The 57531-nt window shown below is 58.7% G+C and carries 50 protein-coding genes and 1 pseudogene (2 of these 51 only partly in view); 21 read left to right on the forward strand and 30 right to left on the reverse strand.

Annotated features, from left to right (window positions below):
- The 5 genes from AAE029_RS17040 to AAE029_RS17060 form a co-directional block, all read right to left on the reverse strand.
- Positions 1 to 517, reverse strand: the 5' portion of a protein-coding gene (locus AAE029_RS17040; protein WP_371074167.1) for a peptidylprolyl isomerase. The gene continues 434 nt to the left of window position 1, outside the view; the window shows 517 of its 951 coding nt (coding positions 1-517); it begins with the start codon at positions 515 to 517; the stop codon falls past the left edge of the window.
- Positions 518 to 720: 203 nt separating this feature from the next.
- A complete protein-coding gene (locus AAE029_RS17045; RefSeq protein WP_371074049.1) occupies positions 721 to 3069 on the reverse strand; it encodes an LPS-assembly protein LptD in 2349 nt (782 codons plus the stop codon).
- Complete coding sequence (gene lptG / locus AAE029_RS17050; RefSeq protein ID WP_371074050.1) at positions 3069 to 4157, reverse strand: LPS export ABC transporter permease LptG; 1089 nt, start codon at positions 4155 to 4157, stop codon at positions 3069 to 3071. Before lptG ends, AAE029_RS17045 begins: the two co-directional genes overlap by 1 nt.
- A complete protein-coding gene (locus AAE029_RS17055; protein ID WP_371074051.1) occupies positions 4154 to 5332 on the reverse strand; it encodes an LptF/LptG family permease in 1179 nt (392 codons plus the stop codon). Before AAE029_RS17055 ends, lptG begins: the two co-directional genes overlap by 4 nt.
- A gap of 111 nt (positions 5333 to 5443) precedes the next feature.
- A complete protein-coding gene (locus tag AAE029_RS17060) occupies positions 5444 to 6220 on the reverse strand; it encodes a phosphatase PAP2 family protein (RefSeq protein ID WP_371074052.1) in 777 nt (258 codons plus the stop codon).
- 198 nt (positions 6221 to 6418) lie between these two features.
- Here AAE029_RS17060 and AAE029_RS17065 point away from each other — a divergent pair, with 198 nt between their 5' ends.
- The gene (locus AAE029_RS17065) at positions 6419 to 7909 is read left to right on the forward strand and encodes a leucyl aminopeptidase (RefSeq protein WP_371074053.1); all 1491 of its coding nucleotides are present in this window, start codon (positions 6419 to 6421) and stop codon (positions 7907 to 7909) included.
- A 21-nt stretch (positions 7910 to 7930) separates the two neighbouring features.
- Positions 7931 to 8380 (forward strand): DNA polymerase III subunit chi, encoded by a 450-nt coding sequence (locus tag AAE029_RS17070; protein WP_371074054.1) that lies wholly within the window; start codon positions 7931 to 7933, stop codon positions 8378 to 8380.
- A gap of 3 nt (positions 8381 to 8383) precedes the next feature.
- On the opposite strand, the gene AAE029_RS17075 is transcribed toward AAE029_RS17070, so the two are convergent.
- From AAE029_RS17075 to AAE029_RS17085, 3 genes are all read right to left on the reverse strand, one after another.
- Positions 8384 to 9073, reverse strand: a complete 690-nt coding sequence (locus AAE029_RS17075; RefSeq protein WP_371074168.1) for a polysaccharide deacetylase family protein — start codon at positions 9071 to 9073, stop codon at positions 8384 to 8386.
- Between the two features lie 278 nt (positions 9074 to 9351).
- Positions 9352 to 11241 (reverse strand): ABC-F family ATP-binding cassette domain-containing protein, encoded by a 1890-nt coding sequence (locus AAE029_RS17080; RefSeq protein WP_371074055.1) that lies wholly within the window; start codon positions 11239 to 11241, stop codon positions 9352 to 9354.
- 76 nt (positions 11242 to 11317) lie between these two features.
- Positions 11318 to 12364 carry a GGDEF domain-containing protein gene (locus AAE029_RS17085; protein ID WP_371074056.1) on the reverse strand — a complete coding sequence of 349 codons (1047 nt, stop codon included), beginning with the start codon at positions 12362 to 12364 and terminating at the stop codon, positions 11318 to 11320.
- Between the two features lie 218 nt (positions 12365 to 12582).
- Here AAE029_RS17085 and ndk point away from each other — a divergent pair, with 218 nt between their 5' ends.
- A complete protein-coding gene (ndk, locus tag AAE029_RS17090; RefSeq protein WP_371074057.1) occupies positions 12583 to 13005 on the forward strand; it encodes a nucleoside-diphosphate kinase in 423 nt (140 codons plus the stop codon).
- A 75-nt stretch (positions 13006 to 13080) separates the two neighbouring features.
- Here the strand turns inward: ndk and AAE029_RS17095 are convergent, their stop codons facing one another.
- Both AAE029_RS17095 and AAE029_RS17100 read right to left on the reverse strand, forming a co-directional pair.
- Complete coding sequence (locus AAE029_RS17095) at positions 13081 to 13587, reverse strand: hypothetical protein (protein WP_371074058.1); 507 nt, start codon at positions 13585 to 13587, stop codon at positions 13081 to 13083.
- Positions 13584 to 14135: a CGNR zinc finger domain-containing protein gene (locus tag AAE029_RS17100; RefSeq protein WP_371074169.1), complete on the reverse strand. Its 552-nt coding sequence runs from the start codon at positions 14133 to 14135 to the stop codon at positions 13584 to 13586. Before AAE029_RS17100 ends, AAE029_RS17095 begins: the two co-directional genes overlap by 4 nt.
- 65 nt (positions 14136 to 14200) lie before the next feature.
- On the opposite strand from AAE029_RS17100, the gene AAE029_RS17105 reads away from it, so the two are divergent.
- Positions 14201 to 15097: a branched-chain amino acid ABC transporter permease gene (locus tag AAE029_RS17105; protein WP_371074059.1), complete on the forward strand. Its 897-nt coding sequence runs from the start codon at positions 14201 to 14203 to the stop codon at positions 15095 to 15097.
- 33 nt (positions 15098 to 15130) lie between these two features.
- Here the strand turns inward: AAE029_RS17105 and AAE029_RS17110 are convergent, their stop codons facing one another.
- The 5 genes from AAE029_RS17110 to AAE029_RS17130 form a co-directional block, all read right to left on the reverse strand.
- On the reverse strand, positions 15131 to 15598 hold the full coding sequence (locus AAE029_RS17110; protein WP_371074060.1) for a molybdenum cofactor biosynthesis protein MoaE: 468 nt from the start codon (positions 15596 to 15598) through the stop codon (positions 15131 to 15133).
- Between the two features lie 6 nt (positions 15599 to 15604).
- On the reverse strand, positions 15605 to 15859 hold the full coding sequence (gene moaD / locus AAE029_RS17115; RefSeq protein ID WP_371074170.1) for a molybdopterin converting factor subunit 1: 255 nt from the start codon (positions 15857 to 15859) through the stop codon (positions 15605 to 15607).
- Positions 15859 to 16449 (reverse strand): CDP-diacylglycerol--glycerol-3-phosphate 3-phosphatidyltransferase, encoded by a 591-nt coding sequence (pgsA, locus tag AAE029_RS17120; protein WP_371074061.1) that lies wholly within the window; start codon positions 16447 to 16449, stop codon positions 15859 to 15861. The genes moaD and pgsA overlap by 1 nt, the downstream gene beginning before the upstream one ends.
- 111 nt (positions 16450 to 16560) lie before the next feature.
- Entirely contained in the window at positions 16561 to 18600 is a 2040-nt protein-coding gene (gene uvrC, locus AAE029_RS17125) for an excinuclease ABC subunit UvrC (RefSeq protein ID WP_371074062.1), read from the reverse strand.
- Positions 18597 to 19364: an SDR family oxidoreductase gene (locus tag AAE029_RS17130; protein ID WP_371074063.1), complete on the reverse strand. Its 768-nt coding sequence runs from the start codon at positions 19362 to 19364 to the stop codon at positions 18597 to 18599. Before AAE029_RS17130 ends, uvrC begins: the two co-directional genes overlap by 4 nt.
- 356 nt (positions 19365 to 19720) lie before the next feature.
- Between AAE029_RS17130 and AAE029_RS17135 the strand changes: the two genes are divergently transcribed.
- Complete coding sequence (locus tag AAE029_RS17135; RefSeq protein ID WP_371074064.1) at positions 19721 to 20353, forward strand: outer membrane protein; 633 nt, start codon at positions 19721 to 19723, stop codon at positions 20351 to 20353.
- A gap of 65 nt (positions 20354 to 20418) precedes the next feature.
- On the opposite strand, the gene AAE029_RS17140 is transcribed toward AAE029_RS17135, so the two are convergent.
- Positions 20419 to 21015, reverse strand: coding sequence for a glutathione S-transferase family protein (locus AAE029_RS17140; protein ID WP_371074065.1), 597 nt, complete (start codon positions 21013 to 21015; stop codon positions 20419 to 20421).
- Between the two features lie 49 nt (positions 21016 to 21064).
- On the reverse strand, positions 21065 to 21934 hold the full coding sequence (locus AAE029_RS17145; RefSeq protein WP_371074066.1) for a 23S rRNA (adenine(2030)-N(6))-methyltransferase RlmJ: 870 nt from the start codon (positions 21932 to 21934) through the stop codon (positions 21065 to 21067).
- A gap of 16 nt (positions 21935 to 21950) precedes the next feature.
- Between AAE029_RS17145 and AAE029_RS17150 the strand changes: the two genes are divergently transcribed.
- The 3 genes from AAE029_RS17150 to AAE029_RS17160 all read left to right on the forward strand — a co-directional run bounded on the left by AAE029_RS17150 (position 21951) and on the right by AAE029_RS17160 (position 26105).
- Positions 21951 to 24140, forward strand: a complete 2190-nt coding sequence (locus tag AAE029_RS17150) for a molybdopterin-dependent oxidoreductase (protein WP_371074067.1) — start codon at positions 21951 to 21953, stop codon at positions 24138 to 24140.
- A complete protein-coding gene (locus AAE029_RS17155; RefSeq protein ID WP_371074068.1) occupies positions 24137 to 24757 on the forward strand; it encodes an NUDIX domain-containing protein in 621 nt (206 codons plus the stop codon). Before AAE029_RS17150 ends, AAE029_RS17155 begins: the two co-directional genes overlap by 4 nt.
- 178 nt (positions 24758 to 24935) lie before the next feature.
- On the forward strand, positions 24936 to 26105 hold the full coding sequence (locus AAE029_RS17160) for an alpha-D-ribose 1-methylphosphonate 5-triphosphate diphosphatase (protein ID WP_371074069.1): 1170 nt from the start codon (positions 24936 to 24938) through the stop codon (positions 26103 to 26105).
- An 82-nt stretch (positions 26106 to 26187) separates the two neighbouring features.
- Here the strand turns inward: AAE029_RS17160 and purN are convergent, their stop codons facing one another.
- Both purN and purM read right to left on the reverse strand, forming a co-directional pair.
- On the reverse strand, positions 26188 to 26904 hold the full coding sequence (purN, locus tag AAE029_RS17165) for a phosphoribosylglycinamide formyltransferase (protein WP_371074070.1): 717 nt from the start codon (positions 26902 to 26904) through the stop codon (positions 26188 to 26190).
- Positions 26901 to 27974 carry a phosphoribosylformylglycinamidine cyclo-ligase gene (gene purM, locus AAE029_RS17170; RefSeq protein WP_371074071.1) on the reverse strand — a complete coding sequence of 358 codons (1074 nt, stop codon included), beginning with the start codon at positions 27972 to 27974 and terminating at the stop codon, positions 26901 to 26903. Before purM ends, purN begins: the two co-directional genes overlap by 4 nt.
- A gap of 258 nt (positions 27975 to 28232) precedes the next feature.
- On the opposite strand from purM, the gene AAE029_RS17175 reads away from it, so the two are divergent.
- The 4 genes from AAE029_RS17175 to ppx all read left to right on the forward strand — a co-directional run bounded on the left by AAE029_RS17175 (position 28233) and on the right by ppx (position 33872).
- Complete coding sequence (locus tag AAE029_RS17175) at positions 28233 to 29381, forward strand: AI-2E family transporter (protein ID WP_371074072.1); 1149 nt, start codon at positions 28233 to 28235, stop codon at positions 29379 to 29381.
- Positions 29359 to 30072 carry a DnaA regulatory inactivator HdaA gene (gene hdaA / locus AAE029_RS17180; protein ID WP_371074073.1) on the forward strand — a complete coding sequence of 238 codons (714 nt, stop codon included), beginning with the start codon at positions 29359 to 29361 and terminating at the stop codon, positions 30070 to 30072. The genes AAE029_RS17175 and hdaA overlap by 23 nt, the downstream gene beginning before the upstream one ends.
- Before the next feature lie 65 nt (positions 30073 to 30137).
- Positions 30138 to 32339 (forward strand): RNA degradosome polyphosphate kinase, encoded by a 2202-nt coding sequence (locus tag AAE029_RS17185; protein ID WP_371074074.1) that lies wholly within the window; start codon positions 30138 to 30140, stop codon positions 32337 to 32339.
- A gap of 12 nt (positions 32340 to 32351) precedes the next feature.
- Positions 32352 to 33872 (forward strand): exopolyphosphatase, encoded by a 1521-nt coding sequence (gene ppx / locus AAE029_RS17190; RefSeq protein ID WP_371074075.1) that lies wholly within the window; start codon positions 32352 to 32354, stop codon positions 33870 to 33872.
- Between the two features lie 64 nt (positions 33873 to 33936).
- Here the strand turns inward: ppx and AAE029_RS17195 are convergent, their stop codons facing one another.
- The 5 genes from AAE029_RS17195 to AAE029_RS17215 all read right to left on the reverse strand — a co-directional run bounded on the left by AAE029_RS17195 (position 33937) and on the right by AAE029_RS17215 (position 40754).
- Complete coding sequence (locus tag AAE029_RS17195; RefSeq protein ID WP_371074076.1) at positions 33937 to 35292, reverse strand: esterase-like activity of phytase family protein; 1356 nt, start codon at positions 35290 to 35292, stop codon at positions 33937 to 33939.
- A gap of 105 nt (positions 35293 to 35397) precedes the next feature.
- Positions 35398 to 36444 (reverse strand): adenylate/guanylate cyclase domain-containing protein, encoded by a 1047-nt coding sequence (locus tag AAE029_RS17200; RefSeq protein ID WP_371074077.1) that lies wholly within the window; start codon positions 36442 to 36444, stop codon positions 35398 to 35400.
- A 187-nt stretch (positions 36445 to 36631) separates the two neighbouring features.
- Complete coding sequence (gene rnd / locus AAE029_RS17205; protein ID WP_371074078.1) at positions 36632 to 37777, reverse strand: ribonuclease D; 1146 nt, start codon at positions 37775 to 37777, stop codon at positions 36632 to 36634.
- Positions 37778 to 38034: 257 nt separating this feature from the next.
- Positions 38035 to 39426, reverse strand: coding sequence for a multicopper oxidase family protein (locus AAE029_RS17210; RefSeq protein WP_371074079.1), 1392 nt, complete (start codon positions 39424 to 39426; stop codon positions 38035 to 38037).
- Between the two features lie 92 nt (positions 39427 to 39518).
- Positions 39519 to 40754 (reverse strand): MFS transporter, encoded by a 1236-nt coding sequence (locus AAE029_RS17215; protein ID WP_371074080.1) that lies wholly within the window; start codon positions 40752 to 40754, stop codon positions 39519 to 39521.
- Between the two features lie 216 nt (positions 40755 to 40970).
- Here AAE029_RS17215 and aspS point away from each other — a divergent pair, with 216 nt between their 5' ends.
- Positions 40971 to 42761 (forward strand): aspartate--tRNA ligase, encoded by a 1791-nt coding sequence (gene aspS / locus AAE029_RS17220; protein WP_371074081.1) that lies wholly within the window; start codon positions 40971 to 40973, stop codon positions 42759 to 42761.
- Positions 42762 to 42831: 70 nt separating this feature from the next.
- Here the strand turns inward: aspS and AAE029_RS17225 are convergent, their stop codons facing one another.
- Positions 42832 to 44022, reverse strand: a complete 1191-nt coding sequence (locus AAE029_RS17225; protein WP_371074082.1) for a hypothetical protein — start codon at positions 44020 to 44022, stop codon at positions 42832 to 42834.
- Positions 44023 to 44252: 230 nt separating this feature from the next.
- Between AAE029_RS17225 and parC the strand changes: the two genes are divergently transcribed.
- Entirely contained in the window at positions 44253 to 46511 is a 2259-nt protein-coding gene (gene parC, locus AAE029_RS17230) for a DNA topoisomerase IV subunit A (RefSeq protein ID WP_371074083.1), read from the forward strand.
- Positions 46512 to 46523: 12 nt separating this feature from the next.
- Here parC and AAE029_RS17235 read toward each other — a convergent pair whose 3' ends face one another.
- The 5 genes and pseudogenes from AAE029_RS17235 to hemB form a co-directional block, all read right to left on the reverse strand.
- Complete coding sequence (locus tag AAE029_RS17235) at positions 46524 to 47579, reverse strand: acyltransferase family protein (RefSeq protein WP_371074084.1); 1056 nt, start codon at positions 47577 to 47579, stop codon at positions 46524 to 46526.
- A gap of 189 nt (positions 47580 to 47768) precedes the next feature.
- Positions 47769 to 48604: pseudogene (locus tag AAE029_RS17240) on the reverse strand (DMT family transporter).
- A 57-nt stretch (positions 48605 to 48661) separates the two neighbouring features.
- A complete protein-coding gene (locus AAE029_RS17245) occupies positions 48662 to 49429 on the reverse strand; it encodes an arginyltransferase (protein WP_371074085.1) in 768 nt (255 codons plus the stop codon).
- Positions 49430 to 49604: 175 nt separating this feature from the next.
- Complete coding sequence (locus AAE029_RS17250; protein ID WP_371074086.1) at positions 49605 to 50063, reverse strand: RDD family protein; 459 nt, start codon at positions 50061 to 50063, stop codon at positions 49605 to 49607.
- 186 nt (positions 50064 to 50249) lie between these two features.
- Positions 50250 to 51266, reverse strand: a complete 1017-nt coding sequence (gene hemB, locus AAE029_RS17255; protein WP_371074087.1) for a porphobilinogen synthase — start codon at positions 51264 to 51266, stop codon at positions 50250 to 50252.
- Positions 51267 to 51402: 136 nt separating this feature from the next.
- Here hemB and AAE029_RS17260 point away from each other — a divergent pair, with 136 nt between their 5' ends.
- From AAE029_RS17260 to AAE029_RS17290, 7 genes are all read left to right on the forward strand, one after another.
- Entirely contained in the window at positions 51403 to 51840 is a 438-nt protein-coding gene (locus AAE029_RS17260; RefSeq protein WP_371074088.1) for a DUF6163 family protein, read from the forward strand.
- Between the two features lie 131 nt (positions 51841 to 51971).
- Complete coding sequence (gene ldtR, locus AAE029_RS17265; RefSeq protein ID WP_371074089.1) at positions 51972 to 52487, forward strand: transcriptional regulator LdtR; 516 nt, start codon at positions 51972 to 51974, stop codon at positions 52485 to 52487.
- A gap of 439 nt (positions 52488 to 52926) precedes the next feature.
- The gene (locus AAE029_RS17270; RefSeq protein WP_371074090.1) at positions 52927 to 54228 is read left to right on the forward strand and encodes a murein L,D-transpeptidase; all 1302 of its coding nucleotides are present in this window, start codon (positions 52927 to 52929) and stop codon (positions 54226 to 54228) included.
- Positions 54229 to 54391: 163 nt separating this feature from the next.
- On the forward strand, positions 54392 to 55690 hold the full coding sequence (gene glyA / locus AAE029_RS17275; RefSeq protein ID WP_371074091.1) for a serine hydroxymethyltransferase: 1299 nt from the start codon (positions 54392 to 54394) through the stop codon (positions 55688 to 55690).
- A gap of 9 nt (positions 55691 to 55699) precedes the next feature.
- On the forward strand, positions 55700 to 56176 hold the full coding sequence (nrdR, locus tag AAE029_RS17280; protein ID WP_371074092.1) for a transcriptional regulator NrdR: 477 nt from the start codon (positions 55700 to 55702) through the stop codon (positions 56174 to 56176).
- A 3-nt stretch (positions 56177 to 56179) separates the two neighbouring features.
- Positions 56180 to 57289 (forward strand): bifunctional diaminohydroxyphosphoribosylaminopyrimidine deaminase/5-amino-6-(5-phosphoribosylamino)uracil reductase RibD, encoded by a 1110-nt coding sequence (ribD, locus tag AAE029_RS17285; protein ID WP_371074093.1) that lies wholly within the window; start codon positions 56180 to 56182, stop codon positions 57287 to 57289.
- Positions 57289 to 57531, forward strand: partial view of a riboflavin synthase gene (locus AAE029_RS17290; protein ID WP_371074094.1) — the 5' end (the start) only. It continues 387 nt past the right edge of the window; only the first 243 of its 630 coding nucleotides appear in the window; it begins with the start codon at positions 57289 to 57291; its stop codon lies beyond the right edge, outside the window. Before ribD ends, AAE029_RS17290 begins: the two co-directional genes overlap by 1 nt.

Here is a 57531-nt window from a genome sequence, read left to right on the forward strand (position 1 = left end):
CCGTCGTTACCGGCTTCTGCTTGTTGTTCTCATTCATCCGCGCAACGAGATCGGCGCTGGACATGCGGGAGCTGGAACCATAGCGAGCATTGACGACGCGCGGCCAGCTCATGGAAACGGCGATGTAGCTCTTGAAGTGATCTGCCCCTACACCAGCGCGATCGAGAATCTGGCCGAGCTGATCCGTCGACATCTTGTTGTTGGCGGCAAAACGTCCATAGGCTGCATCGACGTCCTGGGTGCTTACCGACATGCGCACGCGTGCAATTTCCTGCCGCTTCAACGTCTCTTCGACAAGCTGTTCTTCGGCCGTCTTGGCGTCCGCCTTCTGACGCTGCAGGCGAAGAAAGGCAACGCGTTTGGCCACGTCTCCGCTGGTGATCGCCGCACCATTGACGACGGCCTTGACTTCGCTGGCGGCAAATGCCGGACTCCCGCCCGGCTCAGAGACAACCGCAAACACCAAGGCTGCGGCACCGGCAACAAGAGCCCGTATCGCTGTCTTTCCGGAAACCATCAACTATTACCCTCCAACGACGTGGCAGCGATCGGTCGCACTATCGCAACACACGCCGCCGCTTCGATCCTCATGCCGGTAACGTATTTCGACGTACTGTAACGGCGATGTCCTGTACAATTCTTGCGGCAAAACAATGACAATATCGCCCGCGCGGCAAATGCTCGAACTTTGGATACCATCTGCTTTGCTCTGCGATCGCCTCAATTGAAATCCGCAGTTCCGAGCTTAATGTCACCGAGCGTACGGAAAGTCAGCCTGGCGCCAATCGTCCAATCGCTCGCCGATTCGTTGAAAACGTCTCTGCTCTCGGTATAGGCGATGGTGAAAATCGTGCATTCGTCGGCATAGCTTAGGCCAATGGATTGTCTGCTTATCGCGCTGTTGTTCAGGTCCCAGGCTATACCACCGAATACGGACCAATAGTCATGGAACTTGATTGATGCGTTGGTTTGAAGTTCATCATTGTCCGTTGCCAGGCCATAGGCCGGTTGCGCGGCGATATGCGTGTAGATCAGTTGCGTGGCAAACCGGTCATTCCGGTAGCCGGCCATGGCGTCACCGCGGCGGAAATCCAGATCCTTTTCATCCAATCGATAGGACGCGGAAAGCGAAATGCCCTGAGGCGTTTCGATGCTGCCCATGCCGACATAGTCGGATGTGTCCGTTTCCAGGCCCGAATCTGCACCTACATTGACGAGATCCGGCGTCGCAAATGAATTCTGTCCCGCCAATTGATAGGATTGGCCGAAGAGGGCGCTGAGCTTATAGCCGCTGTCAAAGGTTCCGGTATAGCGGATACCGAGGTTCGCGCGCGTGCCGCCTTCGATGCGGTCATAGCCGGAGAACTTGTCGCGATCGAACAGCGTCGTCGCATCGAACACGAAACTCTGCGCGTCCTCATTCGGAAGCCCACCAGCGTTTTGCTCATCAGGCCGAACGTAGATTTGCGCGATCGGCTCGATGACGTGACTGCTGTTCTGGGTCGTCATCAGGATCGGATAGCGCGCCTCAAGACCGGCAGTTACCATCCCACGGGTTGAGCCGCCATCTTGGAACGAGCCATCGTAGGTGAAGTTCGCAGGATCAATCGAATTGGGATTGTCCATGTTCACCGACAGGGCATCCCCTCTTGCCGCCAGAAGCGGTGTCAAAAGCAGACCGCTCGGCGCAACAAAGGTGCGCTGCCATTGAACTTCGGTGGTAAGACGCGCAGTCTGCCCTGGGAGACCGCGGAACCGGTCAAAGCCATCGACGCTGAAAAGATCGTCTTCCCGGCGCGAAATATTCGTGAAATTGACGTCAGCCGACAACTCGCCACCATATACCGGCTGAGGAGCGACATAGTGATAGTCGATCACCGGATAGGTGATTGCCTGCTTCTTCTCCAGAACGTTATTGGGATCTGCGTTCTGCACATCGAAGTAATAAGCGCTCGCGTCGAAATAATTGCGCTTTCCGAGGCCGGTCAAATAGATCTCGTTTGTATGAATTGTCTGATCCAGCCCATCGAGCTTGTAGGTGCGTGAGAAGTTATTGTCGCTCTGCACCATGACATCCCAGCCGAACGTCCAGCGCGGGTTGATCTTGAACTCTGCCCTGGACGCGACCATGCCGCGGTTTTCCCGCTCTGCATCGCTAGTCCCGGGGTCAAAGGCGCCAGGATTGGCCTGACTGATTCCCGCTGCACGAAGGACATGGGTTCCGTTCTCGAAGCGCTGCCGGAATTCACCTTCAAGCAGGAAGCCCTGGTTGGTATAGCCGGTCGCATAGACTGTCGCATCCATGCTCGGCGAGATGACGTAGTAATAGGGTACCGTCAGCCCGAAACCGAGATTTTCCGAGATGCTCATGGTTGGGAAGAGAAAGCCGGATTTCCTCTTCACCGTCTGGTCAGGCACTTCGATAAAGGGGAGGAATGCGATGGAGCGACCGAGCAGCTGAAACCGCGCCTTTTCCAGGCGAATCGTATGCGTCTGTCCGTTCTGAACCACGCGCTCAGCCTTGACCTGCCAGAACGGCGGATGTTCAGGACGTTCCGCGCAAGGCAGGCACGCCGTATAGACACCCTTGTTCAGGATCATCAACGTGTCGTTCACACGCTGTCCAGTTTCTGCAACGAGGCGCGTATTGTCCGCTGTCTCGATGCGCAGTGCATTCACAAAGCCCTGTGCGAAATTGTCCGTCACATCGAGGTTGTCGGCATACATGCGGTTGCCGTCCGGACTGACCAGCTCGATGTTGCCGATCGCCATGACGCGACCTGTCTTCTGGTTGTATTCGACGCGCTGGGCCACCATCTTGTAGCCCCCATAGTTGATCTGCACGCCGCCGACCGCTGAAACGACTTGCGTATCGCGGTTGTAGATAATTTCATTGGCCGAAAGCAGCATCTTCGCCTCTTTCGGAATATTCTGTCCCAGCTGTTGCGCTGTGCTTGTCGGTTCCTGCGCATAAACGGCCGGAACACATATCAAATATGATTGTGCCGCCACGCCTGCGAGCAGGGCAACCACAAACTTCCTATTATTCTTGCGGTCGCCTACCGCCACTAGCCGTCCTCCTGATGAAGCAAAATTGTTGCCCCGAGAGCCAATGCAACGATCACTGGAACCCAGATCGCCACGAAGGGAGGAACCACTCCGCTGCTTCCGAATGCCTTAACCAGCACGGTGACCACATAAAGCACGAAGCCCGAAATGATTCCACCCAGAATCACAGAACGTGACTGGTTGAATCTACTGAATTTTAAGGACACGGTTGCAGCAATGAACGTCATCGCGATCATAAGCAGCGGCTGCGAGAGCAGAAAGTGAAACTGGGTCTCGAGCATCTTGGTCGGGATGCCAAAGGATTTCGCTGCCGCAATCCGTCCTGAAAGATCAAAAAAAGCAATGGTTTCGGGCTGGGTAAGCCGTTCCTGAACGAAATCCTGTTTCAGATTGGTGCGGACCTGCACCGTATCGTGATGAACCGCGATCTCGCCTGGCGCCCGTTCAATCACATCCTTAAGCAGCCAGTAACCATCTTCCAATTTTGCCGCGGCGGCATCCTGCCTCAGGGAGACATGGCCGGTGGAATCAAAATGGATGAATACGGCGTCCGTAAGCAGCGTTCCGTTGTCGAGAATCGAATGCGCGCCGATGATGATGTCGTCCGCTCCGCTAATCTGACGCATCCAGGGAACAATAGGCGCCTTGCGCGCCACCACCGTCGCATCTTTCCAGCTTGCTTCGAGGTTCAGCGCCTGACGCTGACCCCATGCCGCCAAAGGATTAATGGCAACCAAGGTGAGTATACCGACGATGAAGGCGCCAGCAACGAAAGGCGCCATGAATTGCCAGACGGAAATACCAGCGGCGCGGGTGACCACCAATTCATATCTGCGGTTCAGCGCAATCAGCGTCGTCATTCCCGCAAACAGCGCGATGAAGGGAACTGTCTGCTGTAAGATCAGCGGCAATCGGACGGCCGTGATAAGCAATCCCCCCAGTACGGTATAGCCGGGAAGGTCTGACATTCTTCCGGCGATTTCGCTGAAATCCACCAAGTAGGCGATCGAGCTGACGCCAAGGAAGAACCAGAAGACTGTAACCACATACCGCACGAAGAAATAGCGACTGAGCGTGCCGAAAATCATGCACTGCCTCCACTCTGCCGGCCGCCTGTCGTGAAATAACGGTTCTGAAGCCGTTGCCAGAAGTCCGAGCCCCGATCCTTCAGGGCGTTGGAAACCGGATTTCTCCTGCGGCGACCCAGCAGGAACGCCGCAATTGCACCGCTGACGACGGGAATCGCATAAAGAGCGTAGATGAAGATCGGCGCGGTCTCGATTTTGTTGGTAGCATAGAACGTCGCCCAACGTAGGATGAAGGCAAGGGTGAGGGCGATCATCATCGGATGCAGCCGTGCCTCGCGATGCGAGCGAGCGTCGCCCGCTGCCGCAAGCGCTATAAGCGCGAAGGTTGCCGGCAGCATCCAGTCCGTCAGGCGCCGGTGCAGCTCCGTAAGGTAAGTGCCGGGCCTCGCCTTGTAATCCTTGTCCTCCGGATCCGGATGCAGGAGGAAGCCGAGATCACGGTCGCTGGCGCGCAAAGTGGGATCCCCGCGGCTTTCCGTCATGTCCGAGAGGTCGAAGGCATAGGAATCGAACCGCACGACCGATACGTTTCCGTCCGGAGCTTTTCGCTGCACTTCGCCGTCCTTCATGATCAGTGACGTGCCTTTATCGTCCACAGCGCCTTCGCGGGCATAGTAGATGAGCTCGAAGCTGGGATCGCGTTCGTCGACGACGAAGAGGCCTTTCAGGATGCGGCCCGAAAGACGTTCGGAAATCTGGACATACAGCCCGTCCTCAATCTTGCGGAAGGTCTTTTCTTCGATGACCGACGACAAGAGATCGGCATAGGCCTCGGCAACCATCTGCCTTATGGCTGTTTTCGACCTCGGCTCCACGACATTGTCGACGAAGAAGGAAAAGGCGCTGGCAACTGCGGCCAGCAGCATGATGGGGCGAACAATCGTGCTGCGTCGGGCGCCGGCCGCATCGATGACGGTCAGCTCCGAATCGTTGTTCATCGCAGTCAAAGTTTGTGTGATGCCGATCACCAGCGCAAAAGGCAGGACGATCGGGATGATGGACGGCAGGATGAGTGTCGCCAGTATGGCGAAAGAACCTATCGACTGGCCGCTATCGGTGACGAGATTGATTCGCGCCAGAACCTGGGTCGTCCAGATGATTGCGAGAACAGGCAGGAGCGCGACCATGAACATCTGGCCGACGCGTCGCAGGATATATGTCTCGAGTAGGTTCATGCCTGTCCTGATCGTTCGCCCCGGAACCTCAATCCGAACAGCGTCGCTCCGGGGAAGCTTCATCTACGCTGTTTGCCGGAATATTGCGACAACCGGCTACAGAAAATTGAGTTAAATTCCGGATTTTTTTTGATGGTGTGATTTTTCCGATAGCGCCAGCAGCGCTGTGAATATGACAAGGGTCGAAAGCCAGCCGAGCGTGACATCGGAGAGGTAGTGTCCTCCGAATGCGACCCTCAAGGCCGTCATCAAAAACGAAATGGCGGCAATCGGCAGGGCGAGCGCGGACCGGGCCGGTTGCGGAATGAGGAATATCAGGCAGAAGAGCCATCCCGCCGATGCGGCCTCCCCAGAGATGAATGAGCAGTTGCCGATGCATTTTCCGGCAAAGGAGCCGGCATCCACGAACGGCAGGGGACCTCCGAATAGGTCCGTCTCGTAAGGACGCGGGCGCCCGGAAAACGCCTTCAGGATGCCATTGATCAGGAGGCCTGGTCCGATGACGAATGTTCCCAGCGCAACCTTTAGCTTACGGACCCTGGCGGCATCGAAGGTGGCGCCATGCTGCTGATAGCAGGCAAAGAGCATGACCAGGAGCACGATCGCTGTCACATAGGGCAACTGGAAGAATACCCTTCTGATGATGCGGAGCAAATGCTCGTCGCTATAGGGAAAGCTGCCGCATATTTGCTTGGCTTCATCCGTGCAGGCCGTGGCAGCAAAGAAAAGGTGCGCCGTAGCGATGTCGATCTGGGGCCAGGTATTGAAGATCGCAAGCAGCGCCCACCAGGTCCAGAAAAGCACGATAAAAGCGCCTCCGGGCGTCTCGGGCAGCTGCAGCCATTTTCTGCGGGCTTGGCGTTCTGGGTTGCGGAACACGAGTGTCACCGGAAGCATTTCCTGTCGGCGGCGGAGGCGTAAGGCGCCAGAAGACCGTTTTGCCAGCCGCATATGGCATGAATTGGGAGGGATTTGAAGGGGGACGACAATTTGGCGGGAAACATCCCGCAAAAGCTTGTATTCCCGACAGAAACCCAGAATGATTACGTTTTCAAAGTGTTCTTGCCTGTTCAAATCGGAGAAGACATGTCAACGAAGTTCGAAATTTCATTTGCCAAGTCGGCACGGCTCAGCGGCGGCTTGGCCATCCTTTTGAAGACAGCGGAAGGTGATGCTCCTGCGGGCATCGAGGCCGCCGACCCGGCAAATGTATTCGCCAAGGCGGCAAAGATAGCAAAGTTCTCTGGCAAGGCGCTGAGCAGTCTTGATCTGGTGGCTCCGGAAGGATCGCCTGTCGATCGGATCATCATCATAGGCATGGGCAAGGGCGAGGCGATAAGCGCTCACGACTGGCTGAAGACCGGCGGCAGCGCGGCGGCAAAGATCAAGGACACCGACAAGGCAGTTATCTTCATCGATACTCCCGGCGCGCAACCCAGCGCCAGAGCGGCAGCGGATTTCGCACTCGGCATGCTGATGCGAGGCTACAGCTTTGATACCTACAAGACGAAGAAGAGCGAAGAGGAGGAAAAGTCCGCTCCGAAGTCGGTGAAGGTGACAATCGTGACCGCCGATGCCGCTGCCGCGAAAAAAGCTTTTGCCGTGTCTGAGGCCGTAGCCGGCGGCGTCATCCTGGCCCGTGATCTCGTCAACGAACCGCCGAACGTCCTCGGTCCCGTCGAGTTTGCCGAGAGGGCGAAGGAACTCGAAAAGCTCGGCGTCGAGGTCGAGATTTTGACGGAGCGGGAGATGCGCCGGTTGGGCATGGGCGCGCTTCTCGGCGTCGCACAGGGCTCTGCACGGCCGCCCCGACTGGTCGTCATGCAATGGAGGGGCGGCAAGAAGGAAAAGCCGATTGCCTTCGTTGGTAAGGGTGTGGTGTTCGACACTGGCGGTATTTCGATCAAGCCTGCTGCAGGGATGGAAGACATGAAGGGCGACATGGGCGGGGCTGCGGCTGTGACCGGCCTCATTCATGTGCTCGCGGCCCGCAAGGCAGCCGTCAATGCGGTTGGCGTTATCGGGCTGGTCGAGAATATGCCTGATGGCAACGCGCAACGGCCAGGCGATATCGTGACCACTATGTCCGGCCAGACGGTCGAGATCATCAACACCGACGCCGAAGGCCGGCTGGTGCTTGGCGACGCCCTCTGGTACTGCAACGATCGATTCAAGCCGCAGTTCATGATCAATCTCGCGACGCTGACAGGGGCGATCATGGTTGCACTCGGCAACGTTCATGCCGGTCTGTTTTCCAACGACGATACACTGGCAGCGCAGTTGACAGCTGCCGGTCTGACGACCAACGAGAAGGTCTGGCGCATGCCGCTCGGCAAGGAGTATGACAAGATGATCGACAGCAAGTTCGCCGACATCAAGAATACCGGCGGACGCAACGCAGGATCGATCACCGCGGCGCACTTCCTGAAGCGCTTCGTGCAGGAGACGCCTTGGGCGCATCTCGACATTGCCGGAACCGCCATGGGATCGCCGCAGGACGAGATCAATCAGTCCTGGGGCTCGGGCTTCGGTGTGCGTCTTCTGGACGAACTTGTTCGCGCCCATTACGAAGCCTGATACGGGACATGGAAGGCGGTTTTGACCGAGGTTCTTTTCTACCATCTGACGGAATCAAAGCTTGAGGATGCGCTTCCCCCGCTGCTCGACAAAAGCGTCGAGCGCGGCTGGCGCGTTGCCGTTCAGACGAGCGAGGCGGCACGTCGGGATATGCTCGATGCTCATCTGTGGACATTTCGGGACGACAGCTTTCTTCCGCATGGAACGGACGAGGCCGAAACGGCAGAACATCAGCCGGTTCTGCTGACGATCGCGCAAGCGAATCTGAACGACGCCACCGTCCGGTTCATTGTTGACGGTGCGGAGCCGCCGCCGCTCGCAGCCTATGATCGGGTGGTCTTCATGTTTGATGGCTACGATCAGGAGCAACTGGAATCGGCGCGGGCGCAATGGAAGAGGCTGAAAGGCGAGGGGCTCAATCTCACCTATTGGCAACAGACTCCTGAAGGGCGTTGGGAAAAGAAGGCTTGAGCGTCAGTCCGCCCAAGCCACCTGCAACGGTTCATGCACAGGCTTGTAGCGCAAGGTCACGACCTTGAAGCCCTCGTTTTCGAGCCTGCTGAGGAGCGTTGGCAGCATTGCCGCCGTGCGCTGATGGATGTCGTGCATCAGGATTATGCCGCGCCCGCGTTTGTGGAGCAGATTCATTGTCCGCTGTACGACCACGATCGGCGTGGTCTTGAAATAATCCTTGCTGTCGATATCCACATCCATCACGACCAGATCACGCAGGGCGACTGCGGCGCGCAGCTTCTTGGAATCCGCAAGATAGGGAAAGCGGAAGAATGAGACATCGACACCAGTCGCCTTCGTGACGGCGTTTTCGCCACGCGTAATTTCCTTCATGGCCATGTCAAAGCTCAGCTTGTCGAGATCCGGATGGTCATAGGTGTGGCTGCCGATGGTATTGCCTTCCTCGGCCACTTTGCGGGCGGTCTCGGGATGTAACTCTGCCATCTCGCCGACCATCATGAACGTCCCTTTGACGCCAAACTTGTCGAGTGTCGCAAGGATGCGATCGGTTTTGCCCGGAGCAGGGCCGTCGTCAAACGTGAGGAGAACTTCCTTATCCTGAAGTTTCATCTCGCTCAGCGAGGAGACGGAGAGGATGCGTCCGGCAAGGTGATGGGGGTTTTCCGCATGCATCCACGCGGCCGGCTCCATCTCCACCGGATCATCGGCCTTCAGCTTCTTTGGAGCAGGTTGCGGTGTCACAAACGCGGACTTCAGCGAACTGTCGCTGGCGGGAGGTTTGGTTGTGCAGCCCGTCAAGGCGAGCGTTAGGAGAAGACTCGTGAACAATCCGCAACGGAACATGAAAAGGCGCTCGACAACAGGGAAATGACGCCGGCGAGCTTTTCCAATTTATGGTTAATGTTCGGTTTAAATTCTGTGGCAGCTGTGGGCTGCGCGGCACTTCGCCGCTCCGGCGGCTGCTGAAATTATCCGACCATGGCCTCTTCATATTCAGCGGAGAGTTCGAGCCATTGCTCCTCGGCGACGGCAAGTTTTTCCACCGCGTCCGCCCGCTGCTTGGCCTTTTCGGCAGCCTTTGCGGGCGACTTCTCGTAAAGCCCCGGATCGGCAAGCTCGCTGTCGAGAGCCTGAATCAGTTTCTCCAGTTTTCCCGTCAGGGATTCGATTTCATTGATTTTTTTCCGAAGGGGAGCAAGCGACGCACGCTTTTCGGCGTTCAGCTTGCGCTGGTCTGCCTTTGAGACCGGTTCATCCTCAGAACCGTTCCTTGCCTTCTCATCCTTCCCCTTCGGGCTCGCGACGATGAGGCTGCGATATTCTTCCATATCACCTTCGAAATTGGTGACGGTGCCGTCCTTGACGAGCCACAGCCGGTCAACGGTTGCTTCGATCAGATGTCGATCATGTGAAATGAGGATGACAGCGCCGGAATAGTCGTTCAGCGCCTGAATAAGCGCCTTTCGGCTGTCGATGTCGAGATGGTTTGTCGGCTCGTCGAGGATCAGAAGGCTCGGCGCATCGAAGGCGGAAAGGCCCATCAGCAGACGCGCCTTCTCCCCACCGGAGAGATCCTTGACCTGGGTGTCCATCTTCTCGGTCGCAAGTCCCATCTGGGCGACGCGTGCACGCACTTTGGCTTCCGGCGCTTCCGGCATCAGCCGGCGGACATGCTCGACCGCAGTCTGGTTTGGAACCAGATCGTCGAGTTGATGCTGGGCGAAGAAGCCTATCCTGAGATTCGGCGCCAATCGCACCTCGCCGCTTTCGGCGCTGAGACGGCCGGAGATGAATTTGGCGAAGGTGGATTTGCCGTTGCCGTTCGAGCCGAGCAGCGCGATGCGATCGTCCGCGTCGATGCGCAGGTTGAGGCGCTTCAGGATCGGCTTGCCTGGTTCGTAGCCGACGGCGCCGCCGCTTACTGCGATGATCGGCGAAGAGACCTGTTTTTCAGGTTCCGGAAAGTTGAAGCCCATCACATGATCTTCGACAACGGCTGCAACCGTGCCCATGCGCTCGAGCGCCTTGACGCGGGACTGTGCCTGCTTGGCCTTCGAAGCCTTGGCCTTGAAACGGTCAATGAAGCTTTGCAGATGCTTGCGCGCGGCTTCATTTTTTGCCTTGGCCTTCATTTGCAGCTCGTCCGCTTCCGCCTTCTGCCGCTCGAACTGATCGTAGGAGCCGCGATAGAAGGTCAGCTTTTTCTGGTCGAGGTGGACGATGGCGTTGACGGCCGTGTTCAGCAGATCGCGGTCGTGCGAAATGATGATGACGGTATGTGGGTAGCGGCGGATATAGTCTTCCAGCCAGAGAGTGCCTTCGAGGTCGAGATAGTTCGTCGGCTCATCCAGGAGCAGCAGGTCAGGCTCGGAAAAAAGAACCGCTGCAAGCGCCACGCGCATGCGCCAGCCGCCGGAAAAGGAGGAGGCGGGGCGTTGCTGGGCGTCATGGTCGAAACCCAGTCCCGCCAGGATGCTCGCCGCGCGAGCTTCCGCCGAATGCGCACCGATATCCGCAAGTCGGGTCTGGATCTCGGCGATCCGATGGGGATCGGTCGCCGTCTCGGCTTCCTTGAGCAGTGCCGACCGTTCCTTGTCCGCCGAAAGCACGATCTCGATCAGCGCATCTTCGGTGCCTGGCGCTTCCTGCGCCACCTGGCCGATGCGGGCGTTCTTGGGGATGGAGACCGAGCCGCCTTCTGCTCCGAAATCGCCGGTGATGATGCGAAACAGCGTCGATTTCCCGGCGCCGTTCTTGCCGACGAGCCCGGCTTTCGTGCCCGCTGGAAGCGTCACGCTGGCATGATCGATAAGGAGACGCCCGGCAACACGGGCGGAAAGGTCGGAAATCGAAATCATGGCGCGGTTTTGGCCGAAACGATCGCCGAAGGCAAGCGGTCCGATCCCGAACCGGACGGAATATGTCGCCTGCTTACTACCGCGAGAAGATCTTGATTGGCGTGCGGCGGTCGGCCTTTGCTGCCGAAAGGGCAGCTTCGCCATTCGCTTGAAGCCGCGTCGCGGTCGGCGCGTCGGCGCCGGACGCGATGCCGAGCGAAATCGTCAGTCGGCCGGGATCGGCCTTGTCCGAAGTGGCGAAGACAATATTGTCCTCGACCGCGGAGCGCAGCCGTTCGCCGATCGCAAGAGCATCCTGGATGCCGGTGCTGCCGAACAGGAAGGCGAATTCATCGTCGCCGATGTGCGCCACGAAATCGTTCTTTTTAATGGACCTGCGGAAGAGAGCAGCCAATTTCCGAAGAATTCGGTTCGTGGCCTGTGCGCCGTATCGGCCGCTGAGCTGTTCGAAATCGTCGACGCTGGCCAGCACAAGCGCGGAGCCCGCCGCTCCTTCGGCGCGGCCGTAGAGCGCCGTCAGCCGATCGGTGAGGGCGATGCGGTTCGGAAGGCCGGTCAGGCGATTGCGGAGCGTTGCGGCCCGTACTGCCGCCACCCCCTTCTCGATCATGTTCAGCTTCTCGGCACCATCGCTGAGCGTCTCGGCCAGTTCAGCCTCGGCGAGCACGAGGCCGGCGATCGCGGAATTCAGGAAATCCATTTCGGCGACGAAGGTGGCGAGGCCCTGATCCTGATCTTCCGCAAGTGAATGCGCGACATTTTCCATGGAACGGACGAAAGCCTGTTTTCGCGTGAGGCCGGTAGCGAGCTGTTCGGAGATATCGCGCAACATCTGGACAGCTTCGGTCTGGGATCTCTCCGCCGCAACGCCGCAATGACTGACGAGGCGATATTTGAGGCCCAGTTCATCAAGGCTGATCTGATGCGGGTTCGGCCCGAGCGCCGCAATATCGCGGGCGAGCTCGCCATTCTGGCCGATAATCGCCTCATGGAAAAGTTCATAGTTGCGCGGCAGGCCCGGGACATTCAATCGCGCCATATGATGGGCGATCTTCTGCATGTCGTCCATTAAGGCGGACGTGCCGCCTCGCGCAGGTGCCGCGCTTGCAGAAGAATTCCCCATGATATTCCCGATCGACTACCTATCCGTATTTTCTTTGCCATTCATACTGCGTGGCAATTAAGAACCGCTGAATCCTTCCCGCAGATGATGGCATTGAGTTCCTTGATAGACGCTCAAGACTGTGACAGCGGCGTGAAATTGCCGGATACCCCTTGTTTTCGGCCCTTGGGGCGGTTAAACACCGCCCACTTTTTCCGAAAAACCAAGGACGAGTAACCATGGCGATTGAACGCACCTTTTCGATGATCAAGCCGGATGCAACCAAGCGCAATCTAACGGGCGCCATCACCAAGATGCTGGAAGATGCGGGTCTGCGCGTCGTCGCTTCCAAGCGCGTCTGGATGAGCAAGCGCGAAGCCGAAGGCTTTTATGCGGTTCACAAGGAACGTCCTTTCTTCGGCGAACTGGTTGAAATGATGACCTCCGGCCCGACGGTCGTGCAGGTTCTCGAAGGGGAAAACGCTATCCTCAAGAACCGCGAAGTCATGGGTGCGACCAATCCGGCAAACGCCGCGGAAGGCACGATCCGCAAGGTGCATGCGCTTTCGATCGGTGAGAACTCCGTCCACGGTTCCGATGCTCCGGAAACCGCCGTTCAGGAGATTGCCTACTGGTTCGCCGAAACCGAGATCGTTGGCTGAGGCCGCCTGTCGCCTACATCGCTGAACGTATTAAATTGATCAGAGAGGCAGGCCGGGGCATTCGCTCCGGCTTTCTCATGTTGGGCAGGCAGAGTCATGTCCGTAATCGACGGTACCGTCCGCCTTGTAGACCTCCGGATTTTTCATATAGCCCGCACCGGCGACAAGCGGCTTCGTCGGCATGATCGACTGGTCCACACTGGAAATGACCTCGGTCTTGATCGTCTGCAGCGTCTCGTTGTTTACGTCGACGAGACGGATTGAAACCGCATAGGGCTTGTCCTTGCGCACACAGCGCAGATTGGGGCTTTGAAGGGTAATTTTGTCCCACAGCGGGTAGATCTTCTGCTGAAGGACGATCGGTTCACCGCCCATCGGATCTTCGAATTCCGCAACGGCTATCGCACCATCCGGGATCGGTGATGTCTTCTTGAGCGTAACCAGGTAGGTTGCAGACGCAATTCGGTAATTAAAGACGAAGAGCCGTCCCGTGAGCTCCACCATGTTCTCGGATTGCCTTTGACAGCCGCCGAGTGTGAGGCCGGCCGCCAATACCAGAAAGCTGATCCATCGGGCTGTCATGGCGCATTCTCCTGCTTCTTGCGATGATAATGCCGGTTGGCTTTGGCGCGATTGCCGCAGACCGCCATGTCGCACCAGGCGCGACTTTTGTTCTTGCTACGGTCGATGAACAACCAGCCGCAATTGCGGCATATCTTCATCCTCTCCGCATCCGGCATGGAAAGCAGCCGCAGCGTTGAATGGACCGTCGCTGTGTCGAGGCCGTCGGCCGATGCCGCACCGCGCAATGTCCGTGCCAGCGCCTCCAAAAGCGTGGCGAGCATTATATCATCGTTACGTCTCAGAACACGTGCCCTGAAATAGCGATCGGTTGCCTCGCGAAGCGCGATGAAATTCGCCCTGTTTTCGGCGGCAACCGGTTCAATATTCCCGAAAAGCGCGCGTTCGGCGCAGAATTGTGCGGCGGCGCGCGGAAAGCTGTCCAGTTGCCCTTCGGAGGCGAAGCGGTCGATGCGCGACGCCTCGTCATGGCGCAGGATGACGCTGTTTGCGACATCGAGAGCAAGCGCGCCTCCCGAAAAGCGGTGTGGTGTCCAGGAAAAGGTCATGAGGGAAATATAACTGGCAAAATGCATTTTACCAGTTATTATTTCACCTGCTTCGGAGTTCAGTGATGGCCTATCTTCTGCAGCAGCTAGCCAATGCCGTTCCGATGGCGGCGCTCTATGCGGCGCTTGCCTTTGGCTATGCTATTGCCTTCGGCGTGACGAAACGCGCCGACATCACCTATGGAGCGCTCTTCGCCTTTGCGGGGCAGATTCTCCTGCTTTTCACCGATGTGGGTTACACGCGGCTCTGGCTGGTATTGCCGGCCGCCTTCGCATTCGGTGCGGTGATCTCCTTTGCCTATACGATCGGAGCAGGCATTTTCATCGGTCGGTCGATCATGCAGCCGCTTGTGAAAAAATCACCGAACACGGTGATTGTCGCAGCGCTCGGTATCGTGATCGTGCTGATGGAGACGGCCCGTCTGGCTTCCGACACGCGCAGCCTGTGGCTGCCGCCGTTTCTCAACACCGCGGTCGTCTTTTGGACGGATGGCTCCTTCAAGGTGACCCTGACCCATATTCAGTTGCTCAACACCGGCCTGATGTGTGCGATGATCGCGCTCGGCGCTTTCGTTCTCAGACAGACCGCCTGGGGTCGGGTCTGGCGCGCCGTAACGGATGATCCGCTGGCCGCCGAACTCTGCGGCACTAGCGCCGACCGCGTCTTTTTGATCGCCTATGCCGCCGCGGCGCTCTTCGCCACACTCTGCGGCCTGCTGGCGACCTCCTACTACGGCACCATGGATTTCGGCGCCGGGCTGATGTTCGGGCTCAAGGTTCTGATGATCGCTGCCGTTGGCGGTTATTCCGATCCGGTGAAATCGGCCGCCGGTGCCGGTGTGCTCGGCGTCGTCGAGACCCTCTGGGGCGCCTATGGCCCCTTCCTCTGGCGCGATCTGATGATCTTCTCGCTGCTGGTCTTTCTGCTGGTCTTGAGCCGCCGCGAACGGGCCATTCCTTGAGGCGAATACATGTCGCGCAAAAGTGCGACAGACTTAGTTGGACGTCCACTTGTCGCGCGCGGCATCGTCAGCGTCCTTCGCCGATACCCATTCGCCGGTCTTGCCATCGCGACCATGCTCCTTCTTCCAGAATGGAGCGGAGGTCTTCAGGAAATCCATGACAAAGCTGGCGCCGTCGAAGGCGGCCTGCCGATGCGGTGCGGCCGCGATGACGAGCACGATATTCTCGCCCGCCGCTATCTTGCCGAAGCGGTGGATGGCGGTCAGGCCGAGAAGATGAAACCGCTCGATGGCAAGCTTGGCGATGCGCGCCATCTCTGCCTCCGCCATGCCGGGATAATGCTCGAGCTCAAGAGCGGACAATGTACCGCCGTCATCCCGGCAGAGGCCTGAGAAGGTCACGATTGCGCCGAGGTCAAGTTGCCCTTTCCTGAGAAGGTCGACTTCCGTCTGCAGATCGAAATCCTCGCGCTGGACCCTGATCGTCGGCACCGCGGTCATGCGCGTTCACCCTCCCGTCATCGGTGGGAAGATGCCGATTTCGCGCGCGCCGCCGATCGGCTCGTGATGATCGACATGCTCCTGATCGATGGCGACGCGGATGACATCAGGATATTGAAGTGCCGTCTCATATTCGTCACCTAGCGTCTTCAAATGATTGAGAAGATCCGCAACGGTCACGACGTCGGTCGGCAGCGAAATCTCTTCCTCTCCCTTGCCGATCCTCTCGCGTATCCAGGCAAAATAGACGAGCCGTGTCATCATTCCTCATCCACCACATGTTTCAAGCCGGCACGGAAATAATCGTAACCGGTGTAGATCGTCAGCAGCGCCGCGACCCACAGAAGGAATATACCCATTTGCGTCGTGTAAGGCACCATCTTGTCGCCCGCCGGGCCGGCAAGCAAGAAGGCAATGGCGACGAGCTGAAGCGTCGTCTTCCACTTCGCGATCCGAGTTACCGGCACGCTGACCTTGAGGCCTGCCAAATATTCCCGCAGCCCTGAGACCAGAATCTCGCGGCAAAGGATGATGATTGCGGCCCAGAGGGACCAGCCGGCGATCGTTCCGTCCGCAGCGACCAGCAGCAGGATGGAAGCGACGAGCAGCTTATCGGCGATTGGGTCCAGCATTCGACCAATATTCGACGTCTGGTTCCAGATTCGTGCCAAATAGCCGTCGAGGAAGTCTGTGATCGAAGCGATGACGAAGATCCACAGCGCGACCCAGCGAGCGAAATCGGAACTCTGCAATCTGCCTTCGATGAAAAAGCAAAGCACGATGAGCGGCACGGCCAGAATGCGGCCATAGGTCAGCAGATTGGGAAGGCTGTATGCGCGCGACGAGGCCATGAGGATCTTTTCTCTGAAATAATTCGCCGTAGATGAAGGCTTTCGCCCGAGAGCGTCAACATTCTTTCGAGTTTTTCATTGAGTTTACGTGGAATTTGCGACCGGAGGCCACTATTTCGCGGCATCCTCGTGAAAGTGATTGTAGACCTGCCTTGCGACTGCTTCGGAGATGCCTTCGACTGCCATCAGATCCGAAAGCGCCGCGCGTGAGACGGCTTTTGCCGTGCCGAAATGCTGCAGCAGGGCCCGCTTGCGGGAAGGCCCGATGCCGCCGATTTCGTCCAGCGGGTTCTTGACCATCTCTTTCTTGCGCCGCGCCCTATGCGAACCGATCGCGAAGCGGTGGGCCTCATCACGCAGGCGTTGAATGAAGTAGAGCACCGGGTCGCGCGGCGGCAGCGTGAAACTTTCACGACCCGGCGCAAAGAAGCGTTCGCGGCCGGCGTCGCGGTCGACACCCTTGGCGACGCCAATGGCGATGACGCTGTCGGTGATCCCGAGTTCTTCGAGAATGGCGCGGACGGCGGTCATCTGTCCCTGTCCGCCGTCGATGAGAATCACGTCCGGCCATGTCGGGAAAGGCATGTCGGCCGACTCCGCAGAGGAGGGAGGCTCGCTGCGGTCGGGCTTGCCTTCCTCCTTCAACAGCCGGGAAAAGCGGCGAGTCATCACTTCGCGCATCATGCCGAAGTCGTCGCCTGGCGTAATGTCGGTCGATTTGATGTTGAATTTTCGATATTGGCCTTTGACAAAGCCTTCCGGCCCGGCGACCACCATGCCACCGACGGCGTTCGTGCCCATTATGTGCGAGTTGTCGTAGATCTCGATGCGTTGTGGTACGTAGGGGAGCTGGAAGGTTTCCCTGAAGCCTTCGAGCAGCCGCGATTGCGATGCCGTTTCGGCAAGCTTGCGGCCATGTGCTTCGCGGGCATTTGCAACGACATGATCGACGAGGTCCCTCTTCTCGCCGCGCTGGGGCACCAGGATCGAAACCTTGTGCCCTGCCTTTTCCGAAAGTGCTGCGGTGAGCAATTCGATTTCCTCCACCGTCTCCGATAGCAGGATCTGCCGCGGCACGGGCTTGTCGTCATAGAACTGCGCCAGGAACGCGCTCAGGACCTCGGCGCTGGAGAGCTGCGGATCGGCTTTCGGGAAATAGGCGCGATTGCCCCAGTTCTGTCCCGTGCGGAAGAAGAAGACCTGGATGCATGAGACGCCGCCTTCATGGTGAATGGCAAAGACGTCCGCTTCCTCGACCCCCGCGGGATTGATGCCCTGATGGCTCTGTACATGCGACAGTGCGGCCAGTCGGTCGCGATAGATCGCGGCGCGCTCGAAGTCTAGGTTCTCGGCAGCCTCGTTCATGGCTTCTGCCATATGCGCCTTGACGTTCTGGCTCTTGCCGGAAAGGAAATCCTTGGCTTCCCGTACAAGCTCTGCATAGCCTTCGTCGCTGATCTCGCGCGTGCACGGGCCGGAGCAGCGCTTGATCTGATAGAGCAGGCAGGGACGCGTGCGCGTCTCGAAGACGCTGTCCGTGCAGGTGCGGATCAAAAAGGCTCGCTGCAGCGAATTAATCGTGCGGCCGACCGCGCCGGCCGAGGCGAAGGGGCCAAAATAGTCCCCCTTGCGGGCGCGCGCCCCGCGGTGCTTGAAAATTGCCGGTGCGCGATGGTCACCCGTTATGAGGATATAGGGAAAGGACTTATCGTCGCGCAGCAGAACGTTGAAGCGCGGCCGCAGGCGCTTGATCAGATTCGCTTCCAGCAGCAGCGCCTCGATTTCCGTTCGCGTCGTCACGAACTCCATGTTCGCGGTCTCGCGGATCATGCGGGTGATGCGGTTGGAATGGCCACGACCGAGGGCATAATTGTTGACGCGTTTCTTCAGGCTCCGCGCCTTGCCGACATAGAGCACGTCGCCAGTTTCGTTGAGCATGCGATAGACGCCCGGCGCATTCGGCAGGCGCTTTACGAACGCGCCGATGAGCTCCGCGCCGCTGAGACCCGATTCGTTCTTTCCGCCTTCGTTCCAATCGATAACGCTTCCGACCGCCGAGACGGTTTCGCTTTCCACCACCTCGATATCGTCTTCAGCGTCATCCGAGTCGTCATAGAGAATGCCGCCGTCAGGCAGCTTTCGTCCGTTCATTCCTTGATCTCCAACACATCCGGCGTTTGCCACCGAAGATGCTGACCGCCGTCCAAGGCAATCATTTGGCCCGTGATCGAGGGCGTGTCAAAAAGAAAGCGGATCGTGCGGCCGAATTCCTCCGGCTGCGGGCCAATCTTCAAAAGAACGGCATCGATCTGGGCCTGGAAGTCCTCGACCGATTGCCGGCTGCTCGGCATTGAGGGGCCGGGACCGATTCCGTTCACGCGGATGTGGGGAGCCAGAGCCTGTGCCATTGTCTGCGTCGCCGTCCAGAGCGCCGATTTAGAAAGCGTATAGGAATAGAAGCGTGGATTGAGTGACCACACGCGCTGGTCGATGATATTGACGACGAGGCCTGTCGCGTCCGCGGGCAACTGCTCGGCAAATGCCGCGGCAAGCATGCTCGGCGCACGAACATGGAGGGCGAAATGCTCTTCCCATATGGCGCTGTCAAAATGCAGCACGGTATCGTTGCGAAAAATCGAGGCATTATTCACCAACAAGCCGATCGGTCCGATAGCGGCTGCAGCCTGACCCAGAAGTGTTGCCGTTTCCCCGGTATCGGTGAGGTCTGCCTTGATAGCGACGGCGGTGCCGCCTTTGTCCCGCAATTCCGCAGCCAGTTGTTCAGCCATCTCCAGGGAATGATTGGCATGAATGGCGACGGCGAAATCATGCGCCACCAGATCCTCTGCAATGATCCGACCAATTCGTCGCGCCGCACCGGTCACCAGAGCTGATTTCAGTCTTTTCTGCCTCAAAGTCTTGCCTTTTCAATCGCACGATCTCAGCTAGCCGTTATATAGGCTGCTGGCCCTATCCATAAATAGATAAAGCCAGCGCATTTTCTCTCCGTTCTTCTCTGTAGAACTTAAGAGATATTTGCGTAAAATTAAGTATATTCACTTTAACTATTCATTATGGTTAACAATTTCCGATGTTGCTGTTAAGCAACATCGAATTTTGGCCACGTCTGAGCCACAATGATTTCATATTTTGGCTCTTCCAATTCCTCAATTGCATTTCAATTTCATCACCAACCGGGAGGGACATTTAGTAATTTCTCGTGATGCTTCGCGGATAGCGACGAAGGGCACGAGACTGAAAGGAGAAATGTATGCGTATATTTATAACCTCCCTGCTGGCCTCGACTTTCGCCATTGCGGGCTTTACCGCGGCGCGCGCGGCCGATGCCGTCGATCAGATTCCGCAAGCTCCCATTGCACAGGAAGAGCCTGTCGCCATCCATAACTGGCAGGGCTTCTATCTCGGTGGCGCAGCCACCTATAACGCGGGTAAGTTCAAGGACGATCGCGGCGCATATGCGTGGGGCGGTCAGCTTTACACCGGTTATAACTGGCAGATGGACAAGATCGTCTATGGTGTCGAAGCCGACCTGGGCTATTCCGGCGCCGACCAGACGGTCAATGGCATCGACAGCAAGAACGAGGCGAACGGCTCGGTGCGCGGCCGCATCGGCTACGACCTCAATCCGTTCCTGCTCTATGGTACAGCAGGTGTGGCTTTGACAAAGAACAAGGCTGAAGACGCTACCTCTTCGGACAGCAACACCGCATGGGGTTACACGGTCGGTGCCGGTGTCGAAGCCTTCGTCACCAACAACATCACGACCCGCGTCGAATATCGCTTTACCGATTACCAGAACAAGGACTTCAATCTCGACTCTGGAACGGTCTCGCGCGGTTACGACGAACACAGTGTCAAGGTCGGTATCGGCGTCAAGTTCTGATAGCGCTAGCAAAGTGATTGAAAAAGCCGGGCATGTCCCGGCTTTTTTGTATGGGAAAGATGTCCTCAAGCCTGAGGCTTGAGCTCCGCATAATCAGGAAAACGCGTTTCAAATGCCTGCACCCAGTCGGCGAGGGCAGCGCGACCGGCCTCCCACTGACCCTTGAAGCGCAGGTCCAGATAGCCGAGTGTGGCGGCAAGAGCGAAATCTCCACCAGTCAGATTTTCTTCAAGCTTCGGCGGGTTGGCGTTGATGTGATCGAGGCTGCGCACGACCTTGCTCCACTGCCGGTCGATCCAAGGCTGGTGAACCTTTTCTTCATCGCGGAAGCGCCTTTCGTAGACGATTGCGAGCAGGGAGTCGCAGATGCCGTCGCAGAGGGACTCCAGTATATCCGCCGTCGTGCGTTTCGCATCGTTCACTGGATAGAGCGTTCTGCCCTTCAGGCGATCGAAATAATGCATGATGGCGATGCTGTCGAAAACCGAGACGCCATCATCCGTCAGAAGCGTCGGGATCTTTCCGAGCGGATTGTTCTCGATGAGAATCGGCGTGCCGGCATTGCTGTCGACCTGGACTTCGGTGATCTCCATGCCGAGATACCGGGCTGCCATGCGGACCTTGCTGGAATAGGGGGATGCGGGAGAACAAAGCAGGTTCATGAGGAGAGACCTTTGGAGCGGATGCAGCGGTGAGGGGCAGGCCTATTCATCACGCCTCTATGCGCCGGTCAATCTCGCCGCGGAGCCAGAACGCTCGATGCGAGGCGAAGCGGTCCTGTGCGAGGATATCTTTCAAGGCGGGTAACAGGGCGTGCAATTCGTCCTTCAGCGTGAACGGCGGATTGACGATGACGAGCCCGGAACCTGTCAAACCAGTCGTATGGCGATCGCTGCGCACGGCGAGCTCGACGCAAAGCATTTTCGGAATCGTGAGCGCCTGCAATGTCTCATGGAAAGTCTGGATCGGCGCACCCTTTTTCATGGGGTACCACAAGCAGTAGGTGCCGCCCGGAAACCGGCGCCAGGCCCTGGCGAGGCCGTCGGCAAGCCGCTGATATTCGTCATCCTCCTCGAAGGGCGGATCCACCAGCACAATGCCGCGCTTCTCCTTTGGCGGCAGGTGCGCGCCGAGCGCCAACCAGCCGTCGAGTTCGGTGATGCGGACATGGTGATCGCCCTCGAAGAGCCGATGCAGCCGTGTATAGTCTTCAGGGTGCAGTTCCATCGCCGAAAGCCGGTCCTGCGGCCGGAAGAGCATGCGCGCAAGTTTGGGCGAGCCCGGATAGAAGCGGATGCCACCCTCGGGATTGAGCTGGCGCACCGCCGAAAGATAGGGCTCCAGCAGATCCGCGATCTGGGGCGTCAGATCCGCATCGATGATGCGGCCGATTCCGTCGCGCCACTCGCCAGTCTTCTGTGCTTCCTCGGAAGAGAGATCGTAAAGTCCGATGCCGGCATGGGTATCCAGCACCCGGAAGGCCTTGTCCTTGTTCTGCATGTAGCGAATGAGCCGCGCCAGTACTGCGTGCTTGAGGACATCGGCAAAATTGCCGGCATGATAGAGGTGGCGGTAGTTCATTTTCGCTGATGCCTCGATGAAATCACATTATCGGTGCGATTTGCGGCTTTTGGCCTGCTGTGGCTTGGCATATAGAAATCGCATGAACATTGCGACCCCGACACACGCCAAAACGAGAATCGGTCATACCGCCTGTCCCCATGACTGTCCCTCCACCTGTGCGCTCGAGGTGGAACTTGTCGAGGATGGCAGAATCGGTCGCGTGCGCGGCGCCAATGACCATTCCTATACTGCAGGTGTCATCTGCGCCAAGGTCGCGCGCTACGCCGAGCGTGTCTATCACCCGGATCGCCTGATGCGTCCGCTGCGCCGCAGCGGCAGCAAGGGCGAGGGGAATTGGCAGGAAATCTCGTGGGAGGATGCGCTGGACGAGATCGCCAATGCCTTCGTCAAGGCGGAAGCCAAGGATGGCAGTGAGGCAGTCTGGCCCTATTTCTACGCCGGCACCATGGGCTGGGTGCAGCGCGATTCCATCGAACGGCTGCGTCATGCCAAGCGTTATTCCGGTTTCTTCGATTCGATCTGCACCAATCCGGCTTGGACCGGCTTCACCGCAGCGGCCGGTACCCTGCGCGGACCTGATCCACGGGAAATGGGCCGGACGGACTGTGTCGTCATCTGGGGCACCAATGCGGTCTCCACGCAGGTCAATGTGATGACCCATGCCGTGAAGTCGCGCAAGGACCGCGGCGCCAAGATCGTTGCAATCGATATCTATGACAATCCGACCATGAAGCAGGCCGATATGGCTCTCATCGTCAAGCCGGGCACGGACGCAGCCCTTGCCTGTGCCGTCATGCATATCGCCTTTCGCGACGGCTATGCCGACCGCGCCTATATGGAAAAATATGCCGACGATCCGAGAGGCTTGGAAGCGCATCTGAGGGCAAAGACGCCTGAATGGGCGGCAAGAATTACTGGATTGTCGGTGGAGGAGATCGAGACCTTCGCTCGCCTCGTGGGTACGACCAAGAAGACCTACTTCCGTCTCGGTTACGGCTTCACCCGGCAGCGCAACGGGGCGGTCGCCATGCACGCGGCCGCGTCGATCGCGACCGTTCTCGGTTCCTGGCAATATGAGGGTGGGGGCGCCTTCCATTCCAACAACGGCGTCTTCCGCATGAACAATGCCGAATTGACCGGTCGTTCGATGAAGCATCCGGATATCCGCATGCTCGACCAGTCGCAGATCGGGCGGGTGCTGACCGGCGACGCCGTTGCGTTGCGCCATCGCGGTCCGGTCACGGCCATGCTGATCCAGAACACCAATCCGATGAACATCGCACCGGAGCAACGGCTGGTGAAACGCGGTTTCGCCCGTAGCGACCTCTTTGTTGCTGTCCACGAGCAGTTCATGACCGAGACCGCCGAGATGGCCGATATCGTCATTCCGGCGACCATGTTCGTCGAGCACGACGACATCTACAAGGCTGGCGGCCAGAGCCACATCCTGCTCGGACCGAAGCTGGTCGAGCCGCCGCCAACCGTCCGCAGCAACCTCTTCGTCATCGAGGAACTGGCCAAACGCCTCGGCGTCGCCGATCGGCCTGGCTTTGGTTTGACGGCGCGTGAGATGATCGACCGCATCCTCGCGGCCAGCGATCTGCCGGACTACGACCATTTTCTGGAACACAAATGGTTCGACCGCCAGCCCGCTTTCGAGGAGGCTCACTTCCTCAACGGGTTTGCCCATCCGGGCGGCAAGTTCCGCTTTCGGGCGGATTGGGCGAACCAACCGGCGCCGAACCGGCCGCCCAAGTCCGTCGGCTTGCTCGGACCCCATAAGGAGTTACCGGTTTTTCCCGATCAGGTCGATGTCATCGAAAGCGCCGATCCCGAGCATCCGTTCCGGCTCGCGACGTCGCCCGCCCGCAACTTCCTGAATTCAAGCTTCACCGAGACGAGGACCTCACGGCAGAAGGAGGGGCGTCCGGAACTGATGATCAATCCCGAGGATGCTGCGACCTACGGCGTCGCCCATGGTGATCTCGTCCAGATCGGCAATGGTCGCGGCGAGATCCGCATCCATGCGCGTGTGACGACGGAGGTCAAGCGTGGCGTGCTGATTGCGGAAGGGCTCTGGCCGAACAAGGCGCATGTGGACGGCGAGGGGATCAATGTCCTGACCGGTGCCGACCCGATTGCACCCTATGGCGGCGCTGCAGTTCACGACAATAAGGTTTGGCTTCGCAGGGACGCTGCATGAACAAATTCGAGAGAGCAAAAGTAGAGATCGTCAGCGAAGAAACGCTGTCGAACCAGTGGACACGGTTAAGCATGTTCGCCCTCGACTACACGGATTCGCAGGGCGAGACGCATCGGTTGAAGCGCGAGGTCTACCATCGAACGCCTGCGGCCTGCATCCTGCTGTTTGATCCGAAACGGGAAACAGTCGTCCTTGTGAGACAATTCCGCCTGCCGGTCTATCTCCACGGCGAGCCTGCCTGGACGATTGAGGTTCCTGCCGGGCTTCTCGACGGCGACGAAGCGGAAGAGGCGATTCGTCGCGAGGCGATGGAGGAAACCGGAATTCGCGTACGCAACGTGCAGTTCCTTTTCAAGGCCTACAGTTCGCCGGGTTCGAACTCCGAGGTCATCCATTGCTTTGTGGCTCTCATCGACGTCGCCGACCGCATCGGCAACGGCGGCGGACTGGCCGAGGAACACGAGGACATCGAGGTGCTCGAAGTTCCGCTCGGCGCGGCCATGAGGATGATTGAAACCGGCGAGATCCTGGACGCGAAGACCATCATGCTGCTGCAGTGGGCCACGTTGAACAGGAATATTCTGGTTTCATCCGACGATGCGTCGACAAGATCATAATCATCAAAACGTTCATGCAGCTGTCATAGAGGAAGCCTACTGCATGGCCTCAAAATCGGAATCGATTTAAGCAACCATGCAGCAATTCAAAGTGTTATTGCGACCTTGTGCGTCTTATAAGCGCATGACGCCGTAAGCGCTGCATTTCAGCAAAGTTGAGATGGTCAGGAGAAAGCCGATGTGGCTTAGCAATTTCACCCTCGTTCTTCCCGATGAAGTCGTAAGCGAAGGCTCGGTGAGGATCGAGGACGGCGTGATTGCTGAACTCCGGCCGGACCCGGTCGACGGTGCCGCAATCGATGGCGGCGGACGTCTGCTGATGCCGGGCTTCGTCGATTTGCATGGCGATATGATCGAGCGTGAGATCGCGCCGCGGCCGAATGCGATGATGCCGATCGATTTCGGTATCCACGAACTGGACAAGAAGCTCGCCGCCGCCGGCGTGACCACCGCCTTCGCCGCGGTCTCCTTTGCGACCGAAAGCGTCTATGGCCACGTGCGTTCGCTCGAAACGACGTCGGCCGTCATCGAAGGAATCAATCGGCTGCGCGACCGGCTGCTGATCGACCATCGTGTTCACGCACGTTACGAGATCACCAATATCGGCGCAGCCGCCGCTTTGGAAAGACTGCTGGAAGCCGGCCACATCGATATGGTCTCGTTGACCGACCACACTCCGGGCCAGGGGCAATACAACAATATCGAAAGCTACATTCTGAGCATTGCCGAACGCCGTGCCGTCTCGGAAGAAATGGCTGCCGAAATCGTCGCAAAGCGCATTGCAATGCGCAACAATCCCGAGATCGACGCCAAGCTGAGGGAGATCGTGGCGCTTTCGCTCAGACACAAGCTTTCGCTTGCCTCCCATGACGACGACAGCGTCGAGAAGGTCACCGAGATGCACGATCTCGGCGTGACAATCAGCGAATTTCCGGTGACGCTTCCCGCCGCCGAGGAGGCGCGCCGCCGTGGCCTCTGGACGCTGATGGGAGCTCCGAATGCACTTCGCGGTCAATCCATGTCGGGTAATCTCAGCGCGCTCGATGCTGTGAAGGCCGATTTGCTGAGCACCATCGCCGCCGACTACCACCCAGCTGCCTTCGTACCAGGCATTTTCACGATCGCGGACGTTGCAAGCGGTGGACTGCCGGCAGCAGTCGCGATGGCCACCCGGAATGCTGCGCGCGCAGCCGGTCTCACGGATCGTGGCGAACTCGCCGTCGGTCAGCGTGCCGATCTGGTTGCCGTTGAGCCCGGAGACGTTCACCGTATTCGCGCCACCTTCCGCGCAGGCCGTTTCGTTTACAGTGACGGCACGCTGCATCCGCTCAAGGCTTTGGCGGCGTAAGTCAGTTTAGAGCGGGATGCCGAAAAGTGTGCGCGGTTTTCGGGCGACATCCCGCTCCAACTCTTTAGATTTAGAGGCGGATTCAGATTTCAGGTCGATTCGACCTGAAATCATCCGACTCTAGGTCGCCGAGCAGGGAAAGAAGCTGTCTTGCAGGTTCGCGCGGCGCTGCTCTATTCGTTTGGGTGACCGAGACGGCTTTTTCGCCTTCCATTCTCACTTTGCCTTCGGCAACAAGACGCAGTGACTGTGGATAGAGCTGATGCTCGACGGTAAGAACGCGCGCGGCAAGTGAATCGGACGTGTCTCCGGCGAGAACGGGTACCGCGGCCTGTCCGATCGACGGCCCTTCATCCATGCCTTCATTAACGAAATGCACGGTGCAGCCGGCAATGCGCATGCCCGCGTCCAATGCGCGCTGATGCGTATGCAGGCCCGGAAAGAGCGGTAACAGCGAAGGATGGATATTGAGGATCCGGCCCTCATAGCGTTGAATGAATGCGGCGCTCAGTAGCCGCATATAGCCCGCAAGGCAGAGGATATCCGGCGACAATGTGTCGAGCGTTTCGAAGATCGCTGCCTCATGCGCCTCCTTGCTGGAATAATCCCTCCGAACGAATGCGAAGGTCGGGATGCCTTCCGCAGAAGCCTTTGCAAGACCTCCGGCATCGGCCTTATCGGAAATAACGCCGACGATTTCGGCGGGATAGTCGGCGGCCCTCGCGGCCTGAACCAACGCCATCATGTTGGAGCCGCTACCGGAGATGAAGACGACGACACGTTTGCGCTGCAACGTCATATCGAGAGCGTGCCCTTGTAGGCGGTGCCGGCGATGCTTTCGGCGCGAGCGATCATACGTCCCAGCTTTATGACCTTCTCGCCGTCGGCTTCCAGAACCGCCGTGACGGCGGCGGCGTTTTCCGGAGCGACGACGATGATCATACCGACGCCGCAATTGAAGGTGCGCAACATCTCCTTGGCTTCGACGCCGCCAGTCTTGGCGAGCCATGAGAAAACCGGTGGAACGTCGACCGCCGCGAGATCGATCTCCGCTGTAAGATGCTTAGGCAGCACACGCGGGATATTTTCCGGAAAACCGCCTCCGGTGATGTGGGCAAGGGCCTTCAGCGCGCCTGTCTCACGGATCGCCTTCAGCAGCGGCTTTACATAGATGCGCGTCGGCGTCAGCAGCGCCTCGCCGAGTTTTTTGCCCTCGGCAAAGGGTGCGGGCGCATCCCAGTCGAGACCGGAGATCTCCACGATCTTGCGCACCAGCGAAAAACCGTTGGAATGGACGCCCGAGGAGGCGAGGCCGAGTATGATGTCACCCTCGGCTATGTCGCCGGAGGGAAGAAGCTGCCCACGTTCGGCCGCACCAACGGCAAAGCCGGCCAGATCGTAGTCACCATCGGAATACATCCCCGGCATTTCCGCGGTCTCGCCACCGATCAGCGCGCAGCCCGCTTCGCGGCAACCGGCCGCAATCCCGCCGACAATCGCAGCGCCCTGATCCGGATTGAGCTTGCCGGTTGCGAAGTAGTCGAGGAAGAACAGCGGCTCCGCGCCTTGGACGACGAGATCGTTGACGCACATGGCGACAAGGTCGATGCCCACAGTATCGTGATAGTTGGCGTCGATGGCGATCTTCAGTTTCGTGCCGACGCCATCATTGGCGGCCACAAGAACTGGATCGGTAAAGCCGGCAGCCTTGAGGTCGAACAGACCGCCAAAACCGCCGATCTCTCCATCGGCACCGGGGCGCCGGGTTGAACGGACAGCGGGCTTGATCTTTTCGACAAGCAGATTGCCGGCATCGATATCAACGCCCGCGTCGCTGTATGTCAGGCCGTTTTTTTCAGACTGGCTCATACTCGCCTCCGATGTTTCGCCGAGCTTTCGCAGGCATCGGCCGTATTTGCCGGTGGCAATTGCATGACAGCATTCTTTATGCAAGCGTCGGCTGGCTGAAAGCCGCAATTTCCAGCGGTTTAAGCGTTTGAATCGGTGAATTGTCGCGGCAGGGTTGACCACCCTCTCGCACGCATCCTATGTCCTTCTGCGGATGCGGCGAGTGAGAGCGGCTGCGGCCGGCAACGATGCGAATGCTCTCGATAATCGAGGAAAGCGATGCCACAGCAATTCAGCGGGGCAGGTCTGAAGCGCCAGGTCGTTTTCTGGCTGCTGGTCCTGTTTGCCTTCATTGCGTTTCTCTATCTTTTCAGCTCGATCCTGCTGCCCTTCATCGCCGGCATGGCCGTCGCCTATTTCCTTGATCCGGTCGCCGACCGCCTGGAGCGGCTTGGTCTGAGCCGTCTTATGGCGACTATCATGATCCTGATCGCCTTCGTGGTGGTCTTTGCGCTTGCGCTGATGATCCTGATCCCGGTTCTGATCAACCAGTTCAACGACTTCGCGCAGGGCCTTCCCGGATATATCACGCAGCTGCAGCAGTTCATCGCGAAATCCCAGGATTCGCTGCTTCCGGATTGGATCAAAAGCCAGACGGATGCCATCAAGGACAATTTGTCTGGTCTCTTGACCGAAGGCATGGGTTTCATCGGCAGCCTTTTCGCCCAGTTGTGGAATTCCGGCAAGGCAATCGTCGACGTCATCTCTCTGCTCATCGTCACGCCGGTCGTCGCCTTCTACATCCTGCTCGATTGGGACAGGATGATCGCCAAGGTCGACGCTTGGATCCCGCGTGACTATCTCGGCGATGTTCGTCAGATCGCCCGCGAAATCGACGCTGCCGTCGCCGGCTTCATCCGCGGCCAAGGCTCTCTTTGCCTGATCCTCGGCATATACTATGCTGTCGGCCTCTCGCTGCTCGGGCTGAATTTCGGCCTGCTGATCGGGCTCTTTGCCGGGATGATCAGTTTCATCCCCTATGTCGGCTCCATGGTCGGCCTCGTTCTGGCCGTCGGTGTCGCCATCGTCCAGTTCTGGCCGGACTATGTCTGGATCGGTCTGGTGCTCGTCGTTTTTTTCAGCGGCCAGTTTCTCGAAGGCAATATCCTGCAGCCGAAGCTCGTCGGCTCAAGCGTCGGCCTGCACCCGGTCTGGCTGATGTTCGCCCTCTTCGCCTTCGGTGCGCTGTTCGGTTTTGTCGGTCTTCTCGTCGCGGTTCCGGCTGCAGCAGCCGTCGGCGTTCTTGTTCGCTTCGCCATTTCGCGATATCTTCAGAGTGATCTTTATTCCGGGCATTCCCAAGACAAATCGGCGCCCGGAAAAAGCGGCAATTCCAGAGCATTAGATGAGCGATTTAAAGAACGCTGATTCAAGGCGCCGGAGCGCTGAACAGCTTCCCTTGGCCTTTACCCATGCCGCTGCCAGTGGCCGCGACGATCTGTTGGTCTCCAATCGCCTGACTGCTGCGGTCGGCGTTGTGGATGCCTGGCCGGACTGGGCCTCGCCGATCGTCATCCTCGCAGGACCCGTCGGCTCCGGCAAGTCGCACCTGGCCAGCATCTGGCAGATGCGCAGCGGCGCGCGCAATATTCATCCCAGGGCGGGCTCCGGCGCGGCGATTGCTGCGGCAGAAGGGCCAGTCGTGTTCGAGGATGCCGACAGGCAGGGATTCGATGACACGGAGCTCTTCCACGTCATCAACAGCGTTCGGGAAAACGGCACTAGCCTGCTCATGACCAGCCGGCTCTGGCCCATGTCTTGGCCGGTTGCGCTGCCAGATCTCCGGTCGCGGCTGAAGGCTGCGACGGTTGTCGAAATAGGCGAGCCGGACGAGGAACTTCTATCGCAGGTCATCGTTAAGCTCTTTGCCGACCGGCAGCTTTATATTGATGACAAACTTGTCCTTTATATCGTCAACAGAATGGAGCGGTCGCTGAACGCAGCCCAGACCATCGTCGATCGGCTGGATCGGCTGGCTTTGGCGCGCGGCACCAGAATAACCCGCACGCTGGCCGCGGAGGTATTGAACGAATTGGGAAATCCCGGCGCGGATGATTGACTGTCACAGTTCTGTCGTGAAACCTATATTACGTAGCGAAAATTAAGAACGAGGGGCAGCGGACGATGGATTCGGCAGTTACGGAACACCAGGAAATCGGCCAGGCGAACGAAAGCGTGCTTGCTCCGCTCGAAGAGCTTCTTGCGAGCCCGGAACGTTTCGTCAATCGCGAATTCTCATGGCTACAGTTCAATCGTCGCGTGCTCGAGGAAACGCTGAACACCGAGCATCCACTGCTCGAGCGTGTCCGTTTCCTCTCGATTTCCGCCGCCAACCTCGATGAATTCTTCATGGTGCGCGTCGCCGGCCTGGAAGGGCAGGTGCGTCAGAACATTTCGATGCGCAGCCCGGACGGCAAGACACCGGCCGAACAGCTGGATGATATCCTGCGGGAAATCGACAATCTGCAGATGGAGCAGCAGGCCTCGCTCGCGGTGCTGCAGCAATATCTGGCCAAGGAAGACATTCTCATCATCCGTCCGGCCGCGCTCAGTGAAGGCGACAGGCAGTGGCTTGCGAGTGAATTCGAACAGTCGATCTTTCCCGTGTTGACGCCTTTGTCGATCGACCCGGCGCATCCTTTCCCGTTCATTCCCAACCTCGGCTTCTCGATCGGCCTGCAACTCGTCAGCAAGAGCGGCCGCGAGCCGATGACGGCGCTTCTGCGTTTGCCTCCCGCGCTCGACCGTTTCATTCGTCTTCCCGACGACAGGGGCACGATCCGCTACATCACGCTCGAGGATGTCGCAAATGTCTTCATTCACCGGCTCTATCCCGGTTACGAGGTGCAGGGTTCGGGAACATTCCGCATCATCCGCGACAGCGATATCGAAGTCGAAGAAGAGGCAGAGGATCTGGTGCGCTTCTTCGAAACCGCGCTGAAGCGCCGCCGGCGCGGCAAGGTCATTCGCATCGAGACGGATTCCGAAATGCCGGCATCGCTGCGCCAGTTTGTCGTGCATGCGCTGAGCGTTCCGGACAATCGTGTTGCCGTTCTCCCAGGGCTTCTCGCTCTCAACACGCTTTCGGAGATCACCAAGGCGCCGCGCGACGATCTGAGATTCCCGCCATACAATGCGCGATTTCCCGAACGTGTCCGCGAGCATGTCGGAGACTGCTTCGCAGCCATCCGCGAAAAGGACATGGTCGTCCACCACCCCTACGAATCTTTCGACGTGGTGGTCCAGTTCCTGCTCCAGGCTGCGCGCGATCCTGATGTTCTGGCGATAAAGCAGACGTTGTATCGTACCTCTCACGACAGCCCGATCGTTCGCGCCCTCATCGATGCGGCCGATATGGGCAAGTCGGTGACGGCCCTGGTGGAACTCAAAGCTCGCTTCGACGAAGAGGCCAACATCCGCTGGGCGCGTGACCTTGAACGCGCCGGCGTACAGGTCGTCTTCGGCTTCATCGAACTCAAGACTCATGCCAAGATGTCGCTGGTGGTGCGTCGTGAGGAAGGCAAGCTTCGCAGCTACTGCCATCTTGGAACGGGCAACTATCATCCCGTTACGGCGAAGATTTACACAGATCTTTCCTTCTTCACCTGCAATCCCACCATTGCCCATGACATGGCGAACATCTTCAATTTCATTACCGGCTATGGCGAGCCGGAAGAAGGAATGAAGATCGCAGTATCGCCCTATACGCTGCGTTCGCGCATTCTCCGTCATATCGATGAGGAGATTCGGCACGCCCAGAATGGCACTCCGGCTGCGATCTGGATGAAGATGAATTCGCTCGTCGATCCCGAGATCATCGATGCGCTCTATACGGCGAGCCGCGCCGGTGTTGAGATCGATCTTGTCGTTCGCGGCATCTGCTGCTTGCGTCCGCAGGTGCCCGGCCTTTCCGACAATATCCGAGTCAAATCGATCGTCGGACGCTTCCTGGAACACAGCCGCATTTTCTGCTTCGGCAATGGCTACGGACTGCCGTCGGACAAGGCGATCGTCTATATCGGCTCGGCCGATATGATGCCGAGAAACCTCGATCGCCGCGTCGAAACGCTTGTTCCTTTGACGAATCCGACCGTTCACGAGCAGGTTCTTTCACAGATCATGCTGGGTAACGTCATTGACAATCAGCAGAGCTACGAGATATTGCCCGACGGTACATCCCGGCGCATGGAAGTGCGCAAGGGTGAGGAGCCGTTTAACGCCCAGCACTATTTCATGACCAATCCCAGCCTTTCCGGGCGTGGCGAGGCTCTGAAGTCCAGTGCACCCAAACTCATTGCCGGGCTGCTCTCCGGCAGGAACAAGTAAAACTGGAACTGCATGGTTGAATCTGAAGCCCAGGGGCGCCTCCCAGGAATTGCCCCGGTCTCCGTTGTCGACATTGGCTCGAACTCGGTTCGTATTGTTATTTACGAGGGCTTGTCCCGCTCGCCAACGATCCTCTTCAACGAAAAGGTGCTGTGCGGTCTTGGCAAGGGAATAGCGCGAACAGGCAAAATGGACGAGGAGAGCGTCGCTCGCGCTCTTGCTTCGCTTCATCGTTTCAAGGCGCTTTCGGATCAAGCCAGGGCGGCCACCATGTACGTGCTGGCGACTGCCGCGGCCCGAGAAGCCAGCAATGGGCCTGAATTCATCCATCAGGCCGAATCGATCCTGCAGCGGAAGGTTCGCGTCCTCTCGGGCGAGGAGGAGGCGCGTTTTTCTGCGCTCGGCATCATCAGCGGCTTCTTCAATCCGGACGGCATCGCCGGCGACCTCGGCGGCGGTTCGCTGGAACTGATCGACATCAAGGGCAAGGAGATGGGCAGAGGGGTCACCCTGCCGCTTGGCGGCCTGCGGCTTGCCGAGTATGCCGACGGATCAATTCAGAAGGCGCGCTCCTTCGCCCGCAAGCACGTCAAGACTGCCGAGTTGTTGCAGAAAGGCGAGGGGCGCACCTTCTATGCGGTCGGCGGCACCTGGCGTAACATCGCCAAGCTACACATGGAGATGATCGGGTATCCGCTGCATATGATGCAGGGCTACGAAGTTCCCCTCGACGTCATGATACAGTTTCTTGATCAGGTTGCGGAAGCCAGGGATTCGAAGGAGCCCGCTTTCCAGGCAATCTCCAAGCACCGTCGTACGCTGCTGCCCTTCGGCGCCATCGCAATGCGGGAAGTTTTGAATGCGATGCGACCCTCAATGATTTCCTTCTCCGCACAGGGCGTTCGTGAAGGCTATCTTTACTCGCTGCTGACGGACGCCGAGCAAAGGAGCGATCCGTTGATCGCGGCAGCTGGGGAGCTGGCGATTCTGCGGGCACGCTCGCCCGAACACGCGCGCGAACTCGCAGAATGGACCGGGCGGATGATGCCCCTTTTTGGTGTCAGGGAAACCGAGGAAGAGAGCCGGTACCGCCAAGCCGCTTGTTTGCTCGCCGATATAAGCTGGCGCGCCCATCCGGACTATCGCGGATTACAGGCGCTGAACGTCATCGCACATTCATCCTTTGTCGGAATAACGCATCCGGGGCGCGCCTTCATTGCTCTTACGAATTATTATCGTTTCGAGGGCCTGCATGACGACGGCGCAACCGGGCCGCTCTCCACGATCGCGACGCCGCAATTGGTGGAGCGTGCCAAGCTGCTCGGGGGTATGCTGCGCGTTGTCTATCTGTTTTCTGCGTCAATGCCTGGCGTTGTCAAAAGCCTGACGTTCAGGCTAGCGGCGGACAGGGATCTCGACCTCGAATTCGTAGTTCCGCCCGAATATCGCGATTTTGCGGGTGAACGCCTCGAAGGGCGTCTGCAACAACTTGCGCGGTTGACGAACAAGCGGCTTGCTTTCCGGTTCGAATAGCTGGTCTCAACCTAAGGAATAGATTGAAGATCGGGGCCGCTTTCATAAAGCGGCCCCGATTTTCTTACTTCGCGTTCAGGAAGTCACCGACTTCGAGAATGCTGAATTCGTTGTTGTCAGCCTTGTCGACGGCGCGGCCTGCCGAGAAGGGCAGGTTGTTGTCGTTGCCGATGATGATGTGAGTTGCATCCACCCGGTCGACGTTCTCGATCGTGACGAACGGCATGTCGTAATAGCCTTGACCGTTGCCGGCCTTCTTCTTGTTGTCCGGATCCTGGATCTTCAAAAGATCGATGTAGCCGATCTTGCGGACAGCCTTGCCGACATTGGCATCATTGAACTCGATCTTGTAGACGCGCTTCAGCTCGGCCGGAGCTTCGAAGCAATCCGGCTTCGGCTGCTTCGGATCCGCGCAGGCCTTGTCCTTCGTGCCGGCGCCGTTGTCGCGTTCGATGACGAGAGCGGTCGAATCGTCCAGCATGTTGAAGTCGCCGATCGAAACGCCCTTGTCTGCGAAGGGATAGAGCCAGCTGCGGCCGGTCCAGCTCTTCGAGGCGACGTCGAACTCGATGACGCGGATCGCGGTGTGGCCGTCGACGCTTTCCATCTGGCTGTCATCCTTGTAGATCGCGCCTTCGAGCAGGCCATAGAGCTTCGTGCCGTCCTTCGACATGGCCAGGCCCTCGAAGCCGCCGGAGCGCTTCAGGTTGAAGGCAGGCATCTTCTGTGTCGGGTTTCCCGGGAGCGTCAGCAGGGCATTGTCCGGCGAAAGAACCGGCTTGCCGTCGACAGTCGTCGGAATCACGTCCGTCAGCCGGCCTTCGGTATCGATCTTCAGGAGGTAGGGTCCAAACTCGTCGCCGAGCCAGAAGCCGTCGGCAACGGGCTGCACCGATTCGACGTCGAAGTCGGCACCGGTCAGGTAGCGCGTATTCGCGCCTTCCATGACGATCGGGAAGGGCGCCTTCTTGTTCGGATCCGAAAGGAACAGGTTCTTGACGACCTCGACCTTTCCATTGTCCCAGTCGAACTTGAGCTGGTGGAGGAACAGCATGGCATCGCTCGAATTCAGTTTCGAACCGAAGCCGTTGTCGGAGAGCGTCCAGAAGGTGCCGTCCGGCATGGTCTTGATGCCCGAGAAGCCCTGGATCGGTTGACCATCAAGCGGAAGCTTCAGGTCGGTGACGCGGGCGCCATCCTTACCCGGCACGGTGCCGAGGGCATCGGTGCGACGACGATCAGGCGTGGTAAACTTGCCGGAAGTCTTGAGAAAATCGGGCGCATCGGCCGGAGCGGGAACGATGGTGTTGGCCGGAAGGATGGCCTGGCTGACGAGTTTTGCGGGAAATGACTTTTCTTCGGCGGAGGCCGAAGCTGTCAGAATAAAAAGGGCTACTGAAGCAAGAAAATACTTTTTCATCGTGTCACCTGCTGTTGCGGATTGGCGAAGGGTTCCCGCTTAACAGGCGACCAAATCGGTTGCTTGACGTTTCGATGAAGCTTTGATGACGCCCCCGAGGATCTATCAGGCAAGGCGAGCGTGGCTTTTTGAAGAGCACGAACTCAGTGCGACGACGCCGAGTGTTTGCCCACGTCCTTTTACGGCATGACTGCCAAGATCCTCGGCTTGAATATCGTCCGGAAGCTTCATGCGCTGGGCAAGCTCTAAGGAAATAAGGATCGGTCTGCCCAATGCTCGGCACAGGGATTCGAGCCGGGAAGTCGTATTCACCGTATCGCCAAAATAGGTGATCTTGTGATGATCCACGCCGATTTCCGCCGTGATGATCGGGCCGCCATGAAGTGCAGCGCGCAGGCGCGGCACCTGGCCATAGTTTCGCTGCCAGCTTTCGGCATTCGCCTCGATCTCGTCCAGGATGTCGAACACGCAACGGACGCAACGCGCGTCTTCGATCCCCCTTGAAAGCGGCCACGTTATGATTGCCGCATCGCCGACATAGTCGTCGATCGCTCCCTTGTGGCGCCGGACAGGTTCGGCGAAGGCGGAAAAGAGCGAACTCAGAAATTCCTGTGTGCGCAAGTCTCCGAATTTTTCGGCGAAAGCCGTCGAGTCGGCTAGATCGATGAACAGGAAAATACGATCCTCGTTCACCGGGTTGCGATAGCGGTTCATCAGCATGCTGACGAAGATGTCGCGGCCAAGCAATTCGCGGACGCGCAAAAAGAAAATGACCATCGAGCAGACGGCCAGCGAATAGAGGAACACGTCAAACGGCATGCCGATCAGATCGGTCCAGTACGCCGACGGCAGGAGTCCGAGCCCCGACGTCAGAGTGCCGGCGAGCGTGAAGCCCACATTCATGATAATGATATAGACGAGAAGCTCGGCAACGATGAACGAAAAGGTCCCAAGCTTCTGAATGCGTCGGTACAGGCCTCTGAACAGCACTTCCCGTTCGTAGGCAAGCATCGGCATGGCGATGAAAAGCGCGAAAATTGCTCCGACGATGGGCGTGCCCGATGCAAAAAAGAGCATGTCATAGAGCACACCGCTTCCGCCGACGAAGATCGCGATCAGGAGCCAGTTTTGTGCCGGAAATATTTCCTTCATTCCGCTCCTTCTTGCCTCGAAATCACGCCGGGCCATTCTTCCGAGCGCAAGATCCGGGTCCGCTGCATAATTCCTTAAATCGACATTGATTTAAGGTAAAATTATGCAGCAGATTTAAAGTTCTACAGCATCCTTTGCACGTCGCATCGACGCGGGGCGCTGTAGTGCTTTTGAAGCGGCGATCTCTTCAAAGGGTTACTGTCTCGACCTTCTTGCCGACGAAGCGTAGCGCGACCTGGCCCTGGATCAGCTGAAGCGCGGTCTCGCCGAACAGATCGCGCCGCCAGCCGTGCAAGGCGGGAACATCGGCCCTCTCGCCGTCGGCTGCGATCCTGTCGAGATCCTCGCTGTTGGCGATCACTTTCGCGGCCACACCATGCTTCTCTGAAATGAGCTTCAACAGCACCTTCAGGAGCTCGGCCGCTGCCGCCGTTCCCTCGGGCGCCTGTGCGGGGCGGGGCACGTGCGGCATCTCCGCCTTGGGCAGAGCCAGGGCGGTGTTGACCGCTTCCAATACGGCTGTACCCGCAGCCGAACGCTCCCATCCCTTTGGAATCGTTCGCAATCGGCCGAGGGCCTCGGCATCCTTCGGCTGCTGCTGCGCGATTTCATAGATTGCGTCGTCTTTCAGCACGCGTGAGCGCGGAACGTTGCGGGCCCGCGCCTCCCGTTCGCGCCAAGCGGCGACATATTTGAGGATGGCCAGTTCCTGCGGCTTGCGCAGCCGCATCTTCAGACGCTGCCAGGCATCGTCCGGATGGAGGTCGTATGTCTCCCGCGCTTCCAGGACATCCATTTCTTCCGACAGCCACGAGGCTCGGCCCTCGCGCTCGAGCTGCGTTCTCAGCGCTAGGTAGACATCGCGCAGATGGGTGACGTCGGCGAGCGCATATTCAAGTTGCTTGTCCGAAAGGGGGCGGCGGCTCCAGTCGGTGAAGCGCGAAGACTTGTCGATGTGCACGCTCTTGATACGACTGACGAGCTGATCGTAGGAGACTGAATCGCCAAAGCCGCAGACCATGGCGGCGACCTGGGTGTCGAAGATCGGATGCGGGATGAGATTGCCGCGGTTGAAGATGATTTCGATATCCTGCCGCGCCGCGTGGAAGACCTTTAGGACGGCCGGATTGGCCATCAGATCGAAGAAAGGTTTGAGATCGATGCCCTTGGCCAGAGGATCGACCAACACTTCTGTTGTCGGGCTTGCCATTTGAATGAGGCAGAGTTCCGGCCAGAAGGTCGTCTCGCGAAGGAACTCGGTATCGATGGTAATGAATTCCGATTTGGCCAGCTCGGCGCAGGCCGCCTCCAATCCAGCAGTGGTTTCGATCATATCAATTCGTTCGTCAGAGAATGCAGTTACTTAAATCTTCCTTCTCCTTTCGGCCCGGTATGTCAATACGATGCTGTACTTCCGTCTTGTTCGGCAGCAAATTTGCTCACTCTCTGTTGCAGTCACCATATCTGCGACATGGATATAACGATACTGAGCGAAGCGCGGCCGGCGGGGCTATGGGCGCGACAGTCGGGCGGATTTGTCGGTACGAACGTGGCGTTGCCGTTCTCCACGTATCGTCGGGGCAGGTCTTCTCACGTAACCCTGAAATAACACGTCATGCCTGTCTTCTGGTGCTCGATGATGTGGCAATGCAGCAGCCAATCGCCCGGATTGTCGGCAACAAAGGCGAGTTGCACCTTTTCGTCCGGCTGAATCAGATAGGTGTCGGAGACAAGCGGCATCACTTCGCGCGTCGACGAGGAAAGGACCGTGAAACTCATTCCATGCAGATGGATGGGATGCGTGTGCGGCGTCACGTTTTCCATGTTGATCACGTAGCTCTTGCCGAGCTTGAGCTCGGCAAGAGGCGCGGTCGGATCCGGCGTGTCGCCGGGCCAGGGCCTCTGGTTGATAGACCAGAAACTGTAGCCGAGCGAGCCGCAGATGCTGTCGGTCGCTGCGTTTTCCGCAGTCGCGCTGAGAACGAGCGGGATCCGTTTGGCCGTGGAGAAATCCGCCTTGGCAACGGGGTTTTCAGCCAGCGGACCAAGGTCGCCGAGATCATGTCGAAGCGAGCCGCCAACCGCCCGAAAGCTGGCGATCGTGGTCGGCCTAGTGCCGCGAATATCTTCGAGGACGGCGACGGAGCCTTCGCTGTCTGGCATGCGCATGGCGAGATCGAGCCTCTGCCCGGGACCGAGCAGCAGGAGATCGAGCGGGAAACGCTTCGGCACCGGATTGCCGTCGATCGCGATCACGGACGCTTCCGCACCCTCCATCTTGAGCGAGAAGATGCGTGTCACGTCGGTGACCGCGATCCGCAACCGGATAAGCCCGCCAGCCGGCGCATCATATTGGGGTTCCCGTAGCCAGTTGGCGGTGCGCACCGTGCCGTAGGTGCCAGACTTGGCCGCATCTCTCGGACGGAACTGGGCGATGAACTGCCCGTCGCCGCCAAGCCGCCAGTCGCGCAGGTTGAGGGCGATTTCGGAATCGAACTGCGGGTCGCCCGCGGCCTCGACGATGAGAAGCCCGGTCATGCCGTGCCCCATCTGGGTCAAGGTATTGCAATGCGGATGATACCAGAAGGTGCCGGCATCGGGTGGCGTGAAGGTATAATCGAAATTATCGCCGGTATAGACATAGGGCTGCGTCAGAAACGGGACTCCATCCATCTTGTTGTCGATGCGAAGCCCATGCCAATGCACTGTCGTCGGTTCGGCAAGGGTGTTCGTCAGCCGCGCCGAATAGGGTATGCCCTGCTTCATCCGCAGCGTTGGCGGCATGCCATCGGCGCCGTAGCTCATCACGTCTTTGGTCGGGCCCGCATCGGCGATGCGTGCCTCCGTCGTGACAGCCTTCAGAACCTGAGGTTCAGGTGCTGCCTCCGCCAACCGGAACTTTCCGGCGATTCCGAGCCCGACTCCATAGGCGCCGGCGACAGCGGAGGCTTTCAGCAGGTTGCGGCGACTAAGGACGGGCATGGCAGATTCCGGCTATGGTGACGTGCCTTCCTTTTAAAGTTGACTTTTCTTTTCATCAATACTCGGCAATCGCCCAAACTGCCGCAGGCAGATCAGTCATTCTTCTCCGGAGGCGGTGCGGCGAGCTTGTTGAAGAAGGTCGAGGTCCTGAGCAGATTGCGGAACCGCATGGTTCTGGCCTCGGCGGGCACGCCTTCTCGCACCGTCATGCGTTGCAGCGTGTAGAGGATGAAGAGGAAGAGCACGACCGTCATGTAGGTAAATAGTATACGCGGTCCGAAGATATCCAGCATGAAGGATGCAAAGAGCGGACCGATGACGGCGCCCAGCGACCAGAAGAACAACGTTCCCGCTGAAACCAGGGCATGCTGTCCGGGAGCGGCGTGATCGTTGGCATGCGCAGAGCACAATGAGTAAAGCGGCATGGCGAAGGCGCCGAAGACGAAAATGCCGGCGAAATTGAGCCATTCGTTGCCGCCCGCCAGCAAGGCGAGGAAGAGACAGGCCGCGAGCGACCCGAGGGCTGAAACCAGGATAATCAATCGACGATCGAGCTTGTCCGAGTATGCGCCGAGCGGATATTGCAGCACGACGCCGGCGAAAATCCCGATGCTCATGAAGGTGGCGATCGCCGTCACCGAAAGGCCGATGCCCTCGGCATAGACAGGCCCCAGTGAGCGGAAGACGGAGTTTGTGAGCCCGACGACGATGCATCCGATCGTGGCGAGAGGCGAGATGTTCCAGAGAGCCTTGACATCGAAGCGGATCGCTTCCGGCGCACCGGGGCTCGACCGATCGGTCAGGGAGATAGGCACAAGCGAGAGCGTCAGCGCCATCGAGATGATGGCAAAGAGCTGGAAACCCTCGATGCCGACGGCCGGAATGAGATATTGAGCGAGTGTCACCGAGCCGAGGTCGACGAAGCGGTATATGGAGAGTGTCCGAGCTCGGTTGGCGTTGGTGACACGTGCATTCAGCCAGCTCTCGACGACAGCGAAAAGCCCCGCGAAGCAGACGCCCTGGATGAGGCGCATCGCGCACCAGAAGGCGGGATCGATAAGCAGGACCATGGCGATAGAGGCCGCCGAGGCGATGGCCGCGAGCGCGGAAAATGTCCTGATATGGCCGATCGAACGGATGATGCGGGTCACGTAGATGCAGCCGATAGCAAAGCCGATATTATAGCCCGCGCCGACGAGACCGATCGTCGAGGGGGAAAAACCTTCCCGTAAGGCTCGCAGTGAAATGAAGGTCGACTGCAGGCCGTTGCCGCCGATCAGGATACCGGCGGTCACAAGAAGGGGGATGAGCGGCCGTATATGGCTCATGAGGCAGGACCTGAATGCGGGTGACGCCTGAATCGGCGCCTCCGAGGCAGGTTGTCTTTCTAGCCAAACCTAAGCCGCAAAAACAGCTTAAAACGCGACGCTGTTTGTCCGAGCCTTGACAAATCGGGCCGGCCATGCGCTTTTCCGCCCGATTTTCCTATCGGCAGGCGAGGCGTTTTCCGCCCGCTGCCGTTTACCGAATCCGGGATTGATAAAATGCATCGCTATCGCAGCCACACATGCGCCGCTCTGCGCAAATCCGATGTCGGGTCGACCGTCCGCCTTTCCGGCTGGGTTCATCGCGTCCGCGATCACGGCGGCGTGCTGTTTATCGACCTGCGTGACCATTACGGCGTTACACAAGTCGTTGCCGACCCGGATTCCCCGGCCTTCAAGATTGCAGAAACTGTGCGTGGCGAATGGGTGATCCGCATCGACGGTCTCGTGAAGGCCCGCACCGACGACACCATAAACAAGAACATGCCGACGGGCGAGATCGAGCTTTATGCTCAGGAGATAGAGATCCTTTCCGCCGCCAAGGAATTGCCGCTGCCGGTCTTCGGCGAGCCCGACTATCCGGAAGATGTCCGTCTTAAGTACCGCTTCCTCGATCTTCGCCGCGAGACGCTGCATAAGAACATCGTCAAGCGCACGCAGATAATCGCTGCGATGCGCCGCGAGATGACTCAGGTCGGCTTCACCGAATACGCCACCCCGATCCTCACGGCCTCCTCGCCGGAAGGAGCCCGCGACTTCCTGGTTCCGAGCCGCATTCATCCCGGCAATTTCTACGCGTTGCCGCAGGCGCCGCAGCTGTACAAGCAGCTCCTGATGGTGGCCGGCTTCGATCGATATTTTCAGATTGCGCCGTGCTTCCGTGACGAGGACCCGCGTGCTGATCGCCTGCCGGGCGAATTCTACCAGCTCGACCTCGAAATGAGCTTCGTCGAGCAGGAGGATATCTGGGACACGCTGGAACCCGTCATTCGCGGCATCTTCGAAGAATTCGCGGACGGCAAGCCAGTCTCGCAGAAGTTCCGTCGCATACCTTTTGATGACGCCGTCCGCATGTACGGCTCCGACAAGCCGGACCTGCGCAACCCGATCGTCATGGAATCGGTCACCGAGCATTTCGCCGGCTCCGGTTTCAAAGTCTTCGCAAACATGATTGCCTCCAACCCGAAGGTCGAAGTCTGGGGCATCCCCGCCAAGACCGGCGGTTCGAGAGCCTTCTGCGATCGCATGAATGCCTGGGCGCAGAGCCAGGGCCAGCCGGGCCTCGGCTACATCTTCTGGCGCAAGGAAGGCGACAAGCTGGAAGGTGCAGGCCCGCTCGCCAAGAATATCGGCGAAGAACGTACGGAAGCGATCCGCATACAGCTCGCCCTTGATGATGGCGACGCCTGCTTCTTCGTCGCCGGCGAGCCGGAGAAGTTCTACAAATTCGCGGGCGAAGCGCGCAACCGCGCTGCCGACGAGTTGAACCTGATCGACCGCGACCGCTTCGAGCTTTGCTGGATCGTCGACTTTCCCTTCTACGAGTGGCTCGAGGAAGAAAAGAAGATCGACTTCGCGCATAATCCCTTCTCCATGCCGCAGGGTGGCCTTCGGGCGCTGGAAAGCCAGGAGCCGCTCACGATCAAGGCGTTCCAGTACGATATGGTGTGCAACGGCTTTGAGATCGCCTCCGGTTCGATCCGAAATCAACTCCCGGAGGTCATGGTCAAGGCCTTTGAACTGACCGGCAAGTCGCGTCAGGAAGTCGAGGAGCAGTTCGGCGGTCTTTATCGCGCGTTCCAGTACGGCGCCCCGCCGCATGGTGGCGCGGCTTTCGGTATCGACCGTATCGTCATGCTGCTTGCGGGCGCCAAGAACCTGCGCGAGATTTCGCTGTTCCCGATGAACCAGCAGGCTCAGGACCTGCTGATGGGTGCACCGTCGCCGGCAACGCCGACGCAACTGCGCGAACTGGCGATCCGCCCGATTCCGCCGCAGAAGAAGGATTGAGATTTATCCTCTCTTGAGACAATAAACCCGGCGAACAAAATCGCCGGGTTTTTGATTTGCGGACGAAAGCTCAGTTGTTGGCGGTAACCTTGACGCCTAGCACCTGTGGCAGCGTGTTGGGAGCGCCCATTGCCGCGCCCATGATCATCGGAAACGGGACCGGCTTTTCCGGGGCAGCGCTGATTGTAAAGCTCTTCGGGTCGTCCAGATAGGTATTGACCGCCGCTGAGACGGCTTTCTGAAGCTCCGGAATGTTGAGCTGCGCCAGCATGATCGGCGTCATCGCCTTCAAGGAATTGGCAAACTGCTTTCCGGACATGCCCTGCTGCGAGCCGGCATAGTCGAGCACCCGATTGGTGATCGAGGCATCTTCGAAACGGATCTGAGCGCTGATGAAGTTGAGCTGCTGCGTCAGGCCGAGTATCGCCAAGCCAAGAGCCTGCTGCGCTTGTTCCTTGTTCGGATTGGCCTCGGAAGCCTTTACCGCATCCTGCATCGACCGAAGGAACTGCAACGTATAGCCGGAGAGATTAAAGGCCATGTTGAGCCGGCCGACATTGTTGAAGTCGAAGGCGAATTCCGAGAGGTCCATCGTACCGGAACCAACCTCCCATCCACCCTTCATGGTGAGTTCGCCATCGAGATGCTGAAGCGCGAGCTTCTCGATCGCCTCTTTGCTCTGCGGGTCGCCGGCTTTCGTCAAATCGGCCTTCACATCCCTGAAGCCCCCATCGAAGTCGACGCCCGACTTATTGTCACGCGGCGTTACTGTTAACAGGCTTTCGCCGATTGAGAAAACTTCCTCGCCGTCCTTGACAATTCTGACGGGACCCGCATGGCCACTCTCATACATCAGGAGCGAATCGAGAGTGTCGCCACTGGCATTTGCAGGCACGGTCATTCCTCTGAGCGTGAGCTCCTGCGCGGTGACGGTGAGGCCTTCGTTCGTCATGTTGACGTCAGGGAAAGCAACCTGATCGACGTGATATCCGCCGTCGGCCTGTTCTTCGACGCCGGTCAGCGTCACATCGCCGAGCGCAATGGCATTAGCGCCGCCATTCGGCATGAAGGTCGTTCCCTTCAGCGTGACTGTCGTTCCCGAGACATCGATGTTTGCGGCAGCGAGAGTTCCGCCTTGAAGATTGTAGGCTGCATTGATCTTCTTTAGCAGATCGGCACCGTCGAGCGCAAAGGCACTGCCTGCAAGCGACAGAAACGCTGCGCCAGAGAGCATGAGCCGGGTGGTCCGGTGAAATGTCATGTGGGGGTCCTTTGTTGCAGTGTCTAGAATTTAGGCGGCAAATCTAATGTGCGATTAGGACTAGTATATATTTATGTCTTTCAAAATTTCCGATGAGAGTAAAAAACGAATAAAACCGCCATTGGCCTTATGAAGAAAACGAGGCAGCGTTTTTTTCGCTGACGCGGTCATCCACAACGCGATCCATTGGTTTCCTTGCCGGGAATCGCATTCTCCGCTAGTCAAGGGCCATGGGACAAGAAATTTTGCCGCCCGCCGGCGGAGACGACGACAGCATTCATCCGGTTGACCTGAAGGCAGCGCTCGAGGAGCGCTATCTGGCCTATGCGCTTTCGACGATCATGCATCGGGCGCTGCCCGATGTTCGTGATGGTCTGAAGCCGGTTCATCGTCGCATCGTCTATGCCATGAGCGAGATGGGCTTGCGCCCGAATGCCGCTTTCAGGAAATGCGCCAAGATCGTCGGCGAGGTGATGGGTAATTATCACCCGCATGGCGACCAGTCGATTTATGACGCGCTGGCGCGCCTGGCGCAGGATTTCTCGCAGCGCTATCCGCTTGTCAACGGACAGGGCAATTTCGGCAATATCGACGGCGACAGTCCCGCCGCCATGCGTTACACCGAATCCAAGATGACGACGGTCTCCGAGTTGCTGCTCGAAGGCATCGACCAGGATGCGGTGGATTTCCGCGATACCTATGACGAGTCGAATTCCGAGCCGATCGTCCTGCCGGGCGCTTTCCCCAATCTGCTCGCCAACGGCTCCTCCGGCATCGCCGTCGGCATGGCGACCTCGATCCCGTCGCACAATGTCCATGAGCTTTGCGATGCCGCGCTGCACCTGATCAAGCATCCGGACACCTCCGTTGAAACCCTGGTGGAGCAATTCATTCCCGGGCCGGATTTCCCGACGGGCGGCATCGTCATCGATGACCGTCAGAGCATCATCGAAAGCTACAAGACGGGTCGCGGCGGCTTCCGTGTCCGCGCCAAATGGGAGACCGAGGATCTCGGCCGCGGTGGCTATCAGATCATCGTCACCGAGATTCCGTTCCAGGTGCAGAAGTCGCGGCTGATCGAGAAGATCGCCGAGCTGCTGATCGCCCGCAAGCTGCCGTTGCTCGAGGATATTCGGGACGAGTCGGCCGAGGATATTCGCGTCGTTCTCGTCCCGAAGAGCAGGACGGTCGATCCCACGATCCTGATGGAATCCATGTTTAAGCTGACTGAGCTCGAAAGCCGGTTCCCGCTGAACATGAACGTGCTCTCGCTCGGCCGCATTCCGCGCGTCATGGCGTTGAACGAAGTGCTCAAGGAGTGGCTCGATCATCGCCGCGAAGTTCTACTGCGCCGTTCGCGCTTCCGGCTGGCCGCGATCGAAAGGCGGCTGGAAATCCTCGGCGGCCTGCTCATCGCCTACCTCAATATCGACGAGGTGATCCGGATCATCCGAGAGGAGGACGAACCCAAGCCGGTGATGATGGCGCGCTTCGGACTCACCGACAATCAGGTCGAGGCGATCCTCAACATGCGGCTGCGCTCTCTGCGCAAGCTCGAGGAATTCGAAATCCGCAAGGAGTTCGACGATCTTACCAAGGAGAAAGCCGATATCGAGGCGCTGCTTGCCTCGGATGAGAAGCAGTGGCAGACAGTCGCCTGGGAAATCGGCGAGGTAAAGAAGAAGTTCGCCAAGGCGACCGACATCGGCCGGCGCCGCACGCAATTTGCTGAAGCGCCGGATGCCGACGTCGAAGCCATTCAGCAGGCGATGATCGAGAAGGAGCCGATCACCGTCGTCGTCTCCGAAAAAGGCTGGATCCGTGCGCTCAAGGGCCACATCTCCGATACGTCGACCCTGACCTTCAAGGAAGGCGACGGGCCGAAGGTGGCATTCCCGGCACAGACGACTGACAAGATTCTCATTCTCACCACGGGCGGCAAGGTCTTCACGCTCGGTGGCGACAAGCTCCCCGGCGGACGCGGCCATGGTGAACCGCTGCGCATCATGGTCGACATGGAGAGCGACCAGGACGTGCTGACGGCGTTCGTTCACGATCCGGCCCGCAAGATGCTGGTGGTTTCGACGGCCGGTAACGGCTTTGTTGTGCCGGAAGCGGAAATGGCAGCCAATACCCGCAAGGGCAAGCAGATCATGAATGTCTCCTTGCCGGATGAGACGAAGCTGATCGTTCCGGTTCAAGGCGATCATGTCGCCGTTGTCGGCGAAAACCGCAAACTGCTGGTCTTCCCCCTCGCGCAGATCCCGGAAATGTCGCGCGGCAAGGGTGTGCGCCTGCAACGCTACAAGGATGGCGGCGTATCGGATATCCGCTGCTTTGCCATGGTCGATGGTCTCGTCTGGGAAGATAGCGCCGGGCGCAGCTTCACCAAGACGAAGGACGAGCTTGCCGAATGGCTCGGCGACCGCGCTTCTGCTGGACGCACTGTTCCGAAAGGGTTCCCGCGCAGCGGCAAGTTTTCGGGATGACGGTCGGCCCGATCATGCGGGCTGATGGCGACGGAACAGACCGTGTTTTATCGCCTGACGCATCGGCATTTCAAAGTAGCGTAGTGAAATGACGGCGGCGACGTAGGTCGCCACAAGACCTGCAGCGACGACCGGTATAGTGACATCGCCCAGAAGGCGCGGCGCAAGAACCGAGAACAGCACCGTCGCCACGAGCGGATGCAGCATGTAGATGGAGTAGGTCAATTCGCCTCGCTCTCGTAGAGGAGCCCAGGAGGCGATGGTCGGCATGTTCGTCCGATCGCACAGGAACCCGGTCGCTGCGACGCCATAGACGAGAAACAAGCAGAGTAGCGGCCCCTGATGCGTGAGAAGTGCCACGGCGGCGGCGATGAGCAGGCCATGAAATAGCCAAGGTGCGAACTTTCCAAGGGAATTTGCCGGGCACCGCATTTGCAGCCAGACGCCAAGGGAAAACGCCGGCAGTGCCCTGAGGATCGAATAGTCCCAGGTCAGAAGAGGGAGCGGTCGCCCGGCGATGATGAGAGCAGCAAACCACGCGGAGACGAAAAGAGCGGCCAGAACGGTCAATGAAACTCTATTGCCGCGCGTCATCAGCCACAGGACAAGCGGAAAGAGCAGATAGACGAAGAATTCGGCGCTCACGGACCAGCTGACATAATTGAAGCTGAAACCCTGAGCGAAACCCCAGGCATGGACAAGCAGGAGATTCGGGATCAGGTCGGCAAAATTATACTTGTCGGCATTGGCGGCATTGAGGATACCGCCGATGACCAGGCATCCGATCACGACATAGAACAGCAGGGTCGCTAGATGCAGCGGATAGATGCGGGCGATGCGGTTCTTAAGGAAGGAGCCATAGTCTCGACGCAGGTCCCAATCCGTCCCGTAGACATGGGCGATGACGATGCCGGAAATGACGAAAAACAGGTCGACGGCATAGGAAAAACTGCTGGTCCAATTCAGCTCTGTCTGGTCGGCGAGCGTGTAGGGTACGTAATGCGTCAGAACGATCATAACGCTCGATATGAATCTCAGACCTTCGAGTGTGTTGTATTTCGTCGGCATCGGGCGCGTCGCTGGGCGGGACGTAAGGGAACGTCGGTTTCATAGGCAGAACCACTCTTTACACCACGACCGGTGAACGGCTGGTGTGAAGTCAAAGTTAACATTGCCTTGCCGGACGAGACGCATTGTAAAAATTCGATGCACTCGACCGGCTGATCGTGGCATCAAGAGGACATCTGGAATCTGGAATTATGCTGCGTTCTTTACACGGCCGGCATTCACTCGGGCTTGCCAGAGAGAATGAGCGATCAGAGCGAGGATGAGGATCAGACCGCCGGTCAGCGTCACGTGGCTCGGAGCCTCGGAGAAGATCAACCAGACCCAGATAGGCGCCAGAATCGTTTCGAGCAGATAGAACATGCCGACTTCCGGCGCGGAGAGATAGCGCGGGCCCGTCGCAAGGCACCAGAACGCGACCGGCATCATGATGGCGCCATCGACGAGTATCCAGACTGGATTTTCCAGATGAAACCCGGTGGATTGCACCTGGTAGAGGCCGATCGCCGCAGGTATGAGCGCCGACAGCATCGAAACGAATCCCATGTCGCGCCGCGATGCGCGGCTGACGGTAATGGCCGAGGCAAGCACCAGCGCGGAGAACAGGGCGATAGCATCGCCGAAGAAGTGTCCGCTCGCAATGCCGCCCTGGACGATGAGACCAACACCGACATCATGACGGCCATTGTGATCAGAGTTGATGTCGAGGGCCGTTCGGCAAGAAAGACCCAGGAGAGCAGCGCGGCGAACATCGGATTGAAGGCAAGGATGAAGACGACGTTTGCCGCAGCCGTATGATAGATGGCTGCGAGGAAGGTAAGCGTAGAAAGACCGTAGAGGCAGAAAGCGATCACGCCATACCAGCCTGGTATCAGAACGGGTCGCGCGCGCCAAAAGAGGCGCAGGATTGCCATGATTGCCGCCATTGCAACCACGGTGGCAAGTCCGCGAACGCCAAGGATGGTCCAGACGCTGCCGTCGGCCAGGCGGATGAGCGGAATGTCAGCCGAGAGGGCAAGGCCGCCGATCTACGTCAGCAACAGGCCTTTCCTGTGCGGGGAAAGGGAGGGAAAGACCATGATAATCTAGCCGGAGCCCTCGTCGTCCAGCTCAAAGCGCTCCCATCCGCGTGCGGTCAGATGTTCCTGCGGCTGGAAACGCGTCTTGTAGTCCATCTTGCGCGAGCCCTTGACCCAGTATCCGAGATAGACGTGGGGGAGCCCGAGGGTGCGGGCGCGTTCGACATGATCGAGAATCATGAACGTTCCGAGGGAGCGCTTGTCGAGAGACGGATTGAAATAGGAATAAACCATCGACAGGCCGTCGCTCATCGTATCGGTCAGGGCCGCGGCCAGCAATTCGCCTTTCGGCCGTTCCTGGAAGGCGGATCCTTCCTCGCGACGCCGGTACTCGATGATGTGCGTGTTGACATGCGTATCCTCGACCATGATCGCATAGTCGAGCACGGTCATGTCCGACATGCCGCCCTGTTGGTGGCGGTAGTCGAGATAGCGGCGGAAGAGGGAATATTGTTCACTGGAGGGCTGCGCAGGGTATTCGGTGGCCACAACATCGCTGTTGGCCGCGAGCACCCGTCTCATGGAGCGGGTCGGTTGGAACTCCTGGGCAAGGATCCGAACTGACACGCAGGCGCGGCAGGACTCGCATGCCGGCCGGTAGGCGATATTCTGGGAACGGCGAAAACCGCCCTGCGTCAGGATGTCGTTCATCTCCGGCGCACGCGGTCCGACAAGATGCGTAAACACCTTGCGTTCCATCTCATGCGGCAGATACGGGCAGGCAGCCGGAGCCGTCAGGTAAAACTGCGGAGATGGCGTCGACTGCGTGTTCATTTGCCGCTGATCAATCCTTTCCTCCGCCGCTCGGCTTTACTTTATAAGCATGGCCAAAGATTGAAAAACGTCAACTGCGCCTTTGGCCTCAAAAGCCCTGATTTTTAGGGGGCGGCGTAAAAATCCTGTCACGGGCGACGGGCTGTGAATTTGAGACGCAGTCGCGAACTGACCTTCAGGCCGTACGGATGACGACGGTTCCCAGAAGGAGGTCGTGGATGAGCCTGCTGCGCTCGATAAATAGGCCCGCCAGCAGGATGAGCGGTGTCAGGACCGAGTTCAGGATCCAGAACAGCGCCAGGTGCACGATGGCGATCAGGAAATCCATGGGCTGGCCGTCGAGCCTTACCATCGCAAGTCCCATGGCCCGCATTCCCAGGGACGCCTGGTTCGGGCCGCCGAGGGTCAGGCCGAAATAGAGTGCCGCGACGATGATGAACAGGATCGGATAGAGAAAGAATCCGAGCCCCAGCGTTACGATCCCGAGGAAGAAGACGACAATCGCCGCAGGAATGCAGAGCAACAGCACGATCACGTAATCGACGAGAAAGGCGAAGACGCGCCGGCTCAGCACGCCGCTATAAGCGCGCCAGTCGTCCGGTGCGGCATAAAGCGGGTTTGGGTTCAGGCTCATCTGGCTGCTCCTTTGAAGAATTTAGAGCGGGATGCCGAAAAGTGTGCGCGGTTTTCGGGTGACATCCCGCTCTCACTTTTGATTTAGAGACGGATTCAGATTTCAGGTCGATTCGACCTGAAATCATCCGGCTCTAGGCAGATGATATGGTAACGGCTGGGGCAAATACAACGATTTCCCCCGTCGTCAGCCTCTTTTCGCCAGCAGTTTCGCCACCTCCGGCGCGAAATAGGTGAGGATACCGTCGCAGCCGGCACGCTTGAAGGCGAGCAGTGTTTCCATCATGACCCGCTCGCCATCGATCCAGCCGTTCATCGCAGCCGCCTTGATCTGGCTGTATTCGCCGGAGACCTGATAGGCGAAGGTCGGCAGGCCGAAGGCCTCCTTCATCCGCCAACAGATGTCGAGGTAGGGAAGGCCGGGCTTGACCATCAGCATGTCGGCCCCTTCCTCGACATCGAGCGCGGCATCGCGCAGCGCCTCGGTGCCGTTGGCCGGATCGATGTAATAGGTCTTCTTGTCGCCCTTCAGGAGACCGCCGGTACCGATTGCCTCCCGATAGGGGCCATAGAAGGCCGAGGCGAACTTGGTGGCATAGCTCATGATGCCGACATTCTGGTGCCCCGCCGCATCGAGCGCCCGTCGGATCGCACCGATGCGGCCGTCCATCATTTCGGAGGGGGCGATGATGTCGGCGCCGGCATCGGCTTGCATGACGGCCGCACGTGCGACCTGCTCGACCGTCTCGTCATTGACGATCTCGCCGCCCCTGAGGATGCCGTCGTGACCGTGACTGGTGAAGGGATCGAGCGCGACGTCGGTGATGACGCCGATGTTCGGAACCGCCTTCTTGATCGCCCGAGAGGCGGCATTGATGAGATTGTTCTCCTCGAGACTGTTGGATCCGGTCTCGTCGCGCAGCCCCATCTCTATATTGGGAAATGTCGCGAGCGCCGGTACGCCGAGGTCGGCCGCTTCCCTGGCGGCTTCTACCGCCTTGTCCACGCTCAAGCGACTGACGCCGGGCATGGCAGGGATCGGCTCGACGATGCCGCTGCCGGGAATGATGAAGATCGGCCAGATCAGATCGTCGACCGTCAGCCGGTTTTCCTGCACGAGCCGGCGCGTCCAGTCGGCCTTGCGGTTGCGCCGCATCCGGCGGTGTCCGGTGATTTCGTCAACGAGATGCGTCTTGTCCTGCATGGCCCGTCATTCCTTGTCTGCTTTCTTTTTATGGCAGCGTCATTATCATGCCATCTCGTCAATTCAAAACGGTCGAAAGGCCGCAGCCGCACTATCCCTCTGGCGAGGGGAGGGCGGCATACTTATTGTCTGGGACATGGATATTGATTCTCCAACGATGCCGAAACGGACACTGATAGGGATTCTGTTCATCCTCTTCATGCGGCTGATTGCCGTGTCCTGTTTCTGGTTCGGTCTCCAGTACTGGGCGATGCTTGTCGGCTATTCGCTCGGCGGCGGCGGTCGGTTCGATCTCCTGACGCTGCCGTGGAAAGTGGCGGGCGCCGGGCTCGCCGTCATCTTTCCAGTCGCCTCGCTCGGTCTCTGGCTTACGGTGTCCTGGGGACCCGTCATGTGGGTGCTGGCTGCGGGCGGTCAGGTCCTGATGTACGGCGTCTGGCCTGAGATCTTCGGTCATAACCAATTGATCCTGATACTGCACAGTGTAGTCGCGCTGCTCTATGCTGCATTCCGGGCCGCGCTGTGGCTCGAGAAGCGGCGTCAGCGCGATAGCGTGATGATTGATTTACCATGATACAACGACGCTCTCTGGTAAGGCGCTGTTAAGGCTGCGTTTTAAGTAGAATTTTATGTGTATTCGATAGGGTCTCACTCAAGGCGGGAAGAAAAACCAACACCGCCAAACAAAACAGTGAGGCAGTCATCATGAATACGAAAATCAAGCCGCAGGCCGTTGCAGGCGTCCGTGACCAGCAGGATCAGGACATCCGTAATCTCTATATGGAATCCCTTCATCTCGTCGAGCGTCTGCATCGCCGTCTTCTCGACGTCATCAAGGACGAATTCGACCGTCAGGGCCGCAGTGACGTCAACGCCGTTCAGGCGCTCCTTCTCTTCAACATCGGCAATTCCGAGCTGACCGCCGGTGAGCTGCGTTCCCGCGGCTACTATCTCGGCTCGAACGTCTCCTATAACGTCAAGAAGCTCGTCGACCTCGGCTTCATCAACCATCAGCGCTCGCGCATCGACCGTCGCTCGGTCCGCATCAGCCTGACGGAGACTGGCCAGGATATCGCCGAAACGGTCGCCCGGCTTTATGAGCGTCACATCGTTTCGATCGACAAGGTCGGCGGTATCGGCACCGACGAATTCAACCAGATGAACAAGCTCCTGCAGCGCCTGGACCGCTTCTGGAACGACCAGATCTTGTATCGTCTCTGATATTCCGAAGCCTCCTTCGGGTTTGAAAAAGCCGGGCGCTCCCTGCGTGCCCGGCTTTTCCCGTCCACATCCCGCGTGTCTTCTTTGCAACGCATGCGAAGGATGAGCCCATAGCGGTATTCAAGCCGTTTTTTAGCCGCTATTAACGATGATCGTGTAGTTACCAGTGGTGGTTGTCCTGACATGCTTCTGTCATCGGTGGACATCGTGGCAAGCGACACGAATTGGCCATATTGACGTGGCAGCGGAAATGGACGGCAACCAGCGCTCTCAGGATATTTGTTCGTTGTGCCGCGCTTTCGGCTCGCAACTTTGTGATGCCCCTGCGCGAGAATTCTGTAGTGCGTCGAGGCAACGAATTGATAGGGAACTGCGTTATTGGCAGTGCTTCGCAATTGCTGCACCAGTGAATTAGTTGCGGCGTTCAACGGTAGGAAAAATGTCGAAGAAAAACGGAATTGAAGCTCTCTCGCGCCGCTCCTTCCTGCGGTCCGCGACAACGATCGGTGCGACCGCCCTGGCGGCGCCGGCCTTTGCGCAATCCGCTCTCGATGCGCTGATCAATGCGCCCCGCCGCGGCAATTGGGACGATCAGTTCGACGCCAAGGCTGCCTCCCGCACGGCGAGCGCCGTCGTTTCCAACACGCCGATCCTCAGTTCTCAGTCCGTGCCCAGCATCCAGCAGGCGATCATGCAATATCAGCAGATCGCCTCGGCCGGCGGCTGGCCGCAGATCAATTCGACGCAGCGTCTGCAACTCGGCGTTACCGATCCTGCTGTTCAGACGTTGCGCCAACGGCTTGCGATCTCCGGCGATCTGCCGCAGGAAGCAGGTATGTCGAGCGCCTTCGACTCCTATGTGGATGGCGCCGTCAAGCGCTTCCAGGCCCGTCACGGCCTTCCCGCCGACGGCGTCATCGGCGAGTTCACCGTCAAGGCGATGAACATCCCGGCGGAGGTCCGCCTGCAGCAGCTCAACACCAACCTGGTTCGCCTGCAGACCTTCCCTGAAGATCTGGGTCGCCGTCATGTGATGGTCAATATTCCGGCGGCCTACATCGAAGCGATCGAGGATGGACAGGTGGCGCTTCGCAACACCGCGATTGTTGGCCGCATCACCCGTCCGACGCCGATCCTCAATTCCAAGATCTACGAGGTGATCCTCAACCCCTACTGGACCGCACCGCGCTCGATCGTCGAAAAGGACATCATGCCGCTAATGCGCAAGGATCCGACCTATCTGGAGCGCAACAGCATTCGTCTTTTCGATGGCCAGGGCAACGAGGTTGCGCCGGAAACGGTGGACTGGAACGCCGAAAAGGCACCGAACCTGATGTTCCGGCAGGATCCCGGCAAGATCAACGCCATGGCCTCCACGAAGATCAACTTCCACAATGAATACGCCGTCTATATGCACGACACGCCGCAGCAGGGCCTGTTCAACAAGCTGATGCGTTTCGAATCGTCCGGCTGTGTTCGCGTCCAGAACGTGCGCGACCTGTCGACCTGGTTGCTGCGCGAAACGCCAAGCTGGTCGCGCCAGCAGATGGAGCAGGTCATTGCCAGCCGCGTCAACACGCCGATCAAGCTGGCCGAGGAAATTCCGGTCTATTTCGTTTATATTTCGGCCTGGGGCATGCCGGATGGCGTCGTGCAGTTCCGCGACGATATCTATCAGCTCGATGGCAACGCGGAACTGGCGCTCGACACGACGTCCGGTATGGAGCAGCCGGTTCAGTAAGCCTGATTAGTTTTCTTACGCTTTGCGGACCGCGCCTGATGAGGGCGCGGTCTTGTTGTATTTAGTCCCCACCGTAGAACGCGCAGCAAATGTCGCGCATCGTATTGCTCTTGGACGACTGGAACGCTAGAACCGTCGCGCATTCCAGCTGAGGAGCCCGCCCATGACAAATGCTTCGACAGAGCCCTTTTTCAACCGTTCACTGGCTGATACCGATCCGGAAATTTTCGGCGCCATCCAGAAGGAACTCGGCCGTCAACGGCATGAAATCGAGCTCATCGCCTCGGAAAACATCGTTTCGCGTGCGGTTCTGGAAGCCCAGGGCTCCGTCATGACGAACAAGTATGCGGAGGGCTATCCGGGCAAGCGCTACTATGGCGGCTGCCAGTTCGTCGATATCGCGGAGGAACTTGCGATCGAGCGGGCCAAGAAGCTCTTCGGCGTCGGTTTCGCCAATGTGCAGCCGAATTCCGGCTCCCAGATGAATCAGGCGGTCTTCCTGGCGCTGCTGCAGCCGGGCGATACCTTCATGGGCCTCGATCTCAACTCGGGCGGTCACCTCACGCACGGTTCGCCGGTCAACATGTCCGGCAAGTGGTTCAACGTCGTCTCCTACGGCGTGCGGGAAGGCGACAATCTGCTCGACATGGACGAGGTCGCCCGCAAGGCGGAAGAGCACCGGCCGAAGCTCATCATCGCCGGCGGCACCGCCTATTCGCGCATCTGGGACTGGAAGCGTTTCCGCGAGATTGCGGACAGCGTCGGCGCCTATCTCATGGTCGATATGGCCCATATCGCCGGTCTCGTGGCCGGTGGCGTCCATCCGTCGCCTTTCCCGCATTGCCACGTCGCCACCACCACGACGCACAAGTCTCTGCGCGGTCCGCGCGGCGGCATGATCCTGACGAATGACGAGGACCTGGCAAAGAAGCTCAATTCGGCCGTCTTCCCCGGTCTCCAGGGCGGTCCGCTGATGCATGTCATCGCCGCAAAGGCCGTGGCTCTCGGCGAGGCGCTGACACCGGAATTCAAGGATTATGCGGCCCAGATCGTCAAGAATGCCAAGGCACTCGCCGAAACGCTGATTGCCGGCGGTCTTGACGTGGTCTCCGGCGGCACGGACAACCATTTGATGCTGGTGGATCTGCGCAAGAAGAACGCGACCGGCAAGCGTGCGGAAGCAGCCCTCGGCCGCGCCTATATTACCTGCAACAAGAACGGCATCCCCTTCGATCCAGAAAAGCCCTTCGTCACCTCCGGCGTTCGTCTCGGCGCACCGGCCGGCACTACCCGCGGTTTCAAGGAGGCGGAATTCCGCGAGATCGGCAATCTCATCGTCGAAGTGCTTGATGGCCTCAAGGTCGCCAATTCAGACGAGGGCAACGCTGCTGTCGAAGCTGCCGTCCGTGACAAGGTTGTCAAGCTCACCGATCGCTTCTCCATGTATGGCTACATGGGCTGAGGAGAGGCGATGCGCTGCCCTTTTTGCGGCTCTGAAGATACGCAGGTCAAGGATTCCCGTCCGGCGGAGGACAATACGTCCATCCGCCGGCGGCGCATTTGTCCAGATTGCGGCGGCAGGTTCACCACCTTCGAGCGCGTGCAGCTGCGCGAGCTGACGGTCATCAAAAAGACCGGCCGCAAAGTACCGTTCGATCGTGAAAAACTGGTGCGTTCCTTCGAGATCGCTCTGCGCAAGCGTCCCGTCGACCGGGATCGCATCGAGCGCGCGGTCTCGGGCATCGTTCGCCGCCTGGAGAGCTCGGGCGAGACCGAAATCAGTTCCGAAGAAATCGGCCTGCAGGTGCTGGAAGCGCTGAAGAGCCTCGATGATGTCGCCTTCGTGCGCTATGCTTCGGTCTATCGCGATTTCTCTCACGCGGAGGATTTCGAGAAGGTGATATCGGAAATCAACGCTAAGATCGGTCGCGATCCCCTGGATGGCTGATCGATGACCATCCGGCCTGAAGATGAACGTTTCATGGCCGCGGCGATCCGTCTCGCGCGCTGGCACACCGGCCTGACCTCCACCAATCCTTCCGTCGGTTGTCTGATCGTCAAGGACGGCACCATTGTCGGCCGCGCGGTGACGGCGCTCGGTGGCCGCCCCCATGCCGAGCCGCAGGCGCTTGCAGAAGCCGGCGAACGGGCGCGCGGCGCGACCGCCTATGTAACACTCGAACCCTGTTCCCATCACGGCAAGACGCCGCCTTGCGCCGAGGCCTTGATCGCCTATGGTGTCGGGCGTGTCGTCATCAGCGTCACGGATCCAGATTCCCGCGTTTCCGGCCGGGGCATCGCCATGCTGCGGGACGCCGGTCTTGAAGTCGAGACGGGCGTCCTGGAGGAAGAAGGCAGAAGGGCGCTTGCAGGCTATCTCACACGTCAGGTGAAGAACCGGCCGTATGTTACCCTGAAGATTGCTGTTTCTGCCGATGGAATGATCGGCCGTAAGGGCGAGGGCCAAGTGCGCATCACTGGTGACGTCTCCCGTTCTCAGGTGCAGGTGTTGCGGGCAGAAACTGATGCGATCCTCGTTGGCATCGGCACCGCAACCGCCGACGATCCGGAACTGACGTGCCGCATTCCAGGCCTTGAAGACCGCTCTCCGATCAGGATCGTGATCGACGATCGATTGGAATTGCCGCTTGCGAGCAAACTCGTGAAAACGGCACGGCAGGTACCGGTGATAGCCGTCGCCGGGGAGCCGCCACATTTCGACAACAATCCTGACGAGGCATTTCTCGCACGGCGTGCTGCGCTGGACGAAGTCGGAGTAGAGGTCGTGCAGTGCAGTCCTCAGCATCTCGATGATCTGCTTCCGGCGCTCGCCTCTCGCGGAGTGTCGTCGCTCCTGGTTGAGGGCGGCGCAAGGACGGCGCGGGCTTTCCTCGATGCCGATCTCGTCGATCGCATTCTGCTGTTTCAGGGACCGGGTGTGATCGGCGAGGGTGGTATTGAATCGCCGGTTAAGAAGAACGATATGCCGTCCGGTTTTGCACATTTCCGCACCTTCGTGTTCGGCGATGATATTTGCGACGAGTTTGAAAGAGGCTCTTGATGTTTACCGGAATTGTCACCGATATCGGCACGGTCGAATCCGTCTCCGCTCTCAAGGAAGGTATCAAGCTGCGCATCGCGACGAACTACGATCCGAAGTCGATCGATATGGGCGCTTCGATCTCCCATTCCGGCATCTGTCTGACGGTGACGGGCTTGCCGGAACTCGGCAGCAATGATCGTTGGTTCGAGGTGGAGGCCTGGGAGGAGGCGCTGCGGCTGACGACAATCGGTACGTGGCAG

It is taken from the genome of Sinorhizobium sp. CB7 (genome assembly GCF_041357635.1).
In the GTDB taxonomy this organism is placed as follows: domain Bacteria; phylum Pseudomonadota; class Alphaproteobacteria; order Rhizobiales; family Rhizobiaceae; genus Rhizobium.

What these genes read in the sequence shown, in the direction of transcription:
- AAE029_RS17195 (WP_371074076.1), bottom strand. Translation starts at nt 35,292, where the DNA reads ATGAAAAAGTATTTTCTTGCTTCAGTAGCCCTTTTTATTCTGACAGCT.
- AAE029_RS17145 (WP_371074066.1), bottom strand. Translation starts at nt 21,934, where the DNA reads ATGAACTACCGCCACCTCTATCATGCCGGCAATTTTGCCGATGTCCTC.
- AAE029_RS17200 (WP_371074077.1), bottom strand. Translation starts at nt 36,444, where the DNA reads ATGAAGGAAATATTTCCGGCACAAAACTGGCTCCTGATCGCGATCTTC.
- AAE029_RS17150 (WP_371074067.1), top strand. Translation starts at nt 21,951, where the DNA reads ATGAAATCACATTATCGGTGCGATTTGCGGCTTTTGGCCTGCTGTGGC.
- AAE029_RS17215 (WP_371074080.1), bottom strand. Translation starts at nt 40,754, where the DNA reads ATGAGCCATATACGGCCGCTCATCCCCCTTCTTGTGACCGCCGGTATC.
- AAE029_RS17235 (WP_371074084.1), bottom strand. Translation starts at nt 47,579, where the DNA reads ATGCCGACGAAATACAACACACTCGAAGGTCTGAGATTCATATCGAGC.
- AAE029_RS17175 (WP_371074072.1), top strand. Translation starts at nt 28,233, where the DNA reads ATGCCACAGCAATTCAGCGGGGCAGGTCTGAAGCGCCAGGTCGTTTTC.
- AAE029_RS17140 (WP_371074065.1), bottom strand. Translation starts at nt 21,015, where the DNA reads ATGAACCTGCTTTGTTCTCCCGCATCCCCCTATTCCAGCAAGGTCCGC.
- AAE029_RS17075 (WP_371074168.1), bottom strand. Translation starts at nt 9,073, where the DNA reads ATGGAGCCGGCCGCGTGGATGCATGCGGAAAACCCCCATCACCTTGCC.
- AAE029_RS17245 (WP_371074085.1), bottom strand. Translation starts at nt 49,429, where the DNA reads ATGAACACGCAGTCGACGCCATCTCCGCAGTTTTACCTGACGGCTCCG.
- glyA (WP_371074091.1), top strand. Translation starts at nt 54,392, where the DNA reads ATGACAAATGCTTCGACAGAGCCCTTTTTCAACCGTTCACTGGCTGAT.
- AAE029_RS17155 (WP_371074068.1), top strand. Translation starts at nt 24,137, where the DNA reads ATGAACAAATTCGAGAGAGCAAAAGTAGAGATCGTCAGCGAAGAAACG.
- AAE029_RS17080 (WP_371074055.1), bottom strand. Translation starts at nt 11,241, where the DNA reads ATGATTTCGATTTCCGACCTTTCCGCCCGTGTTGCCGGGCGTCTCCTT.
- uvrC (WP_371074062.1), bottom strand. Translation starts at nt 18,600, where the DNA reads ATGAACGGACGAAAGCTGCCTGACGGCGGCATTCTCTATGACGACTCG.
- AAE029_RS17100 (WP_371074169.1), bottom strand. Translation starts at nt 14,135, where the DNA reads ATGACCTTTTCCTGGACACCACACCGCTTTTCGGGAGGCGCGCTTGCT.
- ribD (WP_371074093.1), top strand. Translation starts at nt 56,180, where the DNA reads ATGACCATCCGGCCTGAAGATGAACGTTTCATGGCCGCGGCGATCCGT.
- AAE029_RS17095 (WP_371074058.1), bottom strand. Translation starts at nt 13,587, where the DNA reads ATGACAGCCCGATGGATCAGCTTTCTGGTATTGGCGGCCGGCCTCACA.
- moaD (WP_371074170.1), bottom strand. Translation starts at nt 15,859, where the DNA reads ATGACACGGCTCGTCTATTTTGCCTGGATACGCGAGAGGATCGGCAAG.
- ldtR (WP_371074089.1), top strand. Translation starts at nt 51,972, where the DNA reads ATGAATACGAAAATCAAGCCGCAGGCCGTTGCAGGCGTCCGTGACCAG.
- AAE029_RS17225 (WP_371074082.1), bottom strand. Translation starts at nt 44,022, where the DNA reads ATGACATTTCACCGGACCACCCGGCTCATGCTCTCTGGCGCAGCGTTT.
- AAE029_RS17105 (WP_371074059.1), top strand. Translation starts at nt 14,201, where the DNA reads ATGGCCTATCTTCTGCAGCAGCTAGCCAATGCCGTTCCGATGGCGGCG.
- AAE029_RS17210 (WP_371074079.1), bottom strand. Translation starts at nt 39,426, where the DNA reads ATGCCCGTCCTTAGTCGCCGCAACCTGCTGAAAGCCTCCGCTGTCGCC.
- AAE029_RS17055 (WP_371074051.1), bottom strand. Translation starts at nt 5,332, where the DNA reads ATGAACCTACTCGAGACATATATCCTGCGACGCGTCGGCCAGATGTTC.
- AAE029_RS17250 (WP_371074086.1), bottom strand. Translation starts at nt 50,063, where the DNA reads ATGAGCCTGAACCCAAACCCGCTTTATGCCGCACCGGACGACTGGCGC.
- AAE029_RS17085 (WP_371074056.1), bottom strand. Translation starts at nt 12,364, where the DNA reads ATGGGGAATTCTTCTGCAAGCGCGGCACCTGCGCGAGGCGGCACGTCC.
- AAE029_RS17135 (WP_371074064.1), top strand. Translation starts at nt 19,721, where the DNA reads ATGCGTATATTTATAACCTCCCTGCTGGCCTCGACTTTCGCCATTGCG.
- pgsA (WP_371074061.1), bottom strand. Translation starts at nt 16,449, where the DNA reads ATGGCCTCGTCGCGCGCATACAGCCTTCCCAATCTGCTGACCTATGGC.
- rnd (WP_371074078.1), bottom strand. Translation starts at nt 37,777, where the DNA reads ATGATCGAAACCACTGCTGGATTGGAGGCGGCCTGCGCCGAGCTGGCC.
- AAE029_RS17260 (WP_371074088.1), top strand. Translation starts at nt 51,403, where the DNA reads ATGGATATTGATTCTCCAACGATGCCGAAACGGACACTGATAGGGATT.
- purN (WP_371074070.1), bottom strand. Translation starts at nt 26,904, where the DNA reads ATGACGTTGCAGCGCAAACGTGTCGTCGTCTTCATCTCCGGTAGCGGC.
- AAE029_RS17270 (WP_371074090.1), top strand. Translation starts at nt 52,927, where the DNA reads ATGTCGAAGAAAAACGGAATTGAAGCTCTCTCGCGCCGCTCCTTCCTG.
- aspS (WP_371074081.1), top strand. Translation starts at nt 40,971, where the DNA reads ATGCATCGCTATCGCAGCCACACATGCGCCGCTCTGCGCAAATCCGAT.
- AAE029_RS17110 (WP_371074060.1), bottom strand. Translation starts at nt 15,598, where the DNA reads ATGACCGCGGTGCCGACGATCAGGGTCCAGCGCGAGGATTTCGATCTG.
- purM (WP_371074071.1), bottom strand. Translation starts at nt 27,974, where the DNA reads ATGAGCCAGTCTGAAAAAAACGGCCTGACATACAGCGACGCGGGCGTT.
- AAE029_RS17160 (WP_371074069.1), top strand. Translation starts at nt 24,936, where the DNA reads ATGTGGCTTAGCAATTTCACCCTCGTTCTTCCCGATGAAGTCGTAAGC.
- parC (WP_371074083.1), top strand. Translation starts at nt 44,253, where the DNA reads ATGGGACAAGAAATTTTGCCGCCCGCCGGCGGAGACGACGACAGCATT.
- nrdR (WP_371074092.1), top strand. Translation starts at nt 55,700, where the DNA reads ATGCGCTGCCCTTTTTGCGGCTCTGAAGATACGCAGGTCAAGGATTCC.
- ppx (WP_371074075.1), top strand. Translation starts at nt 32,352, where the DNA reads ATGGTTGAATCTGAAGCCCAGGGGCGCCTCCCAGGAATTGCCCCGGTC.
- AAE029_RS17185 (WP_371074074.1), top strand. Translation starts at nt 30,138, where the DNA reads ATGGATTCGGCAGTTACGGAACACCAGGAAATCGGCCAGGCGAACGAA.
- AAE029_RS17065 (WP_371074053.1), top strand. Translation starts at nt 6,419, where the DNA reads ATGTCAACGAAGTTCGAAATTTCATTTGCCAAGTCGGCACGGCTCAGC.
- hemB (WP_371074087.1), bottom strand. Translation starts at nt 51,266, where the DNA reads ATGCAGGACAAGACGCATCTCGTTGACGAAATCACCGGACACCGCCGG.
- hdaA (WP_371074073.1), top strand. Translation starts at nt 29,359, where the DNA reads ATGAGCGATTTAAAGAACGCTGATTCAAGGCGCCGGAGCGCTGAACAG.
- ndk (WP_371074057.1), top strand. Translation starts at nt 12,583, where the DNA reads ATGGCGATTGAACGCACCTTTTCGATGATCAAGCCGGATGCAACCAAG.
- lptG (WP_371074050.1), bottom strand. Translation starts at nt 4,157, where the DNA reads ATGATTTTCGGCACGCTCAGTCGCTATTTCTTCGTGCGGTATGTGGTT.